The organism is Fuerstiella sp. (genome assembly GCA_022447225.1).
GTDB lineage: Bacteria > Planctomycetota > Planctomycetia > Planctomycetales > Planctomycetaceae > S139-18.
In genome coordinates this window covers 1-57,671 of record JAKVAZ010000003.1, presented here as the reverse complement: position 1 = coordinate 57,671, position 57,671 = coordinate 1, and the positions used below count along the sequence as shown (strand labels likewise).

At 53.9% G+C, this 57,671-nt stretch carries 32 protein-coding genes and 1 other RNA gene (1 of these 33 running past the window's edge); 18 read left to right on the top strand and 15 right to left on the bottom strand.

The genetic code is table 11. The annotated features are described in order from the left end of the window. Nucleotides 1–326, bottom strand: the 5' portion of a protein-coding gene (locus MK110_03260) for a DUF1592 domain-containing protein (protein ID MCH2210293.1). The gene continues 2,626 nt to the left of window position 1, outside the view; 326 of the gene's 2,952 nt are visible here — the first part of the coding sequence; the start codon lies at nt 324–326; its stop codon lies off the left edge, out of view. 435 nt (nt 327–761) lie between these two features. Between MK110_03260 and ssrA the strand changes: the two genes are divergently transcribed. Continuing rightward, nucleotides 762–1,119: a transfer-messenger RNA gene (gene ssrA / locus MK110_03255) on the top strand. A 120-nt stretch (nt 1,120–1,239) separates the two neighbouring features. Here ssrA and MK110_03250 read toward each other — a convergent pair. Beyond that, nucleotides 1,240–2,499, bottom strand: coding sequence for a hypothetical protein (locus MK110_03250; GenBank protein ID MCH2210292.1), 1,260 nt, complete (start codon nt 2,497–2,499; stop codon nt 1,240–1,242). A 418-nt stretch (nt 2,500–2,917) separates the two neighbouring features. Here MK110_03250 and MK110_03245 point away from each other — a divergent pair, with 418 nt between their 5' ends. Next, complete coding sequence (locus MK110_03245) at nt 2,918–3,529, top strand: hypothetical protein (GenBank protein MCH2210291.1); 612 nt, start codon at nt 2,918–2,920, stop codon at nt 3,527–3,529. Nucleotides 3,530–3,814: 285 nt separating this feature from the next. Here the strand turns inward: MK110_03245 and MK110_03240 are convergent, their stop codons facing one another. The 3 genes from MK110_03240 to MK110_03230 all read right to left on the bottom strand — a co-directional run bounded on the left by MK110_03240 (nt 3,815) and on the right by MK110_03230 (nt 7,127). After that, nucleotides 3,815–4,804, bottom strand: coding sequence for a hypothetical protein (locus MK110_03240; protein ID MCH2210290.1), 990 nt, complete (start codon nt 4,802–4,804; stop codon nt 3,815–3,817). Nucleotides 4,805–4,914: 110 nt separating this feature from the next. Beyond that, nucleotides 4,915–5,913, bottom strand: coding sequence for a SoxR reducing system RseC family protein (locus MK110_03235; protein MCH2210289.1), 999 nt, complete (start codon nt 5,911–5,913; stop codon nt 4,915–4,917). 143 nt (nt 5,914–6,056) lie between these two features. Next, complete coding sequence (locus tag MK110_03230) at nt 6,057–7,127, bottom strand: hypothetical protein (protein ID MCH2210288.1); 1,071 nt, start codon at nt 7,125–7,127, stop codon at nt 6,057–6,059. A gap of 826 nt (nt 7,128–7,953) precedes the next feature. Here MK110_03230 and MK110_03225 point away from each other — a divergent pair. Next, nucleotides 7,954–8,283 carry a hypothetical protein gene (locus MK110_03225; protein MCH2210287.1) on the top strand — a complete coding sequence of 110 codons (330 nt, stop codon included), beginning with the start codon at nt 7,954–7,956 and terminating at the stop codon, nt 8,281–8,283. Nucleotides 8,284–8,431: 148 nt separating this feature from the next. On the opposite strand, the gene MK110_03220 is transcribed toward MK110_03225, so the two are convergent. Together MK110_03220 and MK110_03215 are read right to left on the bottom strand one after the other, a co-directional pair. Beyond that, nucleotides 8,432–8,740 (bottom strand): hypothetical protein, encoded by a 309-nt coding sequence (locus MK110_03220; protein MCH2210286.1) that lies wholly within the window; start codon nt 8,738–8,740, stop codon nt 8,432–8,434. Between the two features lie 300 nt (nt 8,741–9,040). Next, nucleotides 9,041–10,540 carry a hypothetical protein gene (locus tag MK110_03215; protein MCH2210285.1) on the bottom strand — a complete coding sequence of 500 codons (1,500 nt, stop codon included), beginning with the start codon at nt 10,538–10,540 and terminating at the stop codon, nt 9,041–9,043. Nucleotides 10,541–11,322: 782 nt separating this feature from the next. Between MK110_03215 and MK110_03210 the strand changes: the two genes are divergently transcribed. From MK110_03210 to MK110_03175, 8 genes are all read left to right on the top strand, one after another. Beyond that, on the top strand, nt 11,323–12,411 hold the full coding sequence (locus MK110_03210) for a hypothetical protein (GenBank protein ID MCH2210284.1): 1,089 nt from the start codon (nt 11,323–11,325) through the stop codon (nt 12,409–12,411). Nucleotide 12,412: 1 nt separating this feature from the next. Continuing rightward, nucleotides 12,413–13,105, top strand: a complete 693-nt coding sequence (locus MK110_03205; GenBank protein ID MCH2210283.1) for a cytochrome c3 family protein — start codon at nt 12,413–12,415, stop codon at nt 13,103–13,105. Further along, on the top strand, nt 13,102–13,917 hold the full coding sequence (locus MK110_03200; GenBank protein ID MCH2210282.1) for a DUF3365 domain-containing protein: 816 nt from the start codon (nt 13,102–13,104) through the stop codon (nt 13,915–13,917). The genes MK110_03205 and MK110_03200 overlap by 4 nt, the downstream gene beginning before the upstream one ends. A 423-nt stretch (nt 13,918–14,340) precedes the next feature. Further along, a complete protein-coding gene (locus MK110_03195) occupies nt 14,341–15,939 on the top strand; it encodes an arylsulfatase (protein ID MCH2210281.1) in 1,599 nt (532 codons plus the stop codon). A 100-nt stretch (nt 15,940–16,039) separates the two neighbouring features. Continuing rightward, nucleotides 16,040–18,433, top strand: a complete 2,394-nt coding sequence (locus MK110_03190; GenBank protein MCH2210280.1) for an arylsulfatase — start codon at nt 16,040–16,042, stop codon at nt 18,431–18,433. A gap of 379 nt (nt 18,434–18,812) precedes the next feature. Then, nucleotides 18,813–20,831: a right-handed parallel beta-helix repeat-containing protein gene (locus MK110_03185; GenBank protein MCH2210279.1), complete on the top strand. Its 2,019-nt coding sequence runs from the start codon at nt 18,813–18,815 to the stop codon at nt 20,829–20,831. A 203-nt stretch (nt 20,832–21,034) separates the two neighbouring features. Next, nucleotides 21,035–22,978: a peptidylprolyl isomerase gene (locus tag MK110_03180; protein ID MCH2210278.1), complete on the top strand. Its 1,944-nt coding sequence runs from the start codon at nt 21,035–21,037 to the stop codon at nt 22,976–22,978. A 595-nt stretch (nt 22,979–23,573) separates the two neighbouring features. Then, nucleotides 23,574–24,617, top strand: a complete 1,044-nt coding sequence (locus MK110_03175; protein ID MCH2210277.1) for a zinc-binding dehydrogenase — start codon at nt 23,574–23,576, stop codon at nt 24,615–24,617. 47 nt (nt 24,618–24,664) lie between these two features. Here the strand turns inward: MK110_03175 and MK110_03170 are convergent, their stop codons facing one another. The 3 genes from MK110_03170 to MK110_03160 form a co-directional block, all read right to left on the bottom strand. Next, entirely contained in the window at nt 24,665–25,519 is an 855-nt protein-coding gene (locus tag MK110_03170; GenBank protein MCH2210276.1) for a sugar phosphate isomerase/epimerase, read from the bottom strand. A 236-nt stretch (nt 25,520–25,755) separates the two neighbouring features. Continuing rightward, nucleotides 25,756–26,694 (bottom strand): 3-keto-5-aminohexanoate cleavage protein, encoded by a 939-nt coding sequence (locus MK110_03165; GenBank protein MCH2210275.1) that lies wholly within the window; start codon nt 26,692–26,694, stop codon nt 25,756–25,758. 443 nt (nt 26,695–27,137) lie between these two features. After that, entirely contained in the window at nt 27,138–28,109 is a 972-nt protein-coding gene (locus MK110_03160; protein ID MCH2210274.1) for a peptidyl-alpha-hydroxyglycine alpha-amidating lyase family protein, read from the bottom strand. A 363-nt stretch (nt 28,110–28,472) separates the two neighbouring features. Between MK110_03160 and MK110_03155 the strand changes: the two genes are divergently transcribed. Continuing rightward, on the top strand, nt 28,473–30,359 hold the full coding sequence (locus MK110_03155) for a hypothetical protein (protein ID MCH2210273.1): 1,887 nt from the start codon (nt 28,473–28,475) through the stop codon (nt 30,357–30,359). Between the two features lie 130 nt (nt 30,360–30,489). On the opposite strand, the gene MK110_03150 is transcribed toward MK110_03155, so the two are convergent. Together MK110_03150 and rdgB are read right to left on the bottom strand one after the other, a co-directional pair. After that, nucleotides 30,490–31,596 (bottom strand): LLM class flavin-dependent oxidoreductase, encoded by a 1,107-nt coding sequence (locus tag MK110_03150; protein ID MCH2210272.1) that lies wholly within the window; start codon nt 31,594–31,596, stop codon nt 30,490–30,492. 324 nt (nt 31,597–31,920) lie between these two features. Then, a complete protein-coding gene (gene rdgB / locus MK110_03145; protein MCH2210271.1) occupies nt 31,921–32,571 on the bottom strand; it encodes an RdgB/HAM1 family non-canonical purine NTP pyrophosphatase in 651 nt (216 codons plus the stop codon). A 182-nt stretch (nt 32,572–32,753) separates the two neighbouring features. Here rdgB and MK110_03140 point away from each other — a divergent pair, with 182 nt between their 5' ends. From MK110_03140 to MK110_03130, 3 genes are all read left to right on the top strand, one after another. Then, on the top strand, nt 32,754–33,755 hold the full coding sequence (locus MK110_03140) for a M24 family metallopeptidase (protein ID MCH2210270.1): 1,002 nt from the start codon (nt 32,754–32,756) through the stop codon (nt 33,753–33,755). Between the two features lie 202 nt (nt 33,756–33,957). After that, on the top strand, nt 33,958–35,178 hold the full coding sequence (locus MK110_03135; protein ID MCH2210269.1) for an argininosuccinate synthase: 1,221 nt from the start codon (nt 33,958–33,960) through the stop codon (nt 35,176–35,178). Between the two features lie 253 nt (nt 35,179–35,431). Continuing rightward, nucleotides 35,432–36,883 carry a type I 3-dehydroquinate dehydratase gene (locus MK110_03130; protein ID MCH2210268.1) on the top strand — a complete coding sequence of 484 codons (1,452 nt, stop codon included), beginning with the start codon at nt 35,432–35,434 and terminating at the stop codon, nt 36,881–36,883. Between the two features lie 194 nt (nt 36,884–37,077). On the opposite strand, the gene MK110_03125 is transcribed toward MK110_03130, so the two are convergent. The 3 genes from MK110_03125 to MK110_03115 all read right to left on the bottom strand — a co-directional run bounded on the left by MK110_03125 (nt 37,078) and on the right by MK110_03115 (nt 38,814). Then, nucleotides 37,078–37,698 carry a GNAT family N-acetyltransferase gene (locus MK110_03125; protein ID MCH2210267.1) on the bottom strand — a complete coding sequence of 207 codons (621 nt, stop codon included), beginning with the start codon at nt 37,696–37,698 and terminating at the stop codon, nt 37,078–37,080. A gap of 102 nt (nt 37,699–37,800) precedes the next feature. Then, nucleotides 37,801–37,974, bottom strand: coding sequence for a hypothetical protein (locus MK110_03120; GenBank protein ID MCH2210266.1), 174 nt, complete (start codon nt 37,972–37,974; stop codon nt 37,801–37,803). Nucleotides 37,975–38,130: 156 nt separating this feature from the next. Next, nucleotides 38,131–38,814: a cysteine hydrolase gene (locus MK110_03115; GenBank protein ID MCH2210265.1), complete on the bottom strand. Its 684-nt coding sequence runs from the start codon at nt 38,812–38,814 to the stop codon at nt 38,131–38,133. Nucleotides 38,815–39,235: 421 nt separating this feature from the next. On the opposite strand from MK110_03115, the gene MK110_03110 reads away from it, so the two are divergent. From MK110_03110 to MK110_03100, 3 genes are all read left to right on the top strand, one after another. Then, a complete protein-coding gene (locus tag MK110_03110) occupies nt 39,236–45,349 on the top strand; it encodes an MG2 domain-containing protein (protein MCH2210264.1) in 6,114 nt (2,037 codons plus the stop codon). A 132-nt stretch (nt 45,350–45,481) separates the two neighbouring features. After that, complete coding sequence (locus MK110_03105; protein MCH2210263.1) at nt 45,482–46,486, top strand: glycosyltransferase; 1,005 nt, start codon at nt 45,482–45,484, stop codon at nt 46,484–46,486. A gap of 497 nt (nt 46,487–46,983) precedes the next feature. Beyond that, the coding region (locus MK110_03100) for a choice-of-anchor B family protein (GenBank protein ID MCH2210262.1) at nt 46,984–57,671 on the top strand (10,688 nt) is incomplete at its 3' end.

The window sequence follows — 57,671 nt, the reverse complement described above, 5'->3', positions numbered from 1 at the left end:
ATCACGTCCCTGAGTACTTCCGGCGCTGGATGTCGACTTGCCTCTTCCGGCGGCATCTCTTTGGCTTCCAGCCTCTCAAGGACGAGATCCCAGAGACGATAATTTTTGGCAATCGTCTCCGACGTCGAGTGATGGCTGAGATCCAGCTTGCCCTCCTGTTTCTCACTGCCGTGGCATTCCACGCAGTAGGTCTGCAGAAAGGGACGTACGCTGTCCGCAAAGTCTGGCTGCCGATCGGGTGCGGCTGGTTCCGCGGACATCGTTCGCGGCAGAATCCATCCCGGGAACAGGATGATCGCGGTAATAACGACGTGATGAATCTGCATGGGAGGTCTTCACTGAAAACGCCTGGACGTCGGCATTTCAAACGGCCGTCAATTTCATCGGGTGACCATCCGGGACTCCTTTGGCACAGTCACTCGTAGCAACCAATCGGCCAAACGCCTGTCCGGTTGAGCTCATCCCGACTGCGTCTGGCCAGAGTTCCAATTTACTGCAGTGATCCAGCCTTGTCGATTCTCAACTCGTTTTGATCACACCGCAGCTTCACCGGTGGCGTATTTGCTTATTAGAACACCTCATTGGTGGTCATCGATTATCAGCGTACTCAGTACGAATGCAGGAAGATTTGCGACTGGTGATCATAGTGCAAACAATGCTGTCCGGACAAAATCCTGAAGAATTCTGTCCGGACAGCCGACAAACGTGTAGAATTCCTTTGGTCATCGGGCAGCTTCGTTTGTCTGGTGGCACCTGAAATCGGGGGCGATCGGATTTGACTGGGTCATCGTCGATCAGGGCGGCGTGTCGAGGTTGATCAGCCGGCCTCGTAAAAAGCTGATCAAACAATAACTGCAACACCGCAGTACTCTCTGGCTGCCTAGAAATAGGCTGTCCCGAACAAGGAATCCCCGTCTGAGGAGTCCGAAGTTCGGTTGCAAAATCAGACTGGCACTGGCTCAATGTTCGCTACGGCCAGTGTAAGATTCGTGGTGAGCTAGTGACGGAAGGTCTTGTTCGGAGAACCTCATCGTCGCGAGATCAATCAACGAACTACACACGTAGAAGTTCTGGTTAAGAGTCCACAGGACGCGGGTTCGATTCCCGCCGCCTCCACTTTTCACCGTCCGTGCCATCGATTGTCGGGCACGGACAAACGGCGTCTAACCCCCTGTTACCGCAGGGGTTTTCGTCGTTAACGGCAGTCCGTTCCATGGTCGCCGTGTTGCCCGCCGAAATCTATCGCTCCGCCACCATCGATCCGACAACCGCCCAATAGATCGACGCCTGGACGATCCCCGAGCTCGGCAGAATGCGAATATCGTAGTTCGGCACCGACACCAGCGCGTCGCCATAGGACCACCACGGTCGGATGATGTGATCCGGAGCGGGTTCCTTCAGCGGCGCATTATCGAGCCCGGCAATCACTTCCACGATCGACGCCCCGGCACGCCGCGCGACCCGATAGGCTCCCGCCGGCCGGCGGTAGTAGCCAAGGAAGAAGAACAGATCACCGGACTGCAGAGTCTTCTCAAGCTTCGTCGTCGTCGGGACCTCGCCGGACACCTTCTCCAACTGCTCGAAGAAGCCCGGGTCGCCCGGCATACCTGGCTGGTGGTAGGGGAAGTGCGCAATGAGCCAGGCGTGAATCCGGTTTCCGCTGGCCCTGACCTCCAGACAGGTGCGGGCGACGCGGTCGATCGTTCCGGCCTCCTTATCTCGGAGCGAACGAAAAGAACAACCCAGCCCAGCGAGGTAGTTGCGGCCGAGCTGTCCTGGTCGCACCGGAGGAATGGTCGGGCTGTGAACGAGCTGTTTGCCCTCGTGTCGACGGTTACGTTCTCGAGCGCCTGGCACGAGCACGCTCTGATAGAACGCCGGCATCATGTCGTGTCGCGTGAGGGCGGCCGTCATTTCACCGGTGAACGCCCAGAGAAGAGCCAGATTATTGAGGGAGATGAAGGGATACGCTTCGCCATCGAACGGACGCCTGGCGTCATTATCGGCAGAGGTAGAGCTGTCCAGGTACACATCAACTTCGGATAAAAGCGCTGCCGTGGCCGAGCCACCGGACTTCGGTCCGATCCCGACAACAAAGGCGCCCGACGCACCCAGCTCCCTCACCAACGCCAGGTCCTGTTCCGGTGTGATATTCGACCAGCCGACGACGACGGCGTCTTCTGATGAAAGTGATTGTCCTCGTCGGTACTCGTTGATGCACATCAAACCTCCGGCGCGCACCCTGGCCTCCGAGACAAAGTCGTGCCGGGTGCTCGCAACGTAAAGCCGTCCCCCGCCCGCGAGGCGGGTCGCGGCTCCCTCGCCGGCGCGGGTGATCTCAGGAAGAGCCTTCTGCGCCTGTAACGAATCCACCAGAAGAGCGTCGAAGTAAAGCCGTGAGAAAGGACCAGGCTCAGTCGATGCCTGTCCCAAAACCGGCAGCCCAATCAGACAGAGTGATACCGTCAACAAACGAACACGAACGACGCTATTGATCATAGAAATTCCTATCCTTGGGTTTGTCGAATGCAACGAGACCGCCCTGGAGAACTGGATCTGCACACGCACTGTGTGGTCGCAATTACTCTTTGTGTCTTACGAAAACCCCGCCGACTCCTGCGATGCTGGAGTGATCGCGCAGACGTTTGTCGTGATCGTTGTCCATGCTCTCGCTCGACCTGCGTAACCCGGGAAACGCAGCTCATTTCATGAGCCCTGCAGTATCCCGCGTCCAGAGAGGCGTTTCAACCAGTGCTGACGTTCGCGATTCGGCATTCGCTTCGTTCACCTGCTCTCGCGGCTTCCGGTATTTATCTCCACCGGCTCCGCATCCACAAGGTTCAGGCGACACAGACGTAGCCTTTGTCTAAGGTGCGGTTGACGTCGTTCGTTCAATCCCCGCCGCAGGGAAATTCCAATGCTACGCCTGTTTGCTGCCAGTCTGCTGATGTCGGGATCGCTTTTGGTCGCCAATGAACCAGGATCTTTAAAGCTTGCCGCACCGGCCGGGTGGGGTGGCGAAACCATTAAGCTTCCGCCGGGGTTTGCTCCCAACATGAAGCTGAAAGGTTTGGAACATATTCGCTTTTCGCCCGGGATGATGAAACCTGAGTCGGATTCATTTTTCTCCTATGCCTTTGCGTTTGAGCTTGAACTGACGCCCGTTCTGACAGAAACCGTCATCAGAGAGGAGTTCCTGAAATACTACCGAGGTCTCTGCCAGGCAGTCCTGAACGGAAAGAATCCGGACGTCGATCCGTCTGAGTTCACACTGGAACTGCGGCGAGTTCAATCCGCCGCAAAGACTTCCTCGGACGAAAAGGCTGCGGAGAAGCCCATGTTGTACACAGGCACTCTTGATTGGGTCGAACCGTTCGCCACGAAGAAGCCACAGAAGCTGCACCTGGAGATTCGGACATGGACAAAAAACGATCGCAACTACGTTTTTGCCTGCGTATCACCTCAGATGCAGGATACGGCGATCTGGAAACAGCTGCACACGATACGCGATAACTATTTGAAGAAGTAAGTTCAGGAGACGACGGGAATACGGTCAAGCCGTGATATTTTCGATCGCCGAACCTGCGGGCTGACGGCAGCTTCTCATCCCACAAACCGCTTTTCGACTGGCAAATCGAGAAACCCAATGCTGAGTTGAGGCGGGCCTGTATTCGCTGGCGTCCAGTCACTTCCGAGCGTCTTTTGGCACGTGAAGTTTATTGCCGTCCCGATGACACCGGCGCGGTTTTTCAAACATCATAAGTACAAGCGCGTTTGGCTCTATTTCGTTCCGCTAATTGGGGCGATCTGGTCTTCAGCCTGATAAGTCGTCACCAACGGACTCCCGTTTATCCTGCTTCGACTCGACATCATTTTTTTTAGTGAATTGGCCAAGGAGTCCAATCACGCCGCCCGCGACTGCGGCAAGGATTCCCACCATGTGGACAACCGACTGATCTTTCAAGGGACTTGCCAACATCAGTCCCACGACGCCTGTCACCAGACTGGACACCATCGGCTCAGCAAGGTTAATTTTCAGGAACCGCCCCGCAAACCAGATCAGCAGACAACTGCCGGCAATCCCCACAACAGGGCCCACTAACACACACAGATAGAGTATGATGTCATTGTTGGCTGTGTTGGGAAACAAACTCGCGTACCACAATCCGGAAAACAATCCGACTCCGCTCCCCCATAATAAGGCAGACCTCGTCGCCGGGTGCTCGGTCGAAGCTTCCGCTTCTGCCACGGGCTTAAGCTTTTTGATGATGTCTCGCACTTCCTCGTAGCCGGTTGCCCTTCCCGGAATTTTGGCTTTGCCGACGACGGTCACCACGGTCAGAGACTCTGGACCTCGATTCACACGGTATGAACTGCCGGCCCCTCGTTTTACATAAGGTGCCTTAAACGCAGTGACTGCTCGAAGTTCATCGAATGCGCAACTGAACCACTTCGAAGGTTGCGAATTCCAGAATCCCCGGGGCACATGGCAATTAAAGAAGTGAAGCATCCGGCCGGCCTGATCAACGTAGACCGCTCCGGTCTTACCCAGTCCGATTTTTTTATTAAAACGATAAACCAGTGAGTCGCTGGACATCTCGGGTCGATCAGCCTCCGCTAATGACTGCAATCTGGCCAGTTCGCCTGGATTGAAACGCCTGAATTTCAGATTGTTGACAACGACATAGCCGCTGGCACCCAACATGGCCAACACAGCAATGATTACTGGAATCCCCACAAAGAGGTCTGCCCATTCAAAACTGAATCCTGAAGGGTCATTCAGGGTGTGAAAGAGAATTACCACTGGAAAAAGTAATATGAGACAAAATATGAACCCATAAAAGATGACCAGGAGGATCCGCCCGCCTACCTCGGGATCGGACGGTTTCGTCTTCCTGCGTCCATCTTTCGAACTCATGCGTCTGCCTTTCCACGATCACTCTTCACATCATTCCTGCCCGAGTCGTCGCCTGCGGTCGTGTCCTGATAAATTCCCATGTTCAACTGGTGGTCGGCATGGAACGTGTAATCTGGTGTTTTGCGGTGGCCTGATTTCTGTTTCTTTTTCTCTGAAACGTTGATTTTCAGGAAATGACCTCCAAACCGGACCAGTAGCCAGGCGATGACGGCACCCAGAACAGCACCGACCACGTAATACAGATCGGATGTCGTACGAAGATCGAAGGTACCGTAAACGAACATAAATCCAATGAAGGCTCCGCCTATTAAGGCAAACAGCATCCCCGGATGCTCGGTCGCGGTTTCCGGGTCTGCCACGGGTTTAAACTCCTTGATGATGGCCCGCATTCTCCTGTAGCCGATTGCCGTTCCAGGAATCGTTGCTTTTCCACCGGTGGTCACCACGGTCAGAGACTCATGAGACTCACCAGATCGCCGTGTCCGGGGCGGCTTAAAAGCGTAGGCTGCTCGAAGTTCGTCGACGGCGCAACTGAACCATCGGGATGCAAACACATTCCAGAATCCCCGGTGTGTGTGGCAATTACAGAAGTGAAGCATGCGACTGGCCGGGTCAACGTAGACCGCTCCCACTCCAGACTTATTCAGTTTTTCAAAACTATAAAACAGCGTATCTCCGGACATCTCGGGAGCATCTGCAGACTGGAGTAACTTCTGTCTGACCTGTTCCTGTTCCGCGGGAGTTCGATTTTTCAAAAACAGACTGAACCAGATCGCTCCACATCCCATCGCCACAACCATCAACAATAAAATCATCACCAAAATCACCCCAATGGGGTCTTTAACCATATTGTCCCGGCTAAACGCATCCTGAGTGAGAACAAAGACGGGAAGCCCGAATCCAAATCCCACCCCAAAGATCAGTGTCACGGCTTTGGAGATGAACACAACAAAGGGGGAGTGTTTCGTCTTCCTGCGTCCGTCTTTCGAACTCATTCGTCTGCCTTTCTTCAGATACTCTTCCCATCATTCCTGACCGAGAGCGCCTCTGCAGTCGTGTCCTGATCCACTGCCATGTTCAGCCATTGATCCTCATGGACAGTGTCATCTGAGACAGTGTCATCTGAGACAGTGTCATCTCATAAAGTACGGTGGTCCGACTTCCGTTTGTCCTGCTTCGACTCGACATCCTTTTTTTTGGTGAATTGGCCATAAAGTCCAAGCACGCCGCCCGTAATTGTGGCAAGGAACGCCAAAATGACAGCAACGAGAGGATCGAACGAGACTCCCAGCATCAGTACGCTGCCGCCTGCGATAAGACTCAACATCATGGGCACGGCAAGATTAATTTTCAGGAAGCGACCAGCGAACCAGATCAGCAGCAAACTGCTGGCAATCCCCACTGCAGCGCCGATCCAGAGACTCCCCCAGAAGAGATCACCATCACTGGTGGACACCGTCGGTTGTGCCACAATCAATCCACCGATTCCTCCGACGATACTCCCCCATAGTAAAGCAAAAAACGTCGCCGGATGCTCGGTCGAAGCGTCCTCGTCTGCCACGGGCTTAAGTTTTTTGATGATGTCCCGCATTTCCTCGTAGCCGGTTGACGTTCCCGGAATTTTGGCTTTCCCGCCGACGGTCACTACGGTCAGAGACTCAGAACCTCGATTCACACGGTATGAACTGCCGGCCCCTCGTTGTACATAAGGTGCCTTAAACGCAGTGACTGCTCGAAGTTCATCGAATGCGCAACTGAACCACCGGGATGCGGTCAGTGTCCAGAATCCCCGGGCCAGGTGACAATTAAAGAAGTGAAGCATCCGGCCGGCCTGGTCAACGTAGACCGCTCCGGTCTTACCCAGTCCGATTTTTTTATTAAAACGATAAACCAGCGAGTCGCTGGACATCTCGGGTCGATCAGCCTCCGCCAACGACTGCAATCTGTCCAGTTCTCCTGGATTGAAATGCCTGGATTTCAGAGTGTCGGCAATCCTATAGCCCCAGTAACCCGACCACATCACCGACATAATGAGAAATGGCAGCCCGATTAAGAAGCCTTCCAATTCGTATCTGAAGTTAGAGAGTTCCTTCAGAACGAAGAACACGAACATAACTGGAACTGGTAATCCGAGACATAACAGGAGCCCAAAAAAGATGACCCATAAGACTCGCGCGACGGGGCCTGGCTCGGTGTAATGAGCGTCCATTTGCAAATTCCTGCGTTTGGCTTTCCACCTCATTCGTCTGCCTTTCCACTTCATTGACAGCGAGCGGCTTCCTTCGGCGCGAATTTGTCACGTTGCATCGCGTGCAGTGCAGATGCGGCGATACGTGCAGAGGCCGATTTGTCCCGTGTTTTGCCAAACCAATTCGCCGTCGATCAATTTCACTCGATCGACTGATCTGGTTGCACCGGCTTATGTTGTCGACCTGTCCCCTGGGACCATACCCCGTTTTGAGCTTGTCCCTGCTGCGGTTCATCTTAACGGAACGTGATGGAGAAATCGCCGGATGCCCGGGCATTATTTGACGCCGCCTGCCAGTCGGCCCCTCCCGTAAACACCATCCAAATATATCCGTTGAAGCAGCTGTTTCACAACATCGATGCATTGCCGGGAAAGTGCATCGTGGGTCCTGTTGCGTTCCAGTTGTTGTATGAGTGGAAGCGAGAGGATCCAGTCAGATGCAACCTCGAAAAAAACTGTTTCTGATCACACCGAAACGACACACGAAAGGCCAGAACGTAAAGAATCTGCGTCAAACAGGCGCCTTAAAATTCGACCAGGAGGCAGCAACGTCTCGATGCGCCCCCATGAGTACGAATGAGGCGACCCGTAGTTACGCTGGCCGAAGGATCGTCGTTGTGAGAACAAGCTATCGCAGTTCAGCGACACACAAATGCGGACGCCAGGCAGACAAGCCGATACATTGCCATAAAATCACAGTCTTAAACCGCGATCACTAATCCTCGGCACGGGATCTGCTCCACACTCTGGCTGACGTATGGATTCTTTTTTTCCCGGGGGAAGAATCATGAAACGAAATCATTTCGCGTTGATCGTACTGGCCACGTTCACAGTCTCCGCTGATTCCCTGATGGCAGATTTAACTTCGCCCAGTTGCGCAGTTCGGTCGGTTCACGATCGCAGCGAGGCAGCTATTTTGAACGAAGTGGGCGAAGTGTTGGATCCAGCCGGACCAACAACGGACGAACAACTTTCTATGATCGCACCGGCCGCATCAGCGGCTCCAGCCGTCATCGTTGATCAGCGTCCCTGCGGTGAGAACGGACTCCCGAACGGCTGGACGGCTGGACGGCTGGACGGCTGGACGGCTGGACGGCTGGACGGCTTTACCCGTTAATCACCGCAGGACCGGATTCCGTCCGAAAAAGTTCTTTTCAAATTCAGCGACATTTGCCACCACGTTGTATCCTGCAGAAACAATCCTGTAGCGCAAGAGGTATTTGTCAGGTCGTCCGGCGTGACAAGTCACTTCGGTGAACACATCATTATTCCCCACCGCCACCGGGCCGGTGCACGTTACGATAGTGGATATACAGCACCAGGCCCCACAGATACCAAGCGGCGCAGACGACGTCCTTGCGTTCGGATATCCAGACAACCGATTCGACGCGCTGCGGGTGCACCGTCCAGATTAATGCGGTCATCAGGGCGATTCGGGGATGCACCTCAAGCAATCGCAGCAGAGCCAACAGGCCACAGGCTGACACAATATGCCAGAATAGACTCTGCAGGTGGTACACAAAGACATCGACTCCGCCAACGGCATAGTCGACCGTATCACTCAACATCGTCACCGGGATGTACGTCTTAAAATACGATGACGTTACCCAGAAACGAATGTTCTCCGCTGAGATGACCAGACGCGACTGATTGTTGAGAATTTAGACATCGTCATCGAACCCGTACAGCGGGGCCAGTGACAGGCCGCCGGAAAACACCGCCAGAGCAGCGATAGCGATGATCAGACAGGCAATGAGGTAGTCGCTGCGGATTTGCATAATGCCGACTATAAGACGTCGGCAACAGCTTCGCCACTGCCCAACCGGTCGCAGCCAAATCCGGATTGCCTGATGCCGTTTGTCTGGCGGTCGAAATCAGAATTTCAGACGAACTCGCGTATGATAAACCATGGAATCATTACTGATGTCAACAGGAGTAATGTTGGCATAGTCTGTTTCCCAGTGGCTGACTTCAAAACCAATCTCCAGACTGGCACTGACGTCCCAGATCAGATTGGCAAATATCAGCTGGTTTCTGATCGGTCGTGCGGCTGTCATTCCTTCCACAACCGTTCGATCCAGTGGATCGTCGACACAATACCCCACATGAGAATGCAGACACGGACTCCAGTGATAATAAAGTTCGGCCCAGCCGCCAGTCGACCGAACCGGATTAAAAACATCATTGTCCACCTGCAGTATGCCGGCATTGTAGTTGCCAATTCCCTGACCGGTGAACAATTCGCCTTTCACCCCCATCGTATCTGAAATCGCGATACTGCCGTCAAACCCGAAGGCCCAGACATCAATAATGTGATTGGGAACAGTTGGTACATCTGTCCTTCGAAGTTCACCCACAAGTCCGGAGACACCAAGCTCCAGCGGCCGATTTGGAGCGTCTGGGCGACCCTGCTGCGGACCGATCCCCAGTGCCACACGTGCTTCCAGATTCGGCCACCCGTTGTCTTCCAGCAAGTTCAGCGGCGGTCTGTCGAAGTCCGCAAACGATGTGGGGGTCGGATCGCTGAGAGCAACCTGCGTCGTCAGTTGAGTGTCCCGCGCAATCTGTTTCCGATACTCAGCCCGAAGCTGTCCGCGAAGAAACCCAAGGTTACCAGCCAGATTGCCGGCATTGAAATTCAGGGTGGTCGGTGACAACGGATTGATCAGGTCTCCCTGAAGGCCGGCCGCAAAACTGAGATGTTTACTTTTCAGCTGCCCGAAGGCCCGCACGATGTAAGGCCCGTAGCGGTCAGCCTGAAACTGTTCGCCGTACAGGTAACTGAGAAACGTACCACTGGATTGAAACTGACCGATCTTTGGTCCCTGGAATGCGACACCAAAATTGGTGGACTTGGCATGAGCTTCGAACGTCCGTGTGTCTTTACCGAGGTTTGGTGAGATCAGCACAACCCCTGAGGGCAACAGCGGGCGAGATTCAGCAAACAACATCTCAGCATTCAGTGACCCGAATATTCTCAGATTGAAATACGGACTCAATGTGGTCACGTGAGGACATTCAATACAGGCCGCCGATGTTTGCGTGTAACAACAGCTCTCACCACACTCAACGCCACACCCGTCGCCGCAACCCGAACCCGATTTTGAGGAACCAATGTGACCTGTGGTCAGAGGCGATGAAGTCGATATCCCTTTCCGCGGCAGTGCATCTAAAACTTGCTCACCCGAAACGACATTCAAATCAGCTCGAACATGTTGCTGCGTTACCTGAATCTGACCACCGAAAGGCCCCGGAACACCAAGACCGACAGGTTCCGAAACAGGCAGAATTTCCTGAGCACCAATGCTCAACATTTCTGCGGCGGCGCACAGGAACACAATAGTCAACACCGGCAATCCGCTGCGTTGTCGCATAGAAATCACTGCCGTTAGGGATGCGGGACAGAATACGGTCAGTGTTCTGCCTGACGTTCACCATGCAGACAGCAAAACAGCCAGCTGAATCCAGACACGCATGCCCCCTGCTGCGGACTGGCCCGTTCACAGAGCATCGGCGGACTGCAACGTCCAACTTTAACGATTATGACGGTTCTATCGGCCGGACGATCCGTCCAGAGAAGAACATTCTGAATGACAAAATCCGGAAGGGACAGATGCGGTAAAAGACATCACCGGATATCAGACCGGAATGGAAACACGTCCGCTGTCGGCACACACGGTACCGAGGCCGGCCAAGACGAATTTCCTGATGCGTGGAACCGCGCCACGAATTGACACAGAAAGACTTGGTCAAAGGAAAAACGAACGTACCAACCAGAGTAAACAGGGAACGAGTCCTGTTGTGGCCGACATTGCCTGTTGACGCCGTCGTGGTCTCTCCTGCCGGCAGATGCGTTTTCCGCGGTCGGTTTATCTGAGTGGTGAGTGGTCGACATGGTTTTCAGCACGCGTGCAGTTCAAATGGCAGTTTTCCGGTGTAAAAGTCAGACCACGTGATTGTGACGATGATCCGGAACCGGGTGGCCCGACTCGGATCGTCAGGGACTGACCGGGACAGCTTGCAGAAGATAAACGGCTGATGTAAACAATCTGACATCAGCATGTGGTGGCGGTTCCGGTCAACGTAATTCCATCCCACACTCTGTGTCCCCATAATCGATATCAAATGTTATGCTCATCGGAATCAGGATGGTTGTGTGCATGGCTTGTTCGAACTGAATTCCACCGCCATCGATGTTCAGGATCATCCGTTCTCAGGGTTTCGAACGAATGATCCTGAAGATGCAGTAACCACCATGAATGAAGCACAGGAACGGGTATCTGAGGTAGTTCCGGTACAGCGAGAACCAAACAACGCAGAACGAATCCAGGAAGTCAGCCCTTTTGTGCCGGACCTTTCCAGACCTGTGTCACTGCTGATTATGGTGGCAGGCACTGGAGCAACTCCGGCTTTGGCGATCGTTCGATCGCGAAGCCAATTGAGGTCCGGTGCTCATGTGATGATTGACCATACCGCTCACACAGCCGATCAACTGACTGGCAAGACAGAATTTGAAACAGCGGCAGCCAACTACGATGGCATCAATTATCGGTGTCGATGCGCCGCCGATGGCGAACGAGTCACATTCGACGAAATCCGCAGACTAAACCAGCAATACCCGGACGCCCACTGGATGGTTTGTGGCCCGGATCGGTACGCAAAGAGTGTCACGACGGCGCTCGACGAACTCAAAATCGATCCGGGCCGTATACTCATCGAACGATGTCCGACACAAACGGTCAACATCGATCATAAACCGACAGACCATGCCCGCCGGTTTATGATCGGAATTTCGACCAGCCTGAGCGTGACTTTATTTGTTTTGCTCGACCTCGTGCCCGAAGCAGTCAGCCATTGGCAATCCACTCCCGTCGGACACTGGTTATCAGGCAGTGCCCTGCTGATGTTTCTCGGGTTCCAATGGTGGCTTCCGGCAAAACAGTGGAGCGGGTCCGGACATGTCAGTCCCCGTCTGCGTGAATGGCACAGGGATCTGGGAGCGTGGTCGCCGCTGCTGTTACTTCTGCATGGCAGTTCCGGAGGGACCGGAACCGTGCAGATTCTGTGGTTACTCTTCATCCTCAATACGATTGTTGGAATCTGCGATCGATTCACTTTGCCTTCTCGTGAGCGACAGATGCGATATTTTCGCTGGTGGCTCTTTCCTCACATAATCTTTTCCAGTCTCATCACCGTCTTATCTGTACATCATGTGTGGAACATTCTGAGTCACGGAGGTCCATAACATGGCGATCCCCGGCAGTCGTTCCATCCGACGCGCACCAGTGACAGCCGCAATCCTCGCCTGTACCGCAGTCATGATCGCCCTGCAGGTTACCGGCATGGAAAGACTGAGTAGTCCCGGCGGTTCGCGTGATATTCACGCCGGTCTTGCCTGTACTCAATGTCACCGCCCTGCCGACGGCACTCTTCGCCAGCAGGTTCAGGCAAACGTAAAACACTGGCTGGGTTTTCGAAAGTACGGTGCTGACTTCGTACACAAACAAATCAAAACCGATGACTGCCTGGACTGCCATTCATCTGAAACCGATCCACACTCCACATATCGTTTTCTGGAACCCAAATTCGCTGAAGTCCGAACGAAGATCTCGCCGCACGACTGTTTGAGCTGCCATACAGAACACCGCGGGGAAATTTCCGTTCGAGGAGGAAACTTTTGTCAGCATTGCCATCAGGACCTTAAGCTTGAAAATGACATCACAAGTCCGTCGCACGAACTCCTCACTGCGGACGCCCGCTGGGACACATGTCTGATGTGCCATGATTACCATGACAATCATCACTGGAACACGCCTCGCGATCTGACTCAGGCCGTCAACGTGGAACTCATTCAGGACTATCTCAATGGAAGCGAAAAAGAAAGTCCGTACGGAGACCTCATTCGCCTCTATGCAGACGAACGGACACCCATCCGATGACGATAACCGGCAGACAACTCACAGCACTGGCACTGCTTGTGATACTCGTCTGGACTTTTGTTTCAGCTCCGCCGCCACTGCCGGATTCGCATAAAGCACAGGGGCCATCGACAGCATCTGTACCAATACAAAAAGTCCTGCAAACAATCGCCGCCGAGAATGATGTTGTACGATCATTATATACCCAGTCGATTGTAGGCGCCGGTAAAACAACGGGCCTTAAGTTCAGCGAAGACTGGAAACATCCCGACGTTGAGGCCGGTCCATTGCCGGCTGTGTACCTTCGCACGGCCGCAGAGAGTCTCAACCACAGCCCTGTTCCTCTGGGACTGTTCCTGGGATCTCATCGGCCAATCACTGCATCAAACCACTTTTCAGGTACTCAGAAACTGCATTTCGAGAACATACTGAAAAGCCGCGCCGCCGAGTTTTTTTTTGACGAAAGCACTGAACGCTGGACAGCAATGTTTCCCGACTTTGCCACAGTCGATGCGTGTATCAACTGCCATAATGGCCATCCCGACTCACCAAAACATGACTGGAAACTCGGCGATATCATGGGAGCCACAACATGGAATTATCCGAAAGCGACAGTGACTGTTGCTGAGTACATGAACATCATCAGTGCTGTACGAACTGGATTTCGTACGGCCTATAAAAAATATCTGACCAAAGTGAAATCCTTCGATCGAAAACCGGAGATCGGTAAACGCTGGCCTGAACAGGGTTTCGCTTTACCGGATGCAGACACATTTATGACGGAATTCGAACGACGTGCATCCAGACGGACGCTCGAGCATCTCTTAAACTGAAATCCACCCCGCGATGTATGGCATTGTGCTCTTCTCAACGGCTGCACAGCGTTGACGGTGACCCGTTTCTGATCAATCCATACGGAACACGGCTTCTGAGCGACGGTGATAACATCGATAGCTGCATTGCATCCGAAAGTACATACAAAGCAAACATTGTTCAATATGGGCAAAACGGGTCCCCGTCAAAACCCAACTTCATTCCCTGCAAATTTCAATGATCGCCTGACCAGGCCTCAATCGGATTATTTCAGCTCACATTTAATTATCGTGAATTCCGATCGCCACGGGCTACCGAACAGGCATGGCAGCTTTCCTCTGACTAAAATCAGCGTGCGAGTGAACCGAAGCGTGCGACCGAAGCATAATTCACTGGCAAGAGACTGCTCTCAATGCCTACCAGCCAATTGTCGAGGTGCTGTGATGAACACGGTCGTTAAACAAACACAGATCCGTTGTCTGGTCCTTTGCGGTGTCCTGTTCACATCTGAATGTGTGCTGCGGGCACAGACACTGGACCGCTCTGTGAAAACGGCAGCCAACTTTGAAGCCGCAATTCCGCATCCTGTTCAGCAGAAACACGCTGCAGAAAAACTAGCCCAACTTTATGCAAAAACCGGTCAGCGTCCCAACATCGTGTGGATCGTGGTCGATGACATGGGATACGGCGATCCTGGCTGTTACGGAGGAGGCATCGCTGTTGGAGCCGACACTCCGAATATGGATACCCTGGCCCGTAACGGGCTGCGTCTGACGAGTTGCTATTCTCAACAGACATGCACTCCAACACGGTCTGCAATTCTGACCGGACGACTTCCTGTTCGTACGGGTCTGATTCGCCCCATTCTGGCGGGCGACAAAATCACGCGTAACCCGTGGGCGGACGAAGTGAGTCTGGCAAAACGGCTGAGTGATTGCGGTTATCATTCTGTGCTGACCGGAAAATGGCACATCGGGGAAGGCGAAGGTCTGCGCCCCCACGATGTGGGATTCGACGAATTTTATGGTTACTACCCGGCGCAAAAAGAAATATCACAGCGATTCGACGAACGACGCTATCCCGATCTGTTACTGAATCAGGATCTGATGGCGGCCTTTGAACTGATTGGGCCTGGCGTAGATCTGGTGCATGGTTTTGCCGGCGGCAAGACAGAAACAGTCAGCTCGATCGGATCCACGACCGACATGGGAAATGCCGATCAGGTGCTGGCTGATTTTTCAGTCAAAAGAATCCGGGAACTGGCAGCTCAGGAAAAACCTTTTTTCATAGAACACTGTTTTATGAAAGTGCATGCCGACAACTTTCCCAACTCTCGACTGAAAGGCAGCAGTGCTGCCAAATATTACTATAAAGAAGGTGTCGCGGAAGTTGACCTGCACATCGGCAGCATTGTCCGCGCGCTGACGGATGCCGGAGTTCTCGAAAACACGTTCATCTTTGTCACGTCTGACAACGGCCCGCAGATGGATTCGTGGCCGGACTCGGGATACACACCATTTCGCGGCGCCAAAGGCACCACCTTTGAAGGTGGGGTTCGGGTTCCGGGAATTGCCTATTGGAAAAATATGATTCAGGCAGGACGCCAAAGCGATGGACTCTTCGATCTGATGGATCTGTTCGGAACCGCCCTGACACTGGCAGGTGTATCAAAGGACAGTCTACCGTCAAAAAAATATTATGATTTTGTCGATCAAACATCATTCCTGCTGCACGACCAGGGAGAATCTAATCGCGAAGCTGTGTATTTCTGGTGGGGTGCCGAACTCACCGCCTGTCGGATGAGAGAATACAAACTGCACGTCAAAGTTCTGCTGCCCCAGACGCCCAACCTGCAAATCGACATGGCCACACTGCACACCACGGGACTGGCTCCCTGGTTGTTCAATCTGTACATCGATCCAAAAGAACAAACCACAGTTGGCCACCGACGAAATGCCTGGCTGGCATCTGTGGCTGCAAAACTGAAGGCTCACGCCGCCACGTACAGAATTTATCCCCCCAAAGAAATCGGCCTGAACTAAACGGCCAGGATCAGACTCAAACGTCCGTCGACGACCTGACTCTGCTATCAAAACTACCCTTATTCATCCAGCTCTTTTCCAGATTAAGCGAAGTCCGATGATGCCACTGCGATCGTTCGTACTCCTGTTACTGTGCAGCTGTTTGTTGAACGGAGTTCTGTCAAATCCGGCCGGCGCTCAGACGGGTCTTGTGGACGCGACGAAGAACGGCGTCACTGAAGGTGACGTATTGCCGTTTCGCCCGCCACCTTCAACCAGTGTCGCCGGACAAACACTGCAGAGTTCCACAATGCAACGACGCCAACATCCTCAGCAACTTGCCGCTGACGCCCCCAACATTCTGATCGTGCTGATCGATGACGTAGGGTTTGGTGTGCCGTCAACATTTGGCGGATTTGCCGAGACACCAACACTGAGTCGCGTGGCGTCTCAGGGCATCAGCTACAACCGGTTTCATACCACATCGATTTGTTCGCCCACTCGCGCCTCTTTGCTGACCGGACGCAATCATCATCGTGTCGGCAGCGGGACCATCGCCGAGCGGGCCGTCGATTGGGATGGTTACACCGGCATCATTCCTCAAACCTCGGCCACACTGGCAACAGTCCTGAGAAACTACGGCTACAAGACTTCGGCATTCGGCAAGTGGCACAATTCCCCTGCCGACCAGACCACGGCCATGGGACCGTTTACTTACTGGCCCAACGCTTACGGCTTCGATTATTTTTACGGTTTTCTGGCCGGAGAAACATCTCAGTACGAACCTCGACTTGTGGAGAACCGTAATGTTGTTGAACCACCACATGACGAAAAATATCATTTGTCCGAGGACCTTGCCGAACGCGCCATCACGTGGATGAAACAGCACCAGTCTTACTCTCCGGATCAACCCTTTCTGATGTACTGGGCCCCAGGCGCAGCACACGGGCCTCATCAGATATTTCATGAATGGGCCGACAGGTATTCCGGCCGTTTTGATCAGGGCTGGGACGAGTTGCGCCAGGAAATTTTTTCTCGACAAAAAGCACTCGGCTGGATCCCGGAAGACACGCAACTCACCGAACGAGCCGGCACGATGGACGCCTGGAATGACATCCCGGCGGCACAGCGATCTTTCCAAACGCGTTTGATGGAGGTGTTTGCCGGCTATGTCGAACATGTGGATGCTCAAGTCGGAAAACTGATTGATCATATCGACGCCACCGGCCAACGTGACAACACGCTGATCTTCTATATCTGGGGCGATAACGGAAGCAGTGCGGAAGGACAGAGAGGATCGATCAGTGAACTGCTTGCCCAGAATCAGATTCCCAATACTGTTGAGCAGCAGATCAAAGCCCTCAAAGAAATTGGCGGGATTGAAAAGCTGGGAACCGCTGAAGTTGACAACATGTACCACGCCGGATGGGCATGGGCGGGATCAACCCCGTTTCACCATACCAAACTCGTGGCATCACACTTTGGCGGAACCCGCAATCCGCTGGTAGTTTCGTGGCCGAAAAAGATCAGGCCAAATCGTCAGCCGCGTGATCAGTTCTACCATGTTAATGATATTGTCCCCACGATCTACGACCTGCTCAACATTCCACACCCTGAACAAGTCGACGGATTTCACCAGGATCCGATCGATGGTGTGAGTATGGCAAAGTCGCTGTTTTCCTCAGACGCACCGGAAAACAAACACGTTCAGTATTTTGAAAACAATGGTAGTCGCGGAATCTATCAGGACGGCTGGTATGCCTGTGCCTTTGGCCCCCTCATTCCATGGAAAAACGCTCAACAGGGACTGGGACAGTGGGATTCCCGCAAGGATCACTGGGAACTTTATAATCTGCATCAGGATTTCTCGCAGGCCCGAAATGTGGCCGACACATACCCGGAAAAACTGCAACAGCTGCAGACTCTGTTTTTGCAGGAAGCCCAAGCCAACCAGGTCTTTCCCGTCGGGGCCGGAATCTGGCTTCGAATTCATCCCGAAGACGTGCTGACGTCACCTTACCGCAGTTGGGTGTTTGACCAGACAACATTCCGCATGCCCGAGTTTGCAGCACCGGGCCTCGGAAAGAAAAGCAACAGTGTGTTGATTGACGCCGAATTTACTGACGATTCGTCCGGTGTCCTCTACGCCCTGGGTGGTGCCGGCGGTGGACTTACCTGCTATGTCAAAGATGGCTATGTTTACTTTGAATACAATCTAATGATCATCAAACGCTTCCGCATGAAATCAGTTACGAGACTTTCAGCCGGATCTCATCAAATCCAGATCGACACCACTATTCGAAATCCTGGAGCACCTGCGAACATCGTAATGACAATCGACGGTACTGAATCCGCAAGTCTGGAAACTGATATGACTGTTCCCGGCGTTTTTTCTGCCAGCGAGTCCTTTGACGTGGGTGTTGATCTGGGCAGCGTTGTATCACGAGACTACATGGACTCAGCTCCGTTTCGGTTCAACGGCACGATTGAACAAGTGCATGTGCAACTGAAATAATATCGATGCACGATCATCAACCTGTCAATGAACATGGGCGCAATCAAAAGCACCATGTTTCTCGTCGGGTCTGAGCGAAAAACATGCGACTCACTGGACGGCAGCTCAACAGAACCTTCGGCCAAACACGCATTTTCGACCGGTTCAACGCACTTAACCCGCCGCAGGCCGCCACTCAACCGGCAACATCTGCCGCACCAAGGGTCATACTGCCCGTGGCCTGATGCCCTGACATGCATTTTGTCTTGATTGGATTCAAGTACAGATTCTAGTTTGCCGGTGACACTGATTTTTCGTCCGAATGTCAAACTGTGTCGTGTCTCGATTCGTGGGTCGTGGTCCACCGACCCTTCGCTTCTTTTCTTAGAAACGTGTCAATATGAGTTTGGACAGATGGAGCAGTACGTCCGAATATCGTGCCCGACTGGCTGGTTTGATGCTGGTCGCCGTTCCGATACTCAGCGGCTTCTACATTCAAGTTCCAACCGTTCGAGCGGGTTCTCAGCCGGGTCCGGCGTTCAACATCGCCAGTCCGTCTTCCACCACTCCATATTTCCAGCCGTCGGTACAAGACCCGTTTTACACACCAGCGCCTATAGTCGGAGCATCAAACACGCAGCCCTGGCTGACGCCAGCGTGGTCGCCTCAGATTCCTCCCGTTCATGTTTCAACAGGCCCACAGGAACCCTTTGTAAGTGGTTCACTGCCCTGCCCCGGCAGTTCAGCAGATTCTGCATGGAAGGTTCATGTACATCCCGGTCTGTGGCAGCCATATTTGTCAGGAATATTTAAGGGGGGCACGGAACGGGTGCTGGGCCAGGCCCAGCGAATGATCCCTTTGTTTCAGACGCCCGAAGAACTCGTTTTCGCTGATCTGCGAACCACCTTGGATGATCAACACTCAGTTGAAGCCAACATCGGACTGGCTCAGCGGGTCATATCGTCTCCGTATGGAATTTTCGGGAGTTATGTGTTTTATGACATCCGGCAAACGGCCTACAACAATAACTTCCAGCAGATCACCGTGGGCATGGAATACCTGGCCATCCCGTTTGAGGCCCGCGTCAATGGTTATATCCCGCTGACCGGAGCGAAGGCAGCTGCCGGTGCAACTGCGTTTAATTTCACGGGCAGTTCTGTCCTGATGCGTGCCGGTCAGGAACGGGCCTACGGGGGCGTGGACTGTGAATACGGCTGGCTGCTTGCTGATTATGGATTCAGTGAATCACGTGCTTTTCTGGGTGGTTACTACTTCGGTGCAGACGCCGCAGGATATCCCGACATCGCCGGGCCAAAAGTTCGAATGGAATCGCGGTCGTTCGACGTTCCCGGACTGGGACGTGGTTCACGTCTGACCATCGGCGCGGAATATCAGTGGGATCAGATCAGAGACCACCAGTTCAACGCCCTGGTTCGACTCGTTCTTCCTCTGGGGAATCCTGCCATGCATCAGAACGTAAACAGTCATCCACTCGCACGGCGGATGCTGGACCGCATTGTGCGGGATGATGACATTGTCACTCATGCCGCCGCCGCGGGACCGCAGGAAGCAACCGTCGCGATACCGGATGCGACAACCCGAATCTCTCTGGGTGCCAATACGGCGGTCGTCACTGCGGAAACCGACAACAGCATTCAGAATGCAATTGCCGATACCGGAACAAACGTCGTGCTGATTAACGGGTCGGCAGGTGAATTTCGACTGGAAGACACAGTCGAGTTACGTGACGGCCAGAGTATTTTGGGTGGTGGAGTTCATGTGGTGGGTGCGGTTACCGGATTACCGGCTTTCTTTGGACAACGACCAACGATTAACGGAACCAGAGAAAATCTGCCTGTCTTCGTTGCTGCGAATAATTCTTCGATTCGAGGCCTGACGATTACGGGAGGCCGGAATGGAATTCAAGGCAACGGCACTCTCAGCAATATCAGTATTCTTGATAATCAAATCAGTGGCGCTGCTGCGGCGGGACTGAGCTTCGATTTTCTTGAGAGTAGCACTGTCAGCAGAAACTCTGCCACTAATAATGCAGGCGCAGGTTTTGTGATCGAGGACAATAATGGTGGAACCGTCAGCGACAATCGCGCATTGAACAACGGACTTGGCGGGTTTCTTTTGACCATCAATGGTGGAACAATCTCCGGGAATACAGCTAACCGCAACAACGGCGACGGATTTTTCATCACAAATAACAATGCCGAGTTTATCGGTAACCGTGCATACCAAAATTCCGGCGACGGTTTCAGCTTCGAGTTTCAGGACAATCTGACGAGTGCAATCAGTGATAATCGGTCCACATCCAATGGCGGAGCCGGATTCAATCTGAACGGGAACAGTCCCGCCTCCGCCGGCGGCAACACCGCTTCATCAAATGTATCGGGCAACGAGGTCCCCTGAGCTGTTTTTGGGTCCAACTCCGGCAGAGTGGACGGTCCGGTGCAAAGCCGATGCAGCCAGCACCTATTTATGAACGTCTGTTCCACAGAATGAGCATGGAACGGCCTTCATTAGCAGCCGCTTCAAAATTGGTACTTGCTCGTGGCCGGTCTCTATGTTCAGATGAGACAAATTTGTCTCTCCATCCGACCATGGAACTGACTGTGTTTTCCTTCGATTTCACCAGGATCCTCGCCACCGTATTTTCACCACTGCGGCGTTTGTCTATGAACGCTGTTGCTGTGTGGTGGCCGGCGAAAGTTCGTACCAAACAGCGTCTGCGCCGGAGTGCCGTTGCAGTCGGCTCTGAGGTGCTGGAACAGCGGACACTTTTGGCCGGCAATGTGACGGCGAATCTCATCGCCGGCAATCTGATTGTCCAGGGGGATGAAGCTGACAATGTTGTTGAGCTGCTCAGCGATGAAACAGGAACGATCGTATTACGAGGACTGGACGGAACCTCAGTTAACGGGAACACAGAATTTGTTCCAGGTGACGGGATCCCGGAGATTTTTGGCGATCTGCAGGTTCTTTTGGCCGATGGTGACGACGCTCTGGTGATCGACGGAATTCGGGTCGCAGACAGCCTGCGAATTGAAGATGACTCAGGAAACAACACCGTCACCATCCAATCCTTTACAACCGGGGCAAATCTCTGGATTGAGCAGGGCGCCGGTGATGACATTATCCGGGTAATCGGCAGCACTGTCGGTCGTCATTTTGTCGTGAACCCGTCCGGGGGAGAAAACATCCTGTTGACCGAACAGGTTCAGGTGAGTGGTGACACCCTGTTTCAGGCAGGAGGTCAGGCGGATTCTCTGATTTTCAACGCCAGTAATTTTTCTGATGATCTTTTGGTGACCAGCGGTGCCGGCAGCGATTTTGTGTTCGTGGGTCCTTCAGAGCTGGTCGATGGACCTACAGTAATCGAGGATGAGGTCCGGATACGTACCGAAGATGGAGATGACGACATTGTGTTCAGCGGACCAAACGCATTTGGCAACAGAACAGTTCTAAACGGTGGTTCCGGAACCAATCGCACAGATATTGAATCCGATAATCAATTTGCCACCGATCCACAGCGTTTCAATTTTTCGAGTGACTCGATCCCGTCCTCGGAAACTGAAGTTACAGTCTCTGATGTACTGACACGTATTGCCGCTATTCAGCGTGAGGAAGTTCTTCCTCTCCTGCTGAATCTTGATCTGTCGGCCAATACGACGACACAATCCAGTGAAACGTTGCTCACCGGAAATGCTGATTTTGTGATCGCGGGAACCACGACAGCAGGAGCGGTTATCACCATTGACAGTGATGCAGACGGTGAATTCGATGATGAAACCACAACTGCGGACGAAACCGGACAGTTCAGCAGTGAGCTGAGACTCACGAACACGCCTGCCAATAAAGGCGCCAACGCCATCCAGATCAAGTCTTCGCTGGATGGTGAGGAAACCGTCGAATCACTGAACGTCCATCTGGCGGAAGGTACGGTCCTGAGATTCTCTTCGTCTCTGGGAACATTTGACACAGAACTTCTGGACGAGGATGCTCCACAAACTGTCAGCGCGTTCCTGGCTGATCTTTCACGCAATGACAATTCAATCATACATCGCAGTGTAAGTGATTTCGTCATACAGGGCGGCGGGTTTGCAGTATCGGGCAGTGACACAATTCCACCTGTGGTCTCTCGCATCGCACCGTTTGAGGCTCCGCCAAATGAATTTGCTTTGGCGGAAAATTCGAATGTGCGCGGAACACTGTCCACGGCTCAGGTCGGCGGAAACATCAACAGTTTCACCGGACAGTATTTCATCAATACGGTTGACAATCTGTTTCTTGACAACGTACCCCACACGGTCTTTGGCAATGTGATTGGAACCGGCATGATTGTGGTTGATACAATCAACAGCCTGCCGGGCTTCAATTTGGTCTCTGATTTTGGTGAGCCGGCTCTTACGGACGTTCCGCTGCGGGATTATGCGGATACCGAGGTTCCCGCCGCGCGAGACAACTTTGTCATCGTCGAGAGCATCAGCGTTTTATTGGCCGGAGCGGACTCAGATGGTAACAGTGACGAACTGGCAGCCGATGAAGAGCAGTCCTAAACATCCACGGTGCCGGTCCGTCTGAACGCCTGACGAAGCAGCGGGCGGTTCACGATGGCGTGAGCCCTTGTCGGGGTTTACTCTCAGAGTGACGCGTCTGTTGTGATCAGCGAGAGTCACGTATGAAGGTGGCCAGTGTTCCGCAGGCGTTAAAAACCCTCGCCGTCACCTCCTGCAGATAATTCAGCGGGTATCGATTCATCTCTCTCCTTCACTCACATCAGACGGTGTCCGATCGATCTTCGTAAATCGTGGCAGGCACAGGCGTCCGACCGGAATTACATCATCGGTATCCGGCCGACACGGTAGACTCTGCACATCCTCAATGCATTCTTCTCAATCCGGAACAGACACCAGATGACATGGTCAGACTACCGGTGAATCCCGTTACGTACTCCAACACATCAACCATCCCCTTATCGGAAACTAATGCGGGGAGTCACAGACAAACTATGGGAATAGTCAGGACCTCAGCAGCATGATAAAATTCTAAAATCAGTACACTGTCGGTGGCCTGCAACTGCCAGAGTCTCAGCATCGTCGCTGTCCGGCATGCATCTCCGACTTTCGTTTCCCGCAGATCGACCATCACCACATGAAGGCAGCCATCTTACGCAAATTCGGACAGTCTCTCTCAATCGAAGAGGTCGAAACACCTCAACCCGATGCGGACGAAGTTCTCATCCGAGTCAGAGCGGCCGGTATCGACGGAACCGATTTGAAACTGATCGAAGGATTCGGTTACCGACCGGATCTTCCTTTTACGACCGGGCACGAGTCAGCAGGCATCGTCCACGAAGTCGGTCAAGACGTGACGGACTTCAGCCCGGGTGACCGGGTGATCACATACAATTTCGCTACATGTGGTGACTGTTTTCTTTGCCGGTCGAACCGTGAGCAATTGTGTCCCAACATGACAGGGATCGTAGGGGTCCGCGGCATCCCTGGCGGTCACGCGGAATTTCTAAAATTACCGGCCCGACAGGTTGTCTCGTTCCCCGAATCAATTTCCTTTTCCGACGCGGCCGTGCTGTGCGATGCCGGTATCACGGCTCTGCATGCAGTGGAGCGGTCAGAACTGAAATCCGGGGAGACGGTCGCCATCATCGGAGTCGGCGGTGTCGGATCATACGCGATTCAGTTCGCAAAGCTCGCCGGCGCCCAGGTCATTGCGGTCGATGTGACTGACACCAAAACAGAACGAGCTCTCGAACTGGGAGCCGGTGCAGCCATCAATTCCTCTCGACAGGATGTCGTCCATGAGATTCGGCGGATGACAGATGGAGGCGGTGTCGACTGCGTGATCGATGTTGTCGGCAAAGAGTTAACCATCGCCGGCGGCGTCGAATCGTTACGCAACGGCGGACGAATCGTAATTGTCGGCTACACCCCCGAAGACTACGCTCTCAGCGGGAAACGGATCGCCCAAAACGAATTGCAGATCATCGGAACTCGCTGCGGTCGTAAGCAGGACCTGATGAACACGGTACGACTGGTTGCAGAAGGTAAAACTCAGTCGATCGTCACCGATCAGCTTCCCTTCGAACAGATAAATGAAGCACTGTCGAAACTGCGAGCCGGGGAGGTTCTGGGACGACTCGTCCTGCAGATGCCCGAGTCTGCATTCAATGCAACGTAGGAGCCAAGCCGCCCCGAATACCGGAGCATCCGGGGAACACAGCCGAATCAGCGCCAGTGTGCGGTGACAAGTTCGTCAAGAAACGCCTTTTCCTGAGGAAGCACCTGTTGAGGCTCTTTGGGAAAGTCCCACGCGAAAGCCTCATACTCCATCGCAATATACCCGCCGTACCCGGCACTCCCCATTGCACCGAACAACCTGTCGAAATCGATTTCGCCCTGTCCCAGTGGCGGAAAAATAATGTTTTCCGGATTGCCGGTCGCATCTTTGGCGTGCACATGCACGATGCGGTCCTGTAGCGATTGAAACGCCTCCACGGCATTGTCACCTCGAATGTGATAGTGCGCCGGATCAAACAATACGCGCAAAGATTCCATTCCTGTTACGGACAACAGTCGCCTGGTTGTCTCAATATTGTAGGTTAAACAACCAGGTGGACTCCCCGACTCGATAGCAAGATTGATTCCCAGCCGATCGGCGACCGGCAATAGCTGCTCAAGGGATTCGACGGCCCAATCAAAATACCACTGTTCATAGCCATAGGCGTTTTTCCCTCCGGCCCCCGTGACCACGGTCGGTGCACCCAGGTCAGCTGCCAGCTGGAGACAGCCCGTAACGAATTTTGTGTTGATCTGCCGCTCCTGGGGATCTCGAGCACACAGATTCGTATGGGCATTCAAGGCGGCAATCGCAATCCCGGCCTGTTGCAATCGTTTGCTGACTCGGTCCCTTTTGGTTGTATCATCGTCGGGACTCATATGGGGGACGGGAACAGGAACAAAGGGCGGCGCAATCTCCATACAGATGTCGATTGCGTCATAACCCTGCCCGGCCAACAGGTCGATCGCCTGTTCAACAGGAAATTCGCTCAGAATATTGGAATTGCAGCTAAGGCCTTTCATAGTGATTCCAGGGGGTTTCGTCGTACAGACAAGGGAGCGTCGACGTCGATCGGCCGAACTCCTGATCGTGAACCGGTCACTTCAAAAGGAACCAGGGTTGGAAACGATGCTCTGCGTTTTACAAGAGAGATCTCTAGCGAAGGTCATCCTGCCCGTTGATCACCGGCCGTACGTCTCCCAGTTCAGGAAACACACTCCTGGCATGTGTCTCGACGCAGCACGGCTGCCCCCCTCCGTCACGCGGACCGCAGGCCAATCATTTCACGCGCTTCGGCCGGCGTCGCAATCGGGCGGCCCACGAGCCTGGCCATTTGCACCGCTCGGTCCACCAGATCAGCATTTGTTGACGCATACGATCCATCGGGATGTCGTCCACAGTCTTCATACCCAACGCGGATGTGCCCGTTCTGCAGCACGCCACGATTGATCTGAGCCCAGTATTCCCGGGGACATCGCGACATACACGACATCGACCAGTTGATCCGCTCGGGCTGGTGGTAGATCTGATTAAACAGGGCGAGGTCTGTCATCGGCTGGCAGCTCTGACCCGGCCACCCAAAGAAAAAGGTACACCACAACGGATCTTCCAACAGTCCTGTTTCCTCTTCACGGTGGCCATCGTCCGTCCAGAAGATACCGTCACGAATAATCCGGATGGCATCGAAAGCCCCTGTATCAAAGCACTCCAGTTCCGGCTTGACGCCATGCTGACTGGCCCATTGAAAATACTGTCGCAGTTCATTGATCGGGTGCACAGAATAGCAGCAAACTGGTTTTACCTGATCGGGATAAGGGTCGAAGTATTCGTCGTGCGAATTCACATTCAATGAACTCATTTCAGGCTTGATCGCCTCCCATAACTCCAATTTCTGTTCGGGACGCATGCTCGCCAGTCCCTGCTGGATTCCAACCTGAGGAAATTTCTCGCGAATGTTTCTAACGATGGCAGCCGTGCCCTCAATGTCAGGAACCTGTAGCTGTCTGCCATCAGTCTGCACAACCGGATCTCGTGAGTAAAGTCCGTGCACGTGGTCCATCACGGCGCCGGCGGCGTTGGCATCGTTGTATTCCCTGGCAATCGCCTCAACTGTTTGTAATTCATCCGTACGCGGGTTGAGTGGGTCCTGCAGCTGTGGATCACAGGTGACGGTGATAATGAGCGGTTTCCATTTCATCAAATTTTGTCTTCCTGAATGCCATTGCCTGCGGGAGTGGAAGGAACCACTGCAACCTCTGGCAGGTCGTTTTTCCATCACAGTTGCGGGACAAATACACTCGACTATCCTAACGGCTGCCCGCATGTTGGGAAAGTTGCATGACAGAACCTGTCACCAATCCGAATTCGGAAGTGCGCGAACCGCCGGAGACGCTTTCGTTTCCACGGGCCCTCAATCATCTTCACAGCAACGCTTGTCGGTTCCGGTGAACTGTTCCTGACCACGACATACGGGGCTCAATCCGGATTTCAGACCCTGTGGCTGGTCATCGCTGTTTTGGTTTTTCAAAATCGCAGTCCAGGACTGCCAAATGGGCGTTACACGACTCTGTGGGCGATTAATCGACTGCCCGGACCGATTTTTAAGTTGACAGGATACGGAGGTGCCTTGTTACTCGCTGCTCAAACCTTCACGTACTTGCGCAGCACTCCCCAGTCCGCCGGCGCCGTACCAAAATTATACGAGGTCGCAACCTCACTGACGTAGAGGTCACCTCGTGAATCGACCGCAGTCGAATGCGGGCAAAAATACTGGCCGGTTCCGATCGGATCAACTTCGCTCCATTCCGACAGGATCGCACCAGCCGAATCGCGCACCGTGACCCTTGCCGGTAATTTGTCCAGTCGAGGTTGACGCCCATAGAGAAGAAAGCCACCCATCTCTGCGACATAGATGTATCCCCTGGCGTCGATACACACATTGTTCGGATAATTTGCATTCCACTCGTTCAGGTACTCTCCCTGTGGACTGAATACCTGCACGCGACGGTTCATACGGTCGGAAACGTGCACCAGACCATTTCCGTCAACGAACACACCGTGAGGAGTCCGGAACTGTCCAGGACCGTCTCCCGGTTCGCCCCACGTCAGCAACAGTCTGCCATCGGACGTGAACTTGTGCATCCGAGCGTTGCCATATCCGTCCGACACATAGAGGCCACCTCCGGGCGCGAGCGCGCAACCAGTGGGTTCATTGAATGGAGGACCGGCCCGAGCCACTTCGTGGCGACCGCGCACATATCCGGTATCAGCCGGTTGATCTCTGGTATCGATCATCATCGTCACATCGCCGTCTGGTGTGAATCTGGAAACCCGATGGCCCCAGTCGTCGACGACGTAAACAGAATCATCCGGGCCAATAAAAAGACCGTGAGGCCTCACAAACAGGTTTTCTCCCCATGAATTCAGGAAGTTTCCTTCGCGATCAAAGATGAGCAGGCCATCCTTATCCTTTTCATTTCTAATGAGCACGAAAACGCGGTCGAGTGAATCCACAGCCACTGCGGGCGCATCTTCGGTCTTCCAGTCTTTCGGGAATCCGGCCCACGATTTCACTTCTTCATAAACGAATTCACCGGATCCAACTTTTCTCACGATTTATTCCCTAGGGTACTGGAACGTTGATTTGAAAAGATGATTGCAGAACTATTTATTGATAACAACCGGACGGACACACGTACGTCATATCGGATTTCACGAATCATCAGTAAGCAGTTTGTGTTGATCGATATCCCATTGCGCTGCAGCTTGATATTGGAATCATGAGGGCTGCAAGCCTTCGATGCGTAGCGGCATTAGACTTCTGAGTTTAGTAAACTTGTTCACATAGAGTCTGAGTTTCAGGGCGATCTATGCAGTCCTGACGCAACTGGACGTGGCAGCTCGCATGGCGTGCGCAGTGCGTGGTTAGAATCCCGACAGGGGCTTCGTTGCTGCATCATCAGAAAGGAAACGGAAATGGATCTATTGAGAGTCTGGGTGTTGCAGATCTGTGTTCTGACGATCGGCACAGTTGTTGTCCCCAAAGCCGCACACGCTCTGGAGCCGACGATACCGGTCGTCCCGATCGGTACCACTGCGATGCCGCCGGACTGGGCGATCTGGGAGCGACACATTCTGGAGCAACTCCATCCGGCCCTGCTCACGTTCGTCAACAAGTACACACGGGAGGACGGCACACTCATTTGGCGCGATGAATGGCCGGGAATCGACGGGTCCGATGACGGATACGAAAGCTTCTATAATTTCCCGCTTTACTACGCTCTGGGTGGTCCGGCATCGATCGATCCGCTGGCCCGCAGGCTTTGGAACGGGGTCACGCGACAGTTCACCGGCTATGGTCAGGTCCATAATGAATTTGACGCCCACTACGACTGGATGCACCACGGCGAATCATACACCAACTTCTACATGTTCGGCCTGATGGATCCGGACGACAGTACATTTCGCCAACGTTCCGTCAGGTTTGCAGCCCTTTACACCGGAGAGAATCAGGACGCACCCAATTTCGACCAGGAAAAAAAGCTGATCCGTTCGCCAATCAACGGCAGTCGCGGACCGCGTTTTGTCACAACGCCAGAAGACTGGATCACTCATCGTCCCGGATTCACCCCTTACCCACTGCCCTTCCCCGATATCCCACACGTTACGTCAAGCGAAGCCTGGAATGACGACGAACTCTTCCCGTTCATCCTTAACACTATGAACGAGCGGATGATGCGGGGCGATGTTCCTCTCAATCTGACCTGCACAAGCCTGATGCTCAATGCCTACATGGCCACCAGTGAGGCCAAATACAAACAGTGGATTCTGGACTATGTGGAAACGTGGATTGCCCGTGTGCATGAGAACAACGGCATTCTGCCGGACAATGTCGGACTATCGGGTGAAGTCGGCGAATATATGGATGGCAAATGGTGGGGCGGCTATTACGGCTGGCAATGGCCGGGCGGACTGTTCAACCAACTCGAATCAACCATCATCAGCGCGACCAATGCCTATGTTGTCAGCGGTGACCCGAAATATCTGGAACTGCCGCGTTCTGTAATCGACCTGGTGAGCAAACACGCCAGGTCAGAAAACGGCACATTGCTTGTCCCGCAGCGACACGGCGATAACGGCTGGCACGATTATCAGCCGTTCAATTCGAAGTACCTTGTGCAACTCTGGTTTGTGTCGCGAGCAGAAGAAGACTGGCAACGGATCGAACGACTCAGTCGTCCCGCCACCTGGAAAGAGCTGAACTACTCAAAAGCCAAAGGGGACTCCGAAAATCCAGAACAATGGCTCGCATTTGTACGTGGACAGAATGACGACTATCCGGTGGAAGTCCTCAAAGCCTGCTTTCAGGAAACACGGAATCGACTAAACCGGATTGCCAGGGACCGAACGACACCCGATCAGCAGGGCGTCCATCACTGGCAAAGTCTGAACCCGGTCGTACTCGAGGGACTTGTGCAGCTGCTGCTCGGTGCGCCGAACCATATTTATCATGGGGGCCTGCTGCATACGAGCGTGCGATATTTTGATCCCGGCCGTCAACGATCCGGGCTGCCGCCGGATGTTGCTGCGCTCGTCGATCGCCTCACGCCCGAGGGGTTTCGTATTCGGCTTGTCAATCTACACCCGACTGAATCTCGCGATGTGGTTTTGCAGGCAGGGATGTTCGGCGAGCATGACTTCACCCACGTACGGCAGATCGATCATTACCCCTATCAATTTTACACAGTAGACGGCCCGGCCTTTCGTATACGACTGATTCCCGGTGCGGTTGGACAACTAATGATCGATCTCGACAGATTTGTGAACTCGCCAACCTATGCATTTCCTCCGATGGATCCATAACCCGGACCATCCCGTGTCCAGTCTGCACCGGCATACGGCAGAGAAGTGTGCATACGAGATGTTTCCTAATTTCTTCCGTGGCAAGGTCCATCGCCGGAGTCACAGATTGAGCATGGAACGCAAAATCGTTTTACTTCACCGGTGCCAGCCCCATGGCTTTGTTTAAGGCAGGCATCAATTCGTTGGCAAACAACTCCATACTGTGCACCCAGCTTTGCTTGTCGTCCCAGTCATACCCCATTGAAATCAGCGTGCCAAACGGACCAATTTCTTCAATCAGAAGCAACAGACGACGGAGCACTTCGTCCACATCCCCTGCGATAATCTGTTCTTCCATCAGGTAATCGATATTGCAGTCGGCATTGCTCATGTTCAGGTCCCGCTTGAACATCGCGCGTCCAAAAGGACTTTGATCCAGCAATTCGCCAATATATTCAAAGCCGGCACCCATTGAGTTTGAACGTACACGTTGCTGAGCTTCTTTGGTCGTATCTGCCAAAAAGATGGCGCGTGCTACTCGCCAGTCAGAGCGTTTCGGCTGATGACCCGCCTCCAACGCAGCGTCTTCGTAGATCTGCCACATTTCAGCCAGGACGTTGGCGGCCGGCAGCCCGTGATTGAATGGCTGGTAGCCCCTGCTGCCGGCGAACTTCATCGCCGAGGAACCTCGAAACTGCCCCGGAATTGCAATGGGGGGATACGGCTTTTGCAGCGGTTTCGGTATGTACCCAATGCCGTGCTCTTCGTCCAGTTGTTCGTCAATTTTGAAATCCCAGAACCTGCCGGACAATTGGTACGGAGGATCAGACGTCCACAACTGGACAATCATGTCGGCGGCTTCCATGGACATGGCACCGGCATCTTTTGGCTCGTGGCCATACATTTCCAGGTCTGTCGGGACGGCTCCAGGACCGAAACAAAGGTTAAGTCTGCCTTTAGACAGATGATCCAGATACGCCAGACGGCAGGCCACATTTCCCGGATGGTGCTGATTAAGACAGACCGGGGCCGGTCCCATGCGGATCTGCTGCGTTTCACCCAGCGCACGAGCAATGAGAAACTCCGGCGTCACGATATTCTCATACTTCATCGTGTGGTGCTCACCGATCCAGAATTCGCTGAATCCCAGTTCATCTGCTCTGACGATCAGTTCCAGGTCTTCGTCACAGCATTGAGTCAACGGTTTGGTCGGGTCATGAAACGGCATGATGAACATGCCATGACGGATCGAATCCATAACTACGTTCCTGATCTTTGATCACAAATATGCACGAAACAGGTGACAATCCAACAATATGGTGCGTACTGTGTCTTCCAGGTGATCGGGCGTCAATCGCTGACGCTACAGCTAATTTCTTTATTTCCGCAGCCGTGGTCGACTGTGGACACAAACGCACACCCGTCGGCCTGCAGACTCAGGATCTGTCAGCTGCCGTATGCTTCATGACTGAATCCTGCTGCGGGTGCGGGAGTCATTCCGATCTGCAACCGGCTGCGTACATCCCGCATCAACAGCAGAAAACTGCGACAGTGCTGTATTGTGCTGTCGCATTGCTGATACTCAAAGCTGAAAATCTGAAGCAACATCATACATGCCGGCCACGAACTTTTTGAACGCGCGTGCCCGATGGCTCAGACACTGTTTCACCAAAGGGCTTAGTTCTCCGAAAGTCCTGTGGAATTCCGGGATCAGAAACAAAGGATCGTAGCCAAACCCGCCTGTCCCGCGTCGCTCATCGACAATACGCCCCCGACAGGTACCCTCCGCCGATACTCGCGGCCTGCCTGACGGATCAGAAAGCACAATGCTGCAGACGTATTCAGCATCGCGTTTATCAGCAGGCACGCCTGTCAGCTCCTGCAGCAACTTGTCATTGTTACGCTCGTCGGTGGCGTTTTCACCGCTGAACCGCGCAGAGTAAATTCCCGGAGCGCCGTTCAGTGCGTCGACACACAACCCGCTGTCTTCTCCGATCGCCCACTCCCCGACCGCAACTGCCACCTGTGTGGCTTTCTTAGCAGCATTGGCTGCAAAGGAATCTCCATCTTCCACCACTTCAGCCACCTGCGGAAATTCGGTGACCGGAACCACTTCAAAACCCTGAGGCGCAAGAAGATCTGAAATTTCCGCAGACTTCTTACGATTGCGGCTGGCAAGAACAATGCGATACTTCATTGTGACCTTGTAGTCGGAAGCGACTTCAACCGCCACCATTTCACTCAACTTTGTGATCGATCATGCTTACGGAACAAGGCTGTCGCCAAAGACGACAGAATTTATGGTCAGTATTACCCGATACCGTTGAACAGGCTTTGATCGGTGATTCGCGACATGTGCAGTACTTCTGCGGTTTCCGGACAAATCCGATTAGTTTCTCTGCGGATCAGGCCGCGATGCTCCTGTTATCGCGTGACGGGCATGCAGTGCTGTTCTGCGACAACTTCACGCGTCGGTCCGCTGTCGGTGAGGTTTTCGTTTCTGAGGAAATCATTCAGCCTTGGTATGACCATCAGCATTCTGTGACGAATCGTCACCTGTCCCTGTCTTCAGCGCTGAGCACATATCCCCGAACCATCGATCCCTCAGCTTTGCTGGTCGAACGTGACGGCCTGTCAGTTGAACTGACTTCAGTAATCCCGAACTCCCTAACAAGCATCTCTGTCGGTAGTACATCTTCTTCACTTGGGACTGTCATTCGTCGGCTACGTCGGACAAAGCAGCCGGATGAACTGTCATTGATACAGAATTGCATGAATGCCGGGGCCGCGGGACAGGCCGCCGCATTTAATGCCGTAGTGCCCGGTGCAACGGAACTGGACGTTTACATCTCCGTTCAGGCGGCCGCTCAACAGACCGCCGGCTGTCCGTGTATCGTTTATGGAGATTTTCGTGCCACTAATGCCGATGTTTTCAGGGCAGGCGGACTCCCAACCGAACATCGACTGAAGACCGGCGACATGATGATTCTGGATTTCAGTGTGGTTATCGCCGGCTATCGCAGTGATTTTACGAACACCGTGGCTGTAGGAATTCCGACTTCGGAACAGGCCTCTCAGGCTGAGGCGTGTATCGCGGCGCTGACCGCAGGCGAATCAAAATTGGTCGCAGGAACCGGCTGCGCATCCGTCTTCGAAACCGTGGACGCTCAACTGGTGCAGCGAGGCTTTCCGGGTTTGTCGCATCATGCGGGACATGGTTTGGGACTGGAACATCCGGAAGCACCAATCCTCGTTCCACACAGTACGGATAATCTGCTGCCAGGCGATGTCGTTACCCTGGAACCGGGTCTGTATATCAAAGGCGTGGGGGGAATGCGTTTTGAACACAACTATGTCATTACGGATTCCGGATGCGAACGATTGAGCCGGCATGATCTGGGTCTGCAACCCGGCTGATGTCGCTGCCTGCTGCGGACAGGGATTCTTCATGCCAGGAATTCACACCGCCGGACGCTGGAAGCATACCCGCCCCCCGTTAGGCTGTGTCGGTCGAGTGATTTCACTTTATCAGCCGACAGGGTGGTCTGCGTGGACCGGGATAACGTTACACTGCCGGTTCAACTCAACTGGATAACATCAAAACACCGGAGAATTTACAGTGGCAGATTCGGTTGTTCTCGCCTATAGCGGTGGTCTGGACACATCAGTACTGGTCGGCTGGCTTCAGGATGAAGGATATGAAGTCCACTGCCTGTACGTCGATCTGGGTCAGCCCTGCGAAGATCGCGACGCGATTCTGAGTAAGGCCCTCAATATTGGGGCAAAAACATCGGAAATTGTTGATGTCCGCGAAGAGTTATGTCGCGACTTCGCGTTTCCGGTACTGCAGTGGCAGGCAAAATACGAAAGCATTTATCTGCTGGGCACGTCAATCGCTCGTCCGTTGATTTCCAAAGCCTGTCTTCAGCGAGCCCGTGAAGTTAACGCTGCCGCGTTCGCCCACGGCGCCACCGGAAAGGGCAATGACCAGTGCCGATTCCAGCTGGCCGCAGAAGCGCTGGATCCGAGGGTGCAAATGATCGCACCATGGCGGAACGAGAAGTTTCGCAGCCAGTTTCCCGGACGAAAAGAAATGCTTGAGTACTGCGATGAGAAAAACATTCCGGTTAAAGCGACAGCAAGCAAGCCGTACTCCAGCGACGAAAACTGCCTGCACATCAGCTATGAAGCAGGAGACCTGGAAGACCTGACTGTGGATGGTGAAACAGTCGTAGACTTTGGGATGACAGTGTCTCCTCAACAGGCGCCTGACCACGAAGAACCGGTGACCATCGGTTTTGAATCCGGGGTCCCGATTTCTGTCAACGGAAACAGACTTTCCGCCGCTGAACTGGTGAGTGAACTCAACACGATCGGTGGACGTAACGGCATTGGACGAATCGATATGGTTGAGAATCGATTCGTGGGAATGAAGAGCAGGGGAGTGTATGAAGCGCCCGGAATGACAATTTTGTATGCCGCACACCAGACACTCGAACAACTCACTCTGGACCGCGACCTGACACATCTGCGTGATCAGCTGAGTCCTGTTGTGGCGGAAATGGTCTACTACGGATTTTGGTACGGTGCGAAGATGGATGCACTGATGGCCTTCATCCGGGAAGCACAGCAAGTGGTCACAGGAGAAGTGAAACTCACACTTTACAAAGGTAACATTCGCACAAGCAGCCGAACATCTTCCAACAGCCTGTATGATGCAGACATTGCAAGTATGGAACAAAGTGGAGGAGACTACGATCAGACGGACGCAGAAGGTTTCCTGCGAATCATGGGTCTGCCGGGCAGGGTTCAGGGAACCGTTCGGCCACGATCCTATTAGCCTGAATCCGTCGATTTTCCCGTGCAGACACAAACCTGCAGCGCGAGCCGGATCAGCCACCTCTGCCCACAGCAAACGTTTGTCCGTCGGGCGGTTTCTGTCCGACGGACATTGTCCCGTAAGAGACCATTCCGATACTGTTCACCAGGGCAGATTTGAGGCCGAAGAAAACGTCGCCTGCAGAACCACACACGATCTACAGTCGTAACCGGAACCTGCAGCACAGTCGAACCGGCCGCAGGAGTCGCTGCACATGATATGTATCTCCGTCGCTCCGTCTTCACGTCGACTGGCTGCTGCTGATCTGTTCAATGCTTCCAAACAGTGCGACCTGATCGAATTGTGCCTGGACCAGTTTGAACGAAAACCAGACGTCGGAGCACTTCTGGACATTGTCGATAAACCGATTCTGGTGTCGTGTCGGCAACCACGGGATGGCGGGCACTGGGTCGGGCCTGAAGAAGACAGAATCAGCCTGATTCGCAATGCGATCGCTGCAGGACCGGAATACGTGGAAATGAACGTGGAACTGGCCGAGCAGATACCAAGATTCGGCACGACAAAAAGAGTGATCAACTACACCAACCTCCACGGCCCACTTAACCGAACGTCCGTCAACAGTGTGATTCAACGATGCCTCAAAGCGAACGCTGACGTTGTCAAATTCACATGGCTGACTGAAACACTTGACGACATGTGGCCTCTGCTGTCGGTGGCCACGCAGAACCGTGATGTTCCGGTGGTCGGCAAAGGCATCGGTCCCGGCGGACTTGCCTTTTCACTGCTGGCACGTCGCTATGGTTCCCCCTGGATCTATGCCGCACTCGAACAAGGGATGGCAACCAGTGACGGAGAAGCCACCGTTGCTCAACTGAACGAAGAATACTGCTGTTCGGATGTGACCCGTCAGACCAGATTCGTGGGGATCGTCGGACGAGGAATTGTGGAGAATACAACGTCCCGTATACTGAACGCAGCTTTTAAGGAATTCCAGGTGCCGATCCGGTGTCTGCCCGTCATTCCCGGCCGCCCGGATCGACTGCGCAAGATGCTGGAAATATTAAAAATCCACGCCCTGATTATCCACAGTGAATTCGCTGAACAGATGCATCAGCTGGTCGACGAACAGCATCGGACCGTGGGTGAAGATGGTTACATGGACATCATGTCCGAAAAACAGGGACGGTGGAAGGCGCGTGCAACATTGTTCGATTCGATCGAAACAGCCACCTCCGGTATTCGTAACAGCAAAAACTGGGCTCAGGGACGAGTGATTCTGATCATCGGTGCTGATGCACTCTCGATGAGTATGGCCAGTCGGTTTCAGGAGATGAACTCAGCGGTTAGTCTGGCATCACCGTCCGATAATTCGGCTGCCAGGGCCGCAAAACAGGCTGGTGTACGCCATGTTCCCTGGAATGCCATTCACAGCCTGATGGTAGAGGGAGTCATACTGACCGATGCCAGCATCAAATGTGGTACCGGTCGAGGTGAACTGAACCCGTCGCTGTTGCGCGAACGACTTACTGTCGTCGATCTGTTGAGTTATCCGGCTGAGTCCGCGATAGCGCAGGAAGCACAGGAACGCGGTTGTCACTACGTGAATCCCGCAATGATTTTTGCATGTCAGATGCAAAAACAGTTCCGGTATCTCACCGGAAAATCGTTGCCGCTCGAAGCGTTCCGGAAGGGACTCGGAGGGTAGCACCAAGGAACTGCACTGCATCCGGTCCGGCATGAGCGATGGAGGGAGGCAGCACGCCGGGAACGACTGAGTTTTTCAGAAGACCCTCGGGACGTGTCGATCGGACGCGAAAAGTAACAGGCCGGCCATCAGTACCAGTGCATATGCATAAACAAATTTCTGTTTACCGGAACAAACTTAACGGAAACCCGGGTTCAGCCAACAACCGGAACTCGACGCTCCAGTTCATAGGGGCGTCGTTCCGAACCTCGAACCACCGAACCCGCCTTTGCCGTTCGATACAGCACACGAACAACCTGAAAACCAAGTTTCAGGTACAGACGTACGGCCGGCTGATTGTTGGCTGTCACTTCAAGAGTTGCCGTCCGAACACCTGTGCTTTGGTACGCGTGGAGCGTTTTAAGCAACAGAGCACGGCCGATACCAAATCCACGATGCTCGGGAACCACTCCCAGATTTTGAATTGCTCCGGTTCTGCTGGTCCGAACCAATCCCTGAATCATCGCACAGTCATCTGCAGGCCAGACCGGTTCCGGCTGAAATTTAACCAGCCATGTCCCGCTGACGAAGAACTGAGCATGATTGACAGTCTCACCAAGCAGTCGCCGACAGCCGGCCAGATTGCTCAAACAGTTAAATAATCGGCCGTCAACATCATTCCGAAACGCGCGCCACTGAACCTGAGCATGACGTTCCTGAACCAACGGCTGCCAGGGAACAAACCGGTAACCGTCAGGAAGCGCGGGCGCTTCCAGTGTTTGTTGGAGATCAATCTGCATTCTCAGCCGCTTGTAGTGCTTTGCTGTTGCACTCATACAGTCCGATTCCGGATAAGCGGGATCCAGCGAGAGAAAACACATGTCTCACATGAGTGAGACCGAATCATCAAAGTGATTCTACCGAAACCAGGCGGCAAGTCAGCTGAAATACTGCCACTGACTCAGATCCCCCCCAAATTTGATCTGATTACGAAACTGCTGCAAATCGTCAATTCCGCGTATTCTACCGCGTGTGCCGTATTTGTTGGGTGGGGAGGGGCAGACAGACGCCCCGTCGGTCTGGTATCCGACTTCCACGCTCTGCCCCCTCAAGCTCAATTATTTCGCAGGACGGCAGCCTGCTGTCAGTCACAGCCTGATCTGTTCGCCACGGAATTAACCACACTTCGTTGCTGAATTCTGACACCCATCGGACTTTTCGTGTATCAATGCGGACTCCTTCTGTGACCGATCACTCCATCCGTGCACTCACTTTAGAAACCCGTCCAGGTCAGCATGAGACACAACATGACAATAAATCATGTTGATAATTTCTAACTCACGTTCATGAAGCTGATCGGTCGCTGCTGCACAGGCATCGTGAACCACCAGAACACGAAAGCTTTCGTCCGCCAGAGATCGGACTGTTGAACTGACACACTGATCAGTAAATATGCCGGTCACGATAACATCGGTGATCCCGATATTGTGCAAAATCAGCCGCAGGTTTGTACCAGTGAGTGCACTGTCTGTCGTCTTGGTCAACACGATTTCATCACCCAGCGGCGACAGTGACGGCACAATCTGACTGTCATCACGTTCTTTCGGTAGCAGCAGATAATTGAATCCCGGTTTTTTTTGACTCAGCGACCGATCACGACCATCAGCAGTCTGACAGGCGATCCGGGCAAAGATCACCTCGATCCCCGCATTGCGAGCCCAATCAAGCAGGCGCCCTGTGTTGGGGATAACGGTTTGATTCATGCGGTCGAAGAAGGGCCTCCAGCGCGTTGCCTCAATCCTGTCTTCCGGAACCTCCAGATAAGTGTTCTGAATGTCGATAACCAGCAGCGCGGTGGACGATGGATCCAATACAGGATCATCCGGCGCGTCGGCATTTGCGTAATAAAAGCTGCGAAACGCAGTTTTCCAGTTTGCCGGCGAGTCAGACACTGTCTGAATGTCCTCTCAAAAGGCCGTCGTGAGTTCCGCCGCTGCCGGCTGTGCACTCGTCAGTGCCCATCCGAATCCAACCATACCGATTCTGTAAACAATCGAGTCACCAGTGACCAACTGGACGGCCATTAGGATTTCGCTGATTCCTTATGTCAGCTTCCTTCCCGACACCCGAAATCACACGACAAGTCGCTTTCCGGCATAACCGACGAAACCACGGAATCCGCACACCAACGGCTTCCACCGAATAATGCTTCACGAGTAACGAGACGTCAACGCTCCAACCAACAGCCCGTCAGATCAATTTTCGAAAACACGATCAATTTTGACAATTAGTCTGAACTGATACGAACCGTTCATCACTCCAAATGACTGTCAGTGATATTGTATCATCGGATTCCTCCGAAGGATCGCCTGAATGCCAAAGTCCATCTTCTGTACGGGTGTGTGCGCCGTCCTGTTGTTTGTCTTACTGCTTCAGCAATTGCTGGGGACGATATCACCACAGGTATCCGGGGAGTCGCGACACCGAGCCGTTAAGTTGCTTAAGAACGGCAATTATGCGGAGGCACTGGAGGTGTTTCGGAAGCTGATTGAAGATTCCGACAATGGCGGACAGTTCACTGCAGATGATCTCAGCAACGCCGTAAACTGTCTGCAACACCTCAATCGAGTCAATGAATTCGACCAGCTGGTCGAGACGGCAATCGAGATTCACAACAATGACTGGCAGTTGCTGCTCACGGCGGGTCAGTTATTCGGTGAAGCAATTGATCACCACGGATTTGTTATCGGCGGACAGTTTGAACGTGGAGAGCATCGTGGTAACGGCCAGTATGCTTCATCGGAGGCGCGAGACCGGGTCCGGTCGATCCAGCTTTTGCTAAAAACGCTGGCAGCACTCGAACAGGCAGAAGACGCGACGCCGGAAGCAAAAGCAAATGTGTGGGGCCTACTCGCAAATATCACCGGTCAGGAGCGATTATCACAACCATGGAAATTGCAGGATCTCACTGACCTGACCGTGCTTCCGGGCTATCAAAACCTGTCCGGCAACCATCACTTTGAAAGTTACGGTCATTCCCCGCCAGACGCACCAGTCGATGAAGAGGGCGACCCGGTGCTGTTTCATGTTCCGAATTCCTGGGAAACGGGCAGCTCCGACGGAGAGCGGTGGCGGTGGGCAATGGCACAGCAGGTACTGCTTGCTCCGAACCGTCAGAGTGCTGTGGACCTGGAATGGGCCCGGTTCCTGGTCAGGCAGTTCGGCGTCCGCTCCACGACGCATCAACTGGCTCCGGTCACGCGAACTACAGGAGATCGATCTGTTGCCGGGTTCACTCTGCATCAACTGGACGATACAGAAACACTGGCACGACTGGCAATTGGTGAACGAAGACTCAGTCTTCCGGAAGAATTCAATCACATTGCCGTCATTCAACGAGTGATTGATCGAAAAGACAGCCAACAGAAACAGGCGATTGACATGATGATTCAGGTGCGTATGAATCGTCATCAGTATCCACAGGCGGCTGCCCTGCTCCGAAATGCACTCGAACTGACTCGACAGCCCAAGGTTCGCAGTCAGCTGCGTAAACGCATCAGGCAAATCGAAGACAACCAGATTCAGTTTGAGACGGCGAGGACTCAGTCCGCCGGTCAGGGAGCAGTTCTTGATATCCGTTTTCGAAATGGCAGCCAGGCAAGTTTCACCGCCCGTCCCATCGACATCGAACAACTCCTGTCAGACACACGTGAGTACCTTGAAGACCGCCCCGCGCAGCTTGATCACAACAGAATACAAATCCAGAACGTGGGCTATCGTCTGATCAATGACAACCGAAGTAAATATCTGGGAAAACCTGTCGCCAGCTGGGAACTGGATCTGACACCAAAGGAAGGGCACTTTGACGTCCAGGAATCGGTCACGACTCCTCTTAAAAAGGCAGGTGCCTACTGGGTCGAAGCAACAATCAGAGACGGCAATACATCACGGATCGTACTGTGGATTGCAGACACATCGATCACGAAAAAACATATTGAAGACGGTACGCTTTACTTCGTGGCAGACGCTGCAACCGGTGCTCCGGCGGATCGAGCCGGCATGGAGTTTTTTGGCTTCCGTCAGAAACGGATTGGTCGCACTCGCAACCACCACGTTATCACTCGCCGGTTTACCGATCGAACCGACGGAAATGGATTGTGTGTGGTTGCTCCTGAACAGCACAGTCGGATGCGGTGGGTGACTGTTGCCAGAACCGACGCGGGAGGTCTGGCGTTCGATGGCTTCAGTCGTTTCTGGAAAGCACAGCCACTACACGAACTACACGACAGTCCTGTCAAAGTCTATGTAGTGACCGATCGTCCGGTGTACAGACCGGAACACGAAGTGAAATTTCGCATGTGGATACGTCAGCCTCGCTTTCATGAAAAGGAAGCCAGGTATGCTCATACATCTTTTGTGCTGCAGGTGTACAACCCTCGAGGGGACGTTACTGAAGAACGCAGCGTAACCACCGATCGATGGGGGGGGATCGACGGAACCTGGCCCGTTCCGGCCGACGCCGTTCCGGGCAGCTATACGCTGGCAATCTGTCGAAACGACAATCGCAGCAACAAGCCGGCCATTGGCAGCGGAGATTTCCAGGTGGAAGAATACCGCAAGCCTGAGTTCGAAGTCAGTATCGACGCCCCCGATGAACCAGTGAAACCGGGCGAGACCATTTCAGCAGTCATCAATGCACGCTATTACTTCGGTGCCCCCGTCAGCAATGGTAGAGTTCGCTATAGGATCGAACGCACGACGCAAGACAATCGGTGGTTCCCGAAAACGCAGTGGGACTGGCTGTTTAGTCCCGGCTACTGGTGGTTCCCCCCCGATTCAGCCTGGTATCCAGGCTGGCATCAGTGGGGCTGTTTCGGTCCGACTCCGCGGTGGTCGGGCTGGAGTTTTGATCCGCCGGAGGTTGTTGCAGAAGGAGATGCAGCTATCGGGGCCGACGGGACGCTTGCAGTGAAGATCGATACAGAATCAGCACGACAGCACCACTCCGACAGCGATCACCTGTACCGTATCACTGCCGAAGTGATGGATCAGTCTCGTCGTACAATATTTGCGGAAGGTGACGTTCTGGTGGCACGAAAGCCATTTAAGGTATTCGTCTGGACGGATCGAGGCCACTACCAGACCGGAGACACGGTCACTGTTAACCTGCAGGCCCGAACATCCGACGGAAGAAGAGTCGAAGGACCTGTCACCGGAAGACTGCTGCAGGTTACCTGGAATGGCAATGACGCCGAGGAGCGAGAGGTCGAGACATTTGATATTGCGACCGGTGAAGACGGCTCGACGTCATTTAAAGCCGTCATTCCGCAGGCGGGTCAGTATCGAGTGTCCTGCAGTGTAACTGATGTTGAGGGAACAACCCTGGAAGGCGGTCAGTTGCTTTACGTCCGCGGCCCCGGTGACGCCCAACGCGGGTATCGTTTTAACGATCTGGAACTGATTGTCGAAAAACGTGACTATCAACCAGGTGAAACGGCCGTAATTCAGATCAACACGAATCTTCCCGACAGCACAGTCCTGTTGTTCGTACGCCCCGTGAACGGGGTCTGTCCTCAACCGGAAGTCATTCGTCTGAAAGGCAAGAGTACGACATACAACCTGAAGATTCGACCGGAGGACATGCCCAATATATACGTTGAGGCCCTGACCATTGCCAATGGTCGCCTGCATTCCGCAATGAAACAAATATTTGTCCCGCCGGTACAAAAAGTAGCGGAGGTTGAAGTGGTGGCCTCTCAGAAGGAATACCGACCTGGCGAATCTGCCGAAGTCACGGTGAAACTCCGTGATGAGTCCGGCAGACCATTTGTGGGCAATGCCATCCTGACAGCATACGATGCGAGTCTTGAGTACATCGCAGCGAGTACAAGTCAGGAGATCCGCAAGTTTTTCTGGAACATCCGCAGACAGCATCAATCGCGGGTTACCTCCACACTGCAGCGGATCTCGGTTCCCCTGTTCCGAAAGGGGGACCGACCGATGCAGCCTCTGTCAGGCGGTTCTCCCACACCGATCATGCCCCTCGGTAACACCGGCGGCCGTGTGTTGAGGTCGAGTCGGATGGAAGAAAAAGAGTCGCCTGGTTCCCCAATGGCGATGGCGGATGACGGTTTATCTGCTGACAGTACCGCCTCTGTGGAACCGACCGTGCGTTCTGTTTTCACCGACACGGCACTGTGGCTGGCCTCGGTCGATTCCAATGCCGATGGTTTAATCACAGCACAATTCGATCTGCCCGACAATCTGACAACGTGGAAGATTAAGGTCTGGACACTCGGAAGGGGAACCCGTGTCGGGTCCGGGACCACAGACATCATCTGCAGCAGGAAGCTCATCATTCGACCACAGTCGCCGCGATTCTTCACTCAAAAGGATCAAATCACTCTGTCAGCCATCGTACACAACGACCTAAACACGGCCAAAGACGTAGATGTGGTGCTGGAAACCGAAGGTGGACAACTGCGACACCTCACAACGTCGACACAAACGGTGAAGATCGAACCAGGCGGCGAAGCCCGAGTTGACTGGCCGGTGCAGGTCGTTGCTTCAGGGAATGCTGTGGTGCGCATGAAGGCACTCACCAACGAAGAATCTGATGCCGTGGAACTGACCGTACCGGCTCAGATCCATGGCATTCTCAAGACCGAAAGCTTTGCCGGCGCCATTCGCCCTGGCCAGGATTCAGCACAATTGCAGCTTCACGTTCCGGCCCGACGCATCGAACAGCAGTCTCGATTGGAGATTCGTTACAGTCCTTCACTCGCGGGAACCATGGTTGATGCGCTGCCCTATCTCATCGAATACCCCTACGGCTGTACGGAACAAACCTTAAACCGGTTCCTGCCGGCAGTGCTCACACAGCGCACACTCGTGAACATGGGTCTTGATCTGGAAGCAATTCGAATAAAACGTACAAACCTGAACGCTCAGGAAATCATTAATTCCGCAAAAAGCAAACAGCGATGGAACACTCGAAATCCAAACCCGGTCTTCGACACAGACGAAATGAACCGAATCGTTCGCAATGGGGTACAGGCACTCACGGACATGCAACTCTCTGACGGGGGATGGGGCTGGTTCTCCGGCTATGGAGAACACTCATCACCGCATCTCACCGCCCTGGTTGTCCATGGATTGTCTGTGGCCCAGGTAAATGATGTTCCCGTCCTTCCGGATGTGATCAACCGAGGCGTCCTCTGGCTGAAGTCATACCAGGCTGCCGAACTGGTCAAACTTCAGGAAGGGGACAGGCGTCGTGAATTCAGAGAATCCCCCAACGGTAGTCGTCGGTCATTTCGAATGCAGGCGGGGAACATGGATGCCCTGGTCGCCTGGGTGTTGTCTGAACACAATGGCAACAACCCGGCCATGACTGATTATCTTGATCGCGACCGTCTGCAACTCAGTGTCTACGGAATGTGTCTGACGGGTTTGGTGCTGCACAGTCAATCATCAAATGATCGGCGGGACATAATTCTGCGGAACGTTGAGCAATACCTGCAACGGGACGATGAGAATCAAACGGCCTGGCTCAGGCTGCCTGGCAGTCGCCGGTGGTACTGGTATGGCAATGAGAACGAAACACACGCAATGTACCTTCGCCTCCTGCTGAAAGTGCGTCCAAAAGACATAACGGCACCACGTGTGGTCAAGTATCTGCTGAATAATCGAAGAACCGACGGACACTGGGGCAGCACACGTGACACAGCTGTCGTGATTGAATCGATGGCCGAATACATCGACGCAACTGGTGAAGATCGTCCTGACATGACCGTGGAGGTCTCGATTGATGGTCAACTGCACAAACGCGTCAGGATCAACGCTGAGAACTTCTTCAGCTTTGACAATATGATGCTGCTGGAAGGAGACACGGTACACACGGGAGCCCGCAACATCGAAATTCGTCGAACGGGAACCGGACCGGTTTATTTCAACGCGTACCTGACGTTTTTCACTCAGGAAGATCCTGTGACGGCCGCCGGTCTGGAAGTAAAAGTGCGACGACAATTTTATCGACTCGAACGGAACGACGACCAGGTGAGCGTTCGAGGTGACAGGGGCCAATCGGTGAGGCAGCGAACGACACGATGGAAGCGGATCCCGCTGGCGAACTTCGACCAGGTCAAAAGTGGTGAGCTGGTCGAAGTTGAGCTGCTCATCGATAGTAAAAACGACTACGAGTATCTCCTCCTGGAAGACCATAAGCCAAGTGGCTTCGAACCGGACGATCGACGCAGTGGTTACGTCAACAGCGGACTGCGAGCCTATCGCGAACTGCGGGACGACCGAGTGTCCTTCTTTATTTCCAGGCTCGCTCGAGGCAACCACAGCATCAACTACCGTCTGCGTGCAGAAACACCCGGCCGCATGTCCGCCCTCCCGGCTCGCATTAAAGGAATGTACGCCCCGGAACTTGTCGGTAACAGTAACGAGTTCAAACTGCAGGTCACGGAGGCCGTAAAATAGAAAACAGCCTCATCCAGCGCTGCCGGTTTCAGAACTGAGTCCGTTACCGTCCATTCTGTCACAGGATTCCGCAGTTTCGGTGTTCTGCAACTCAGATACATGTCGGGCAGGCGCCCCCCCCGGACGATTTCAATGCCCAGCAAACCTGAAATTTCTGTCGTACTGCCGGTCTGGAATGCGGAATGTACCATCAAATGCGCAGTTCAATCGATTCTGAGTCAGACGCTGAGAAACTTTGAGTTACTTGTTATCGATGATGGTTCCACTGATCGAACACCGGAGATCCTTGATCAGGTCCAGGACAAACGGGTGCAGGTCGTACGAACCGAACATCAGGGAGTGGCTGGAGCGGCGAATCTGGGTAACCGCCTGGCCAAGGCTGCAATCATTGCACGAATGGACGCGGATGATACGGCTGATCCCCAACGTCTGGCCTGCCAGCTGGCCCATCTTCAGCAACACGGACTTGATGTCGTTGGATCACGTGTACAGATTCAGCCGAAGAACGGGCGGCTGACTAAAGGAATGGCTCGCTACGAGCAGTGGATTAACAAAGAAACAATTTCATCGGAAATGATTCTGGCTCTGCGTTTTGTTGAGTTCCCGCTGGTCAACCCTTCCATCATGGCCAGACGGAGTTATTACCTTCAACAATTCAGCGACAACAGTTTTCCGGAAGATTATGACCTCATGCTGCGGGCTGCCAGATCTGGAATGCGTTTCGGAAAAACACCGGAGTCTCTTTTGCAGTGGAACGACTCACCCAATCGCCTGACCCGCACGGATGTTCGATACAGCCGGCAGGCCTTTATGGACTGTCGTCAATATCACCTGAAGAACGGTCCTTTACTGAATATTTCAACCGTCGATCTCTGGGGAGCCGGCCGCACAGGTAAGCCGTGGCTCCGCTGGCTGCATTCGGAAAACATCAAAGTTCGTAATTTGATCGAGGTCAGTACACGCAAACAGGGACAGTTGATTCACAACGTGCGGGTTGTTCCTCCTGAATCCATCGGTCCGCCGGACGGCACTCCCCTGGTGGTTTGTGTCGGAGCTGCCGGTGCTCGTCCGTTGATTACAGAGTTTGTGACCGGACAGGGTTACTGTGTCGGTGAAGACGTATGGTTTGTGGCATGATCCGAACAAATTCTGAAACGAGGAACCTCAGAACCTCCTGCCACCGATTCATCCGGGACACAACTGCGGCTCGGTCTCAGGGGCCCGTGCAGGCATACTGAAGAACAGAACTCTCACCTGCCTGGAGCTGAACTGTTCTTTGCGCGGCTGTTTACAGTCAATCCACATTGATCGCCGCTGCGTTTAAGTTCCATGGCTTTATCTGTTCTCGCCAGATAACAGCACCCTCAGATACTGAAATGTTCCCGGCCGGTTTCGGAGCTGCCACAACAAGCAGTGACCGCGCAGTCATCACAGGGGCTACCCCACTTCAAGCAGGTACCGAAACCGCAGCTGCTTCAGCCACCAGACTAACATTTCAAATTTTGGGGCTCGGCTGATTGCATACAGCATTGCCATAACCGAGTATACCCGTGCGGGCCCTACAACCAGTGTTATCAGCCTGACTGTGATTCATCGTTACGCTCAGCACAGCTATTTTGAATGGACTGAGTTTTATGGCACGGCACTTCAGGGACTCGCGCACACGTTTCGAACGACTCAAGTGCAATCTTTTCTCAGGTCGCAGCAAATCACGGCAAGAACGTTCATCCATACTCGGTGAACAGACTGCAACGTCCTTCGGTGCCTTATTCAGTGACACAGGTGGTTTTCTGCGTCGTCATTTCCCTGCAGTCTACCGACAATTTCAGCGACCACGGACTCAACAGCAACGGTCCGTCCCAAACCACATTAACGCGATCGAATCACTGGAACAGCGTGTCCTGCTGTCTGCCGCATGCGGGGATGACCTGCATGTCCAAACGAGAGCCGACGTTCCTCTGGGCATGTTCACTCCGGAAGAGATCGCGTTCTTCGAGAGCGTGATCCCTGACAGCGCGCTTTGCACTAAGTTTCCCGTGCCCGCCTCAAACTCAGCTGTCGTTGCCCAGGACGGAAGCCATGCGACCGACCCCCTGACGTTTGTGGTCGATTTCAAAGAATCAGGACAGGGCAACACGACCGACATTTTTGGCAATGTGGTGACCACATTCGACGTGACGGCCTATGGATTTGCCGCCGAGGATTTTAACACTGTCGCCAACTCGATCATGGCAGAAGTCGATGAAGACTACTTCACAGAACTGGCAGGAACGGTGGCCGGCCCCGCCGGACAGGATCTTGCCGTTGACTTCGTTATTGGTGATATCGGTACGGCACCCGTCGGAATCACGGAGTACTACTACGTTCAGGTGGGCACCGGAACATCCGGACCGCACTCCGGGGGAACACTGGGTGTGGCCGGGGGAAGTGTGGTTCGTAATACCGGAGGCACCGGTCCCAACAACGGTATTCAAATCGGTGATGTCGTGTCGTCCGTGTTTACCGATGCCATTGTAACTCTGGGAGGACTCACACCATCTAATGCCCTGACTTCCGGAAACCTGGGCTTCACCACTAATGCCATTTCCGGAACGTTGTCTCACGAAATTGGACACACTGTTTCCCTTTCACATATCGACAAAGCCGGGTCTGTCCAGCCGACCGGCGGTGCCTCCCCGATCATGGGCACCGGGGCCATCGATCTTCCCAACAACGACCGTATCGGTGACCGCGAATTTTCGCTGTCGGGGACAGACAGTCAAAACGCCGGAGCCGCCGTTTTTCATATCCCGCAGCTTGTGGGCTCTGTCGGCCTGCATTCCACCGGAGCGGTAAACACCGCTGAAATTCGGGGACAAAAATGGAACGATCTGGACGGTGACGGCGTCCGCGATGCCAATGAACCTCCCCTGAATGGCTGGACAATTCAGTTGTTTAACAGCGGCGGCGCACTGGTGGCAACTCAGGTGACAGCCGATGTGGACCTGGACAGCAGCGGGACCATCGACGCCCAGACAGAAAGTGGAATCTATGTATTCACAGAACTTGCCGCGGGATCTTACTCCGTTAACGAAGTGCAGCAGCCCGGGTGGACTCAGACGGCACCGATCAGTACTGACGTCTTCGTTCAGGATTTTGAAACAGGACTCGGTGCGAATGAAACCGTTGCGGGAAGCTTTTCCATCAATGCCTCGAATGCCCCGCTGAATAACGGCACTCAGATGATGGGACACTCCGCCAACTACGGGGCAACCGACTATTCGTTCTATGAAATCTCTTTAGATTTAACAGGGCAAAACGATGTTCGACTGCAGTTCGACTATGTCGCCCATATCGAAAACACGTTCGACGGTTTCAACGTCCAGGCAAGTTCTGGAGCCATCAATCCTCCGGGCGATCTGCTCAGTCCATTGGCGGGAATGACTTACGACACATTGAGTGCTAATTTCGGTCTCGTACCGCAAATTGGAACCTCCGGTTATGACAGCAACGAAGCCCTCGATACAGGTCAGGCCGTGTTTGATCTTTCCGCTTTCGATGGGCAAACAGTGAACGTACGTCTACAGTTTGGAAGTGACAGCAGCGTCAGCAATCCCGGGATCAACCTGGATGACATTCGGGTGTTTGAAAACGTCGCGTCCGGAACACATGCCGTGACACTCACAGCGGGCCAGCAGGCCACCGGTCTGGACTTTGGAAATCAACAACAGGGACAGAACAACGGCGAAATACGCGGACAAAAATGGAACGATCTGGACAACGATGGAGTGCGTGACGCAGCCGAACCGGGACTTAACGGCTGGGTAATCCAGTTGTTTGACAACGGCGGCACACTTCTGGCGACACAGACCACTGTTGACGTTGATCTGGACAGTAGTGGAACCATTGATCCCGTTACGGAAAGCGGTCTGTATGCGTTTACCGGACTTGCGGCGGGGAGCTACACGGTTGACGAAGTTCAACAGACAGGATGGACTCAGACTTCTCCCATCCCCGCCCCGCTGACCTCATACGCCTCCGGTTCGGCGACCCTCGATCTGCACACAGCTGTTCAGGACAACGTCGGCGCCCGGACCACCTATCGCGGACTGCGATACCAGCCAACAGCAACAACTCCCGAAGCCGCAGCCCGTGAATTTCTGGCCAACCACAGCGCCCAGCTAAATGTGCAGGCTGCCCCGGACAGTCTGCAGTTGGTGGAAGTCAAACACGGACTCGCCGGCACCTACACCCGATTTCAGCAAATCCATCAGGGACTTCCTGTCTACGGCGCGCACGTGACCGTTAATCAGGGATCCGATGGCACAGTGCAAACGGTACACACCAGCTATGCTTCAGGAAAACTTCCTGTTCGGGCTAACACAGCTCTCACTGCAGTGGCTGCGGAGGATGTGGCGGCCGATACGGCCGGTGTCACCGAGACCTATCTCTCCACCACTTCGGAACCGGTCTGGTTTCGACATCAGGATGGCAGCATTCGTCAGGCATGGCGAACCATGACTTATTCGGCTGCACCACTGGCCGATTTCCTGACCCTTGTTGATGCGCAGACCGGCGAAGTTCTGCTGCGGGAAGACAGGATGGCGCATGTGGATGGAACCGGTCATGTGTACGAAGCAAATCCATGGCAATCCCAGGGCAATGGCACAAATCTCGTTGACAACAATGACGCGAATAATCCCACACTGGAAGCTCAGCGAGTCACCGTGACGCTGCAGGGGCTCAACCCGGTGACAGGCCCGGGTACGGGCCTGTTGGTAGGTGAATTTGTCGACCTGGCCACACTGAACAGCCCCTTTCTGCCGGACATCGACGCTAATGAAATGTCCAGAGTCTATAATTACACTCGAGATGATGACCGCTTTGAGCAGGTAGTGATCTACCATGCAGTGGATTCGGTCCAGCGATATTTTCATTCGCTGGGTTTCGACGATGACACGGGTGTTGCCAACGGGATTCGTGATTTCCCAACTCTGGCCAATGCACACTGGGACACAAACGATAATAGTTTCTATTCCACCGGTAACGATGCGATTCATTTTGGTGACGGTGGTGTCGACGATGGAGAAGATACTGATATTGTCCTCCACGAGTACGGGCATGCTGTTCAGCATGACCAGAATGCCAACTGGGGTGGTGGCGAGATGGGTGCCATGGGAGAAGGCTTCAGCGATTATCTCGCCGCCAGTTTCTATGCCTCCGTCGGGGACCCGGTGTTTCAGAACAGCCACGCCGCTGCTGTCGGAGAGTGGGATGCCACATCCTACAGCTCAGACAACCCACCAAACTTAAGACGCGTAGACGGAACAAAAATCTACCCAACAGATCTCGTTGGTCAGGTCCACGCTGACGGGGAAATCTGGTCACGTGCCCTTTGGGATATCCGAGCGGCCATCGGTGCCACCACCGCCGACAAGGTCATTCTTGAATCTCACTTCGGACTCCCCGCCAATTCTACGATGCCGGATGGAGCACAGGCCGTTCTGCAGGCCGATGTGAATATCAATTCAGGAGCTAATGCGGCCGCTATCCGCAGTGCGTTTGTGGATCGAGGTATTCTTTCAGCTTCTGCCGTTCCAGGAACTGTCACACTGAATGCCGAGTCATATACAGTCGGCAGTTCCGTAACCGCAACCGTGACTGACTCCGACGTCACCGACCCCACACTGAATGTCGACATTTCCTCGAGCGGCTTTGACAGCGAATTCATTACGCTGACCCAGCAAAGTGCGGGTGTCTACAGCGGCAGCATCAACACATCATCCACCGGCACGGCGGGGGACGGGACACTCAACCTGGCAGTTGGAGATATCATCACGGTCACCTACCAGGACGCCGACAGCGGCGGCGGAACACCCGCCGCTGTAACTGACACCGCTACGATTGTCGCTGTATCTGCCAACCATACAGTGGTCCTGACTGCCGGACAGGTGGTAACAGGCCGGGACTTCGGAAATCATCAGGCAAATCAGAACACCGGTGAAATTCGTGGACAAAAATGGAACGACCTGGATGCTGACGGTGTGCGGGATCCCGGGGAACCAGGCCTGAACGGCTGGGTGATTCAACTGTTTGATAACGGTGGCACACTCCTCACCACACAAGTCACGGCCGATTCAGATTTAGACAACAACGGCACGATTGACCCGGAAACAGAACGAGGTTTATACACCTTCAGCGGACTGGCCGGCGGCACATATACAGTCAGTGAAGTTCAGCAGCCAGGCTGGACACAAACTTCTCCCTCCGGAGGCGGGTCAAGCGACCCTAACGGATTCAATGTCACCAAATTGAGTCAGTTTGACCTGTCTGCTTTTTCCGGCGGTAATACCTCAGGAAATGACATCACCGGATACGTCTCTCCGTCCGGTCGTGAATACGCGATTATCGGTCTGTCGCACGGCACAGGTTATGTTGAGGTTACAAATCCTGCCAGTCCCTCCATTGTGGCTTTTGTTCCCGGACCGGATGAAGGACTGCCGGCGACCACGCACCACGAAACAGCTGAAAGCCATGTGCACCTGAACAAAGGTGCTTCAACGTGGCGTGACATTAAGACATTCGCTCAACATGCGTATATTACCAACGAAACATCGGGTGGGCTGCAGATTGTCGACCTCACACAAATCGACACCGGAATCGTCACCAGTGTGGGCACACTCACCGACAGCGGACTGCAGACAGCCCACAACATCGCAATTAACCCCGACAGCGGATTTGCTTATCTGCTGGGAGCCAACATTGCCGCAGGTGGCCTGGTGGTGGTGGATGTGGCTACGAACCCGGCTGCACCCACCATTGTTGGCACCTGGAGTGAACGTTATCTGCACGACGCGGAAATCGTCAGTTACACCACGGGCCCGTCGGCCGGACGCGAAATCGTTTACGGATTTGCAGAAACCGAAGGACTCAAAGTAATTGATGTCACGAACAAGGCCGCCATGGTCACACTGGCCACTGTTCCTTATCCCAATGTGACTTACTCCCATTACGGCACGCTCAGCACCGACCAACAGCACCTGTTTATCAATGATGAACTGGACGAACAAAACAACACCAATGTTTCCACAACCACGACTTACGTGTTTGACATTTCCACTCCCGCCACACCGGCCTTTTTAAGCTCGTTCACAAACGGCAACACAGCCATCGATCATAACCTCGAAACTCGTGGCAACTTTCTGTTCGAAGCAAATTACACAAGTGGCCTGCGTGTGTTTGATGTTTCTGATGTGAACAATGTCCAGGAAACCGGTTACTACGACACCTTTCCCGCAAGTGATGCCACAGAATTTAACGGCGCATGGGGGGTCTATACAGACCTGCCCAGTGGGGTTGTGCTGGTCTCTGATTTCAACTCCGGTTTGTTTGTGCTGGATGTAACACAGGCCACAACAGGCACCCCACTGGCCTCCAGTACCGTTGTGCACGAGTTCGGCAGCGAAACGGGTCACACACACGGGGACGGAACTGTCCATTCCCATACCGAAGGCGGTACGCCACACGAACATTCACACGAAACCGAACACGAGCACGCCGACGGAACAACTCACTCCCATCCCGAAGAAACAACATCACACGAACACTCGCACGAAACCGAACACGAGCACACCGACGGAACAACTCACTCCCATCCCGAAGAAACAACATCACACGAACACTCGCACGAAACTGCGAAACAAGCTGCGGCGGATCCTCACGGACACGATCACGACCACTACCTTGCAGCGCCCTACTACGTGCCACCACGTCAAGCTCTGATAAACCCTGACGAATGGCTCTCTGATACGACTGCAGGCGCACCGCTCGAGACTGCCATGACGTACCTGCAGTCGCAGGCAGGTCAGTTAGGACTAACAGCGTCAGAACTGAATCAGTACGTGGTCACAGATCAGTACCGCACGGAGAGTCTGGGGGTTACGCACATTTATCTCCGACAACTACACGGCGGCCTGCCCGTGATCGGTGCAGATATCAACATTAACGTGAGTGATTCCGGCCAGGTACTGAACGCCTACAGTGCATTCATCGGTGGACTGGGTACCGCAGATACGCCCTCACCGGCATTGTCCGCAGAGCAGGCACTACAGGCGATGGCCGGCGAACTGGGGCTGTCAACAGACGTCATCCCAATAATGCTGGATTCAGCTTCCGACACCGCTCGATCATCGACTCTGCTGGCCAACGAGATCGCCCGCTCCCCGGTTTCAGCTGAACTTGCCTACGTGCCAAACTCAGCAGGTGGAGTGCGTCTGGCGTGGAAATTAAATTTAGAAACCGTAACCGGCGACCACTGGTTCGACGGCAGCGTGACCGCTGACACCGGCGAAATGGCGGGGCTGACAGACTGGGTCAAGCATGCTACGTACAACGTCTATGCAGTCCCTAAGGAAAGCCCAAGTGACGGCGGACGCTCTCTGGAAGTCGATCCCGCCGACACCACGGCGTCTCCGTTTGGCTGGCATGACACCGATGGTATCAGTGGAGCTGAGTTCACAATCACCCGAGGCAACAATGTTACTGCGTACGCAGACAGAGATGACGACAACGTACCTGACTCCGGCTCCCAGCCGGACGGGACGTCTTCACTAGCATTCAATTTCCCGGTAGATCTGGGCCTGGCACCGTCGACTTATCAGGACGCTGCCGTCACCAATCTGTTTTACTGGAACAACATTCTGCACGACGTACACTATGCTTATGGCTTCAATGAAGCAGCGGGAAATTTCCAGACCAACAACTATGGCAACGGAGGCACAGGGGGTGACGCCGTTCAGGCAGAGGCCCAGGACGGCGCCGATGTGGGCAACGCCAACAATGCCAATTTTGCCACCCCGCCCGATGGTTCTGCGCCACGAATGCAGATGTATACCTGGACCGCACCAACTCCCGATCGGGACGGAGATTTTGACAACGGGATCATTATCCATGAGTACGGTCATGGTGTCTCCAATCGCCTGACCGGTGGACCATCAAATGCCGGAGCCCTGAATGCCCAACAAAGCAGTGGCATGGGAGAAGGCTGGTCTGACTGGCACGGTCTGATGCTCACACAGATTGCCACCGACACAGCTAATGACGGCCGCGGGATAGGCACCTACGCGCTTAATCAGCCTACCACCGGCACCGGGATCCGAACCCAACGTTATTCGTATGACACGACGGTCAACACACACACCTACGGATCCATTTCCAGCGGACTTTCAGTGCCGCATGGCGTCGGGGAAGTCTGGGCCACCACACTTTGGGATTTAAACTGGGCACTGATCGGCGGCAGTTCTCTGGATCTGAATCTCCCTAACGTTGGTCTGGGTTTCGATCCCGATTTCATCAACGGCACCGGCGGCAACAACCTCGCGATGCAGCTGGTCATGGACGGCATGAAGCTGCAGCCGTCGAACCCCACATTTCTTGACGCTCGGGACGCGATACTGGCTGCCGATCAGGCGGCCAACGGCGGAGCCAATCAGGACACAATCTGGAGAGTCTTCGCACGTCGCGGAATGGGATTCAGTGCCAATGACGGCGGCAGTGCCAACACTCTGGCCGTCACTGAAGCGTTTGACCTGCCGGCGACCAGCACCGGAACCATCGAGCTCAACGCTACTTCCTACGAGGTCGGGACCAGTGTCGGAATAACGGTACGGGACATCGATCTGTCAGTTTCAGCATCCAACACGATTACGTTAATCAGCTCTGGAGGTGACACAGAAACCGTAACTCTCACATCCGCGGGTATGGGCGTCTTTACCGCAACTGTGGGCACCAGCGCCAGCGGATCTACGGAAGATGGTACACTCAATGTACTCGCCGGAAACACAATCACAGCGACCTATAATGACGCAGACAACGGCAGCGGCACAGCCGCCGTTGTGACCGACACCGCCAGTGTGGTGTCATTTGTTAACGTCTTCGTGCAGGACTTTGAGTCCGGATTAGGCGGAAACGAGTCTATTTCCGGTACTTTCGTGATCAACAATACGAATACCACACTAAATAACGGGACCCAAATGATGGGTCACCCCGGTCCGGCCTACGGCAACAACGAATATTCTTTTTATGAACTGACGGTGAATCTCGCCGGATTCACAGGCAACCAGCTGGAATTTGACTATGCCGGACACATAGAAGCCAGCTGGGATGGCTTCAATGTCCAGGCCAGCACAGCGACCATCTCTCCGCCTGGAAATTTAATTAGCCCTGTATCAGGGCTGCCCTATGGCACACTGAATTCCGGAGCGGTTGCTCAACTGGGCACCACGGCCTATGACAGCGGAGGGTCCGTGAACACCGGTACCGCAGTATTCGACCTATCAGCTTTTGATGGTCAAACTGTGAATCTCAGACTGCAGTTTGGCAGCGATGGTACTGTGACGCAACCAGGGATTAACATCGACAATCTGCGAATTCGGGCCACCGGCACTGATGGAACTCCTCCATCCAACCAACCCCCCACACTGGACGCCATCACCGCAGTCACAATTCAGGACAACGCTGGTCTGCAGACCGTCTTGTTCACCGGCGTCACTGCGGGAACCGGTGAAACCCAGCCATTGGCCGTGTCGGTCATCAGCAGCAACACAACCGTCGTGCCAACGCCGACTGTAAATTACACAACTCCCGACACATCAGGCACTCTCACTTTTTCTCCTGTCTCCGGACAGACCGGAACCTCCAACATCACGGTCACGGTGACCGACGGCGGTCCGGACGGTGATCTGGCAACCACCGCTGACAACGCCACTGTAAGCCAAAGCTTCGTGGTGACGGTCATCCCTTCGGGTGGCGGTACTCCCGGAACTCAATCGGTCACCCTCATCACCGGACAGATTATCAGTGGAATTGATTTCGGTAATCACAACGATGCCCCCACTGCCAATGCGGGTCCGGATCAGAATGTCAACGAAGGAGACGTCGTCACCCTCGACGGTTCCGCCTCCACCGATCCTGAGTCTCAACCACTCACTTTTGCATGGACTCAGACAGCCGGTACCGCGGTCACACTCTCCGACGCAGCAGCAGCCCAGCCAACCTTCACTGTTCCGGACCTCCTGAACGGCGAAACCCTCACCTTCCAGCTGGCGGTTTCCGACGGTGTCAACAATTCTGTCGCTGATGATGTGGCCATCACCGTCTCAGCCGATAACGATGCCCCCACTGCCAATGCGGGTCCGAATCAGAATGTCAACGAAGGAGACGTCGTCACCCTCGACGGTTCCGCCTCCACCGATCCTGAGTCTCAACCACTCACTTTTGCATGGATTCAGACAGCCGGTACCACGGTCACACTCTCCGACGCAGCAGCAGCCCAGCCAACCTTCACTGTTCCGGAACTCCTGAACGGCGAAACCCTCACCTTCCAGCTGACAGTTTCCGACGGTGTCAACAATTCTGTCGCTGACGATGTGGCCATCACCGTCAACGTCATTCCGCCACATTCCGGTGCACAAATCGTGGACAACAGCGATCCGGACTTTTCAATTGAAAGCGGGTCATGGACCGAACGTAACGGATCCGGTGGCGCAGCAGATACCTACCGGTTCTCAGCCCCCGGCGGCGGTAACGGAGTGGTCAGCTGGACATTCAATAATCTGGAACTCGGAACTCTGTATCGAGTATCAACCACATGGACGCCTCATCCCAACCGTGCCACTAATGCTCCGTATACCATCCTTGACGGGGCTAACGTCCTCTCCACCGTACCTGTCGATCAGCAACAGACACCATCCGGCAGTCCGGATCTCACCGATCTGGGAGTCTCCTGGCAAAACCTCGCCGGACCATTCCTGACCAACAGCGGAACACTGACCGTACAGTTGACCAATGCCGGTGACGGATACGTCATAGCTGATGCGGTTCGCATCGAAAGAACCAGCAATCCCTCAGTTGGACCTGAAATTAACGTCCTGGATGATCTGCTGTCGATCACTGACGGATCAGGTAATGTCTCCTTTGGTACCACCACCACCGGTTCACCCGTCAATAAAACATTCACCGTCAGAAATGTTGGAACCTCCGATCTCACACTGCAACCCGTAACAGTTCCCGCCGGTTTCACCGTCATCGGTAATATCGCTCCGAATACGGTTGTCGCCGCAGGCGCTCAGACGACATTCACCGTACAGCTCGATGCAACGACCAATGGTAATTTCAACGGACTGCTTTCTATCGCCAATGATGACGGTGATGAAAATCCCTTTGACTTCAACATTAACGGCACCGTCATCACCTCCGTCCCCGTCAGTATCGTGGACAACAGCGATCCGGACTTTTCAATTGAAAGCGGGTCATGGACCGAACGTAACGGATCCGGTGGCGCAGC

Bases quoted from the DNA above. Each gene is read 5' to 3' on its own strand.
- MK110_03125 (MCH2210267.1), bottom strand. From the start codon at position 37,698: ATGAGTGCAACAGCAAAGCACTACAAGCGGCTGAGAATGCAGATTGAT.
- MK110_03150 (MCH2210272.1), bottom strand. From the start codon at position 31,596: ATGGATTCGATCCGTCATGGCATGTTCATCATGCCGTTTCATGACCCG.
- MK110_03175 (MCH2210277.1), top strand. From the start codon at position 23,574: ATGAAGGCAGCCATCTTACGCAAATTCGGACAGTCTCTCTCAATCGAA.
- MK110_03105 (MCH2210263.1), top strand. From the start codon at position 45,482: ATGCCCAGCAAACCTGAAATTTCTGTCGTACTGCCGGTCTGGAATGCG.
- MK110_03250 (MCH2210292.1), bottom strand. From the start codon at position 2,499: ATGATCAATAGCGTCGTTCGTGTTCGTTTGTTGACGGTATCACTCTGT.
- MK110_03110 (MCH2210264.1), top strand. From the start codon at position 39,236: ATGCCAAAGTCCATCTTCTGTACGGGTGTGTGCGCCGTCCTGTTGTTT.
- MK110_03190 (MCH2210280.1), top strand. From the start codon at position 16,040: ATGCCACTGCGATCGTTCGTACTCCTGTTACTGTGCAGCTGTTTGTTG.
- MK110_03215 (MCH2210285.1), bottom strand. From the start codon at position 10,540: ATGCGACAACGCAGCGGATTGCCGGTGTTGACTATTGTGTTCCTGTGC.
- MK110_03230 (MCH2210288.1), bottom strand. From the start codon at position 7,127: ATGGACGCTCATTACACCGAGCCAGGCCCCGTCGCGCGAGTCTTATGG.
- MK110_03165 (MCH2210275.1), bottom strand. From the start codon at position 26,694: ATGAAATGGAAACCGCTCATTATCACCGTCACCTGTGATCCACAGCTG.
- MK110_03235 (MCH2210289.1), bottom strand. From the start codon at position 5,913: ATGAGTTCGAAAGACGGACGCAGGAAGACGAAACACTCCCCCTTTGTT.
- MK110_03225 (MCH2210287.1), top strand. From the start codon at position 7,954: ATGAAACGAAATCATTTCGCGTTGATCGTACTGGCCACGTTCACAGTC.
- MK110_03140 (MCH2210270.1), top strand. From the start codon at position 32,754: ATGCTCCTGTTATCGCGTGACGGGCATGCAGTGCTGTTCTGCGACAAC.
- MK110_03245 (MCH2210291.1), top strand. From the start codon at position 2,918: ATGCTACGCCTGTTTGCTGCCAGTCTGCTGATGTCGGGATCGCTTTTG.
- MK110_03170 (MCH2210276.1), bottom strand. From the start codon at position 25,519: ATGAAAGGCCTTAGCTGCAATTCCAATATTCTGAGCGAATTTCCTGTT.
- MK110_03130 (MCH2210268.1), top strand. From the start codon at position 35,432: ATGATATGTATCTCCGTCGCTCCGTCTTCACGTCGACTGGCTGCTGCT.
- MK110_03205 (MCH2210283.1), top strand. From the start codon at position 12,413: ATGGCGATCCCCGGCAGTCGTTCCATCCGACGCGCACCAGTGACAGCC.
- MK110_03155 (MCH2210273.1), top strand. From the start codon at position 28,473: ATGGATCTATTGAGAGTCTGGGTGTTGCAGATCTGTGTTCTGACGATC.
- MK110_03195 (MCH2210281.1), top strand. From the start codon at position 14,341: ATGAACACGGTCGTTAAACAAACACAGATCCGTTGTCTGGTCCTTTGC.
- MK110_03200 (MCH2210282.1), top strand. From the start codon at position 13,102: ATGACGATAACCGGCAGACAACTCACAGCACTGGCACTGCTTGTGATA.
- MK110_03185 (MCH2210279.1), top strand. From the start codon at position 18,813: ATGAGTTTGGACAGATGGAGCAGTACGTCCGAATATCGTGCCCGACTG.